The organism is Bacteroides sp. 2_2_4, from assembly GCF_000157055.1.
In the GTDB taxonomy this organism is placed as follows: domain Bacteria; phylum Bacteroidota; class Bacteroidia; order Bacteroidales; family Bacteroidaceae; genus Bacteroides; species Bacteroides ovatus.
Genome location: NZ_EQ973359.1, coordinates 57,672 through 113,903, shown reverse-complemented (window position 1 = coordinate 113,903; position 56,232 = coordinate 57,672). Strand labels below are relative to the sequence as shown.

Here is a 56,232-nt window from a genome sequence, read left to right as displayed (position 1 = left end):
ATATTAACCTTGTCTTTTTTGTAGCTCTCTCATTAATTCATCTACAATATATGCATCGCTCATGAGATATAGATCTCCAAGTCGGTGGACAATGCGCTGGTAGCTTTCGCTATTATAAAATATATCAAGTGCCTGTAGACTGGAAATATGCAGACGGGTAGCAAGAAGTTCTACAATGCTGTAATATTTGCCTTGCATTACAATATCAGCATTGGGGATTTCTTTTGAGAGAGATGGGAAAGGCAAAAGTATAGCATCCACAAAATATAAGTGTTCATCAATTACTTTTTGGTTCGTAATACAAATTTGATTGTTAGGCTCTTGATGAATCAAACGTGACAACGCTTCTTCACGAGTGTAATCACCACGCATATAAAGGTCAATAGTACGTATCACACGGTCATCTGCTATACCGCCTTCTATTATGTCATAATCCTGCCATATAACATTCCCTTGTCGACATGCTACAACAAAATCCAGCCAATGTGCATCGTAAGTGGTAAAGTGCAAATAATGAAAAGAAGAGTTACGGCAGGCATCTATATCCAATGAATAAATATTGAGCCATACACTTTTTTCATGGCGAATATCAGCTGTGCGAAGAGCCCAACGAATAGCCTGATCCTTTAAATCAGTAAGATAAAAGCCCACTCCGAAATCAAGATTTGGTCGGCATACTCCAGCTAATGGTTGTTCTACACGGTAAGTAGAACCATGATAAACAGTTAACATGACTTATCTCCTTTTTGCTGTGTCGAAACTTGAAAAGGACGATAATCTTTCGGTAACCATTGTGGATCACGATGATAGATATATTCTAATAAAGAATCTACTATGTAGGCTTTGCCTTGGGTATGCAAAGTATCATAAAAAGCATTTATATAGCCGTCTATAGCACCTAATTCTTTTAGTTTATTATATACATCCGCACTATAGCGTCCTAACCGTTCAGCTGTATTCTCTATACAATAGATAATAAACTCTAATTGTTTTTCTTTGAGGGTCATATTATTTTCTCCTTTCTTATCTTAATCCATTAGCGAAAAAGATTAATATTAGCAAAGATAGAAAAGTTCCTTCTTTCTTCCAATTAATTAGTATAGTATATCACGTTTCCTTATGGAATATTAAATCAAAATCAATATACTTTCATTATAGTTTTATAGCTTTTTCTTCTTTCACCAATTTCCTCCATCTTTGAAATGCCCTCATCAGCGTTTCTTCCTGTACCAGTCCTACCATTTCGTAGTGCTCTACGAATTGTTCTATTGACTTTTTAAACATCACTCCTTTATTGAACTTATTTTCCAATAGAAAGGAGTATAATTCCGCTTTCATCTCCGTTTCTATTTCCTTTTCTATAATCAATGCACTATCGTTTCCGATATAGTTATAGACTTCCGGATTCTTCCCATTACGCGGTTTGGGCAGTACAAAGCAAATATTTCCAATTTCTTTCCATGAAGTATTTTGCGGATGAGGGACAGATAGTTGATGAAGGAAGTGATAAACTGGAGTAATGTGGGAGAGATGGATAGGGATAAGTCGTTTGGAAGAAGAAGGAGAGGAGGAATGAGACTGGTTCTCTGGATCGGGTTCTAAACTTTGTCGATATCGGACATACATATATCCAGCCAAATATGGCTTGATATTAATTGTAACTGTAACCATGGGATTTTTTTTTAAGTTTGTAATAAAAAAGTATGTATATACAGCCCTTTGGACTGTGAATTCCGTTTGGTTTATTGAGAATATTCCCATGGTTATCGGGACGGAATTCTTCTTTTTATAACAAATTAATATACAGCGTATTACAAATACTGTTTTTGGTTTAAAACCAAGGAGCCGTTCCTTTTAAAGGAACGACCTGTTTCTCACCGAGGAACGCCTTGTTCCTTTTAAAGAAACGGATGGCTCCTTAAAATCCGGGAACAAAACTAGGTGTAATATTCTGATCTTTCAAAACGCATAGTTGAAGTACTACAAGTAATATGTAAATATAAATAATCATTCTTATACATCGTTTGTTTTGCGCGTGTATAAACGTTCAGTATGTCACAAAAGATAATTGAATAAGTTGGATAACAATTTAACAATGTTTATCCGATAAGTCCTTTTTATAGTTATCTAACCCTCATTTAAGTGATTTATAGAACTATTTTGAACGAAACTTCGGAATCCATGTGCAATTTCAGAACGTTTTACTTTAATATATATTTATTTTGTAATTTCGCATTCGATAATCATTTATTAAACGCAAGCAAAAGCAAAATATTCGATATATGCATCTGATAAAAATACAATATATAGCAATTCTACTTTTGATATGTTGGGGAAGCATTTTAAAATGTTCGGCCCAAAAGGTAGCAGTAAAAACAAACCTGTTCTACGGTGCATATTCAGGTACTCCTAACTTGGGAGTAGAGTGGGGACTTTCTCCACGCACTACAATAGAATTTGGCGCCGGACTTAACTGGTTTACACCCAATAAAGCATCTTCAAATAAAAAACTGGTGCACTGGCTCGGTACAATGGAATATCGTTATTGGACATGTGAAAGATTTAGCGGACATTTTGGGGGGATACACATAATAGGAACACAATATAACATAGCCGGTCATCATTTGCCACTTTTATTCGGAGATAATTCCAGCCATTACCGATATGAAGGATGGGGAGCAGGAGGAGGCATCTCGTATGGTTATCACTTCCTTCTTAGTAATCGTTGGAGCCTTGAAGCAAATATAGGTGCAGGATATATACGGCTACATTATGACAAGTTCCGGTGTGAGACTTGTGGTGAAAAGGTCGGAACAGAAAACCGCAATTATTTTGGACCTACTAAAGCTGCAATCTCACTTATATTTCTTATAAAATAATACAACCATGACAAAATTAAAATCACTCCTATACCTGTTAATCATATTCCTGACCATTTCTTCTTTATCATACGGAGAAGAAAATCCCAAGAAATGGTATACAGGAATTATACAGCCAACAGCTCTTGAACTACAGCAAGCGGGAGATTCATTGCATATTCAAATACTTTACAACTTTGATAATATACAAGTCAGTTCCAATCATTCTATAGAACTGATACCAGTATTGATTGCTGCAAACCATCAGATGGAATTGCCGGAAATATCCATTAAAGGTCGTAAGAACTATCAGAATCTGAAACGTAAACTTGCTTTGATGAATACGCAGGAACATGCTTTTTACCAGTCAGAAGCTCCATACTCCATATTAAAAGGGTATGGAATGACTGGAAAAGAACAGATTCGGTACTCGTTGACAATTCCATTCGAGCCATGGATGAAGGATGCATATCTGAATGTAAAGAAAGAAGTGATGGGCTGTTGCAGGCCAGGCAGGTTACTATCAGCTATTCCTCTTTTTAGTGCTGTTACTTTGGAGAAACTTCCCGTCCCTTATCAAATCACTCCACATATTAGTTACGTACAGCCAAAAGTTGAACCAGTCAAAAGTCGTGAGATGTCATGTGAAGCATTTCTGGACTTTGTCGTATCAAAAACCGACATTAAACCGGACTATATGAATAATCCGATTGAACTAAAAAAGATATCCTCCATGCTTGCCGAAGTGAAAAATGATACAGCCATTACCATTCGTGGAATATCAGTCATTGGTTATGCTTCACCGGAGGGTTCTGTCCTTTTTAACAAACAGCTTTCCGAAGGACGTGCAAAGGCACTTGTTAATTACCTTCTCCCTCGTTTCCCTTTCTCTAAAGAATTATACAAGGTGGAATATGGTGGCGAAAACTGGGAAGGACTACGTAAAATGGTTGCAAGGTCTGACATGGCAGAAAAGGATGGAATTCTTCATATTATAGATCACATACCAGTTGAAATAAACTACCGAACGAATACCAGTCGCAAGAAATCGTTGATGTTATATAAACATGGCAATCCTTATCGGTTTATGTTGCGTGAGTATTACCCACATCTGCGTAAAGCAATCTGTAAAATAGAGTACGATGTTCAGAATTTTAATATAGAACAAGCAAAAGTGCTGATTCATAGTCGGCCACAAAATTTGAGTCTGAATGAAATTTATTTGGTTGCTCTAACTTACAAAAATGGTTCACCAGAGTTTATCGAATTATTTGAAACAGCCGTTAGCGTCTTTCCTGATGATAAGATTGCCAATCTGAATGCCGCTTCGGCTGCACTTTCACGTAAAGACACTCTTTTGGCAGAAAAATACTTAAAGAGAGCAGAGACTTCCACACCGGAATACGAAAATGCCGTGGGAGTATTACATCTGCTAAGAGGTGACTATGAACAAGCAAAGTTACATCTAAATAAGGCTGCTGAATCCGGATTGAAACAAGCAAATCTCAATCTGGAGGAATTAGCCAAAAAAGAAGAGAATATCGAATTGATGAGTAAACTAGATTATTGATTTTTTATATATTATAATTATCTTTTTATTTACAACATTTAAACATTTAACAATGATGAAAACAAGAAGTTTTCTATTATCTACATTGGCAGTTTTTATATTTGCCGGCTGTAGTAGTGAAGATGCCCGGGAAGGGAATATTCCGGGTGGTGAACTGGATGGCAAAGCGTATCTGTCGCTTTCGCTGCAAAGTCACACAGCTACTTCAAGAGCAGCGAATGTAGAAGAAAAACCGGGAAGTTCTGGGGAAAGTAAAGCAAAAGCCGTCAAAGTTTTATTATTTGACGAGGATGATGTGTGCCTTGATGTGGCTGATTTTGATGGTTTGACCGTTGGGAATAGCGGAGGAGAATCCGGTGGAACAGGGACCCCGGAAGCTGTAGCTAGCGATGCAAAATTAGTACCAGAGAAAACAAAAAAAGTATTTGTGGTTATCAATCCTTACACCGACGGGAGCAAAGGGTGGAATTTAACTGCGGATGCTGTAAAAGGTAAACCTTGGTCTGCAATTAACACTGCTATTGAAGCAGTTATTGCCAACATCGCTACCAATGATAATTTCATGATGGCGAGTGCAGGCGAAGGAGCTGGCATAGAAGGAGCATTGATGGGAGTAACGGTGCATAAGCCGGATGGATATACCCAAGACAAAATAGATGCGGCAAAAAAAGAAGCAAAAGACCATCCTGCAGAAATCTCTGTGGATCGATTGAGTGCAAAAGTAGAACTTGCGGTTAAAGATCCTTTTTCTACAAAACCTGACGGTGCCAAATTTACTTTTGGCGGTTGGGAATTAAGCGTTACCAATAAAAGTGTGAAACTGTATAGTGAACTTATCACTTACGATAATGCCACGACTGGAGCGGTTTATCGTCGGGATAAGAACTATTTAAAGAGCGAACAACCTGATATTAGTGATAATAGTACTATGGAAACTAATATGGATGCAGCTTTCAATTATCTAAAAAATATAGATAGCGAAAGTGAGGAGATGCCTGCTGTTACACAGAGTAAGGGAACAAGTCTGTATTGTCTTGAAAATACAATGGAAGCTAAGGCACAGCAATTAGGATTCACTACCAAGGTGGTAGTAAAGGCACAGTACACTCCTAATAGTTTGACTGAAAATAGTAGCTATTTCTCTTGGAAAGGAAACTATTATACATTAGAACAGCTTAAAGAAGAATACACAAAAACTGGTAGTGGCGGACTAAAAACAGACTTACCTATATTCTTAAAGAAAGCAAAGCTCGTGGCTGGAGATGCCGATCAAAGCACTATAAACAATTTTATTACAAACCTTCAAGCGAACGGACTTACTGCGAAAACCGGTATCATCGGACGTTTTTGTGCCGTGCGTTACTATCATGAATCTGTTTGCTATTACGATGTCCTGATCCGTCACGATCAGAATGTAACCGAAAAGATGGCTTTAGGCCGATACGGAGTAGTGCGCAATAACTGGTATCACCTTGACCTTCAGAGTGTGAGCGGTCCCGGAACACCGTGGATTCCCGATCCGTCTGATCCTGAAAATCCTACACCTCCGGGAACTGATGATGACGAATCAGATGCTTACCTTTCTGTAAAAATCAGTATCAATCCATGGACTTACTGGACACAAGGTGTTGATTTGCATTGATAAATGAGAATTAAAAGACACATAAAGAAATACAAAATAATCCTTGCCGCTTTGATGGTGGCAGGGATTACCGGTTGCGATGTCCTTCATGACGACCTCGATCAATGTGACCTCTTTCTAAAATTCCGATATGACTATAATATGGCAAATGAAGATTGGTTCGCCGAACAGGTGGAAGAAGTAAAGGTTTTCGTGTTCGATACGCAAGGAAAATATATACAGACATTTACCGAAAATGGCCATTCGCTAAAAAGTCCGGACTATTGTATGCTGATACCATATCGTTTGAAAGGCTGTACAGCTGTTGTATGGGCTGGAAAAACGGATAAATTCTATCAGCTTCCGACAATGGATACAGGTGATCCAATAAATAAATTAACGCTGAAATATGAGCCGGAAAACAACATAAGTAACAACCATCTTGATGCATTATGGCATAGCGGTCCTCTATTAATGTTTTCTTCGGAAAATATCAGTAATACGGAAAACGTCAGCTTGGTGCGCAATACTAATGATATAACGATAGGCATTATACGAGGAAATAATCCGGTGGATGCTTCAAAATATGACATACAACTAATAACTGCAAACAATTCTTATGACTATAAAAATAATGTAGGTGAGAGCAGCAAGAATATAATTTACCATCCTTGTTCAGTTGAAGAGAAAGACAGTAAGACCGCCCTACAAACCCGCCTTCATACTCTTAGATTTATTAAGGATGCTGACATGACTTTTTCTATCACCGAAAAAGCGTCAGGAAAAACGATAGACATCGGAGGAAAAACAACTATAAACCTTATTGACTACCTGTTGATGAGCAAACCGGAAATGATGGGCGATCAAGAATACCTCGACCGCAGATACGAATGGGATATCAACATTCGAATCGGAGATAAGGAAGAGAATGGCTACATTGCATTGAGTATAACCATCAATAATTGGACCTACTGGTTCCAACCAACAGATATGTAAATCGTTTTTTGAAGTGGAATTATGGCACGATTAAGGATGAATATAACTATCAACATAAAATTTTCGGCAAATGTCCTTCTTTTAACAATGTTTGCCCTGTTTACTTACTCTTGTACAAAAGAGAACGAAGTAACAGGCGCACGTATTTACGAAGGAGAAAAGATACCGATGAGTATTAAAATGGGGACGCGCAATGATACCACCGACAAAGATGAAGTCATAAATTCCGTACGTGCAATTGTGTTTAATGACAAGAACGAGCTGGTATACAACGACGTTTCTGATGCTTCCATAAATGTCGATGGCACATACACCGCTTCTATAAGAGCGGCACGGGGATATAACAACATTTATATCATCTGCAATGAAACATCGGAGCTTACCGAAAAGCTCTCTGCTATTACACTGGAAAATAAAATAGAAAAAGTGACATTCTCTGCCGTAGGTATCATTGCTCCTCCGCCCATGTATGGAAATGTGATACGTGCCTATGTGGAATCCCGTAGCGACGGAAAAAATGCCACAGTAACAATTAATAATATTAAAATGACGGAATTGCCTGTTAGCGTAACCCGCATGGTATCCCGCATCAGCTTTACAGCTATTAAAAATATAACTAATCCGGATGAAGATTTCAAAGTAACCAAGCTCACTGTTAAAGTATGTCGTATGCCGGTCGCCACTCCTATAGGAGAAGGGCAGGCATATACGGAAGATATTTGGTCGGATGACCTTACTATCCCGGGAACAGGCGAACTCAATAATAATGGTACATATACAATAAATGGAGATAACTACACCATACAAGACGGGATAGATTTTATAACAACTCCCGCTACCTATATTCCCGAACATATATTGTCCGACCCTCAAAATGCATCACACGCAACCTATCTTAAAATCGACGCGCAATGCGTGCTTAAAAACGGAAGTGCGCAAGTATTGAACTGTATCTATCTGCTGAATATCGGTCAGAATCCCCCTAAGAACCATAATCTGACACGAAACAACCATTATCAGATATACGCCACCATTACCGGTATGGGTGCAATGGGATTATATGCGGAAATAGTGGCAATGGAGGAACATGATATTACCATCAACTGGAAACCTATCGACGGGCTGGTCATTGTGAGTGACAAGGCGGCAGATTATGACGCGGTTGCCGATACATCCAGAAATGTGAATATATGGAATGATTTTAGTGTTTATTCGGGTATACTGAAAGCATATCATTCAGAGACGGGATATAAGGATGTCTTGTTCAAATACGGCAGCCTGATAGCCGTGCACAGTGACCCTGATACTGAAGATGGCACAAATTTCGTTCCACCTACCACTGCCGAAGCATTGAACGATGTACTTTGGTATCCCAGTTCATACGATCCCTTAACTATTACAGGATGGAGTAATGTCCCTTACCTGGCTGGCGGTGAAATCTCCGCAGGCAACACCCCTGAACAAGTCAAACAGGGCTTGGGAGATCCATGCAAACTCGCCGGTCTTTCCGAAACCCAAATCAGGGATATGGGAATCGTAGACAATGGGCAGTGGCATATGGCTACACCTGAAGAATATAATCATATTATAGCGGCATCAAATAATGAAGTAAGTTCGTACGGATACCTTTCGTACCATTGGCTGTTATTCCCTCACAACCGATACAGGGATGAATCCGGTGCGTCACGTGGAGACGGTACTACCGGATGTTACTGGAGCAACAACGCCTCTTTCTTTGATTTTTCAGGTACTCCGACGGTGACTGCAAACCTTCGAGCCGATAAGGACAGACGAAACGGATATATGGTTCGTTGCGTCCGCAACGAAATACCGGAAAGCTATATGCGAGTAGGCATTATCATCAGCCCTGATTATCAGGGAACGGAAAGCGGTAAAACAGCTTATTTTGGTATTGATTCGAATATTCCTTACTGGACGGCTACACTTGTCACTTCAGGAACGGATGTGGGAACGGCAACTACCGATGATTTCTCGTTTGAATCCGGAAATGATGCCGTACATACGACACACGGCAGCAATACCCAAAATATCCCTATATATGTCAAACGCAAAGAAAGTACTTCATCCCGTTCGTTTAGGGTAAGGGTGGAAGGTATCGGATTGGACGGACAGACAAAGAGTACACTACTCACAATTTCACAAGCCGGGTATCAGTTACGTGCCAGTTCCGAATTAAGCACTTTGGACGTTTTACCTCAAGAGGGAGGCACTTATAATCTAAATATCAAGCTTACTCCTACAGATGTCCCCATACCTGCGGGAAATTTGTATGTACAAGTTGTTTACAGTGGCGAACAAATAAGTGTCAGTGATAAAGTAGAGACTGCATCGAATACATATAGCTATCCTGTCTCAATAACAATCCCGGCAAACAAAAATCCGAGTCTTATCGGCATTACGGTTTATATCGTTTTAGAGAGAGAGACCGGAGTAGGTATTGCCATTAGCAGTCTGTCTATTGATCAGAAAGGTACCAAATAAGAAAAAGGATGAAAAATATGATGATAAGCAGATATAATATGAGAATAAAAAACAATGATAAGACGTATTTTCGGGCAGTTTGCATTGTTTTGTTTTCACTGGCATTTACAGGGTGTACAAAAGACGGCCTGAATGAGTTCGGTCCGGGAAATGCTACAGGAAAAGTGGTTATGGTTAGTTTGAATGTCAGTCTTCCGCCTATCGAAGAACCAACATCGACAAGTGAATATACTACTGTTAAGCCATTCTTGAGAAATGAAAACAGCTCTGATTCATCCTTCACAGTCGTATTGGAGCGAGAACAACGTGCGGCAACTACCAGAGTTTCCGATGGCACGACAAAATTACACAATCTCTGGCTTTTCCAGTTTAATGAGGATGGTTCCATGAATGGTAATCCCCATAAGTTGAGTGATACGGCGACTGCTATAAATGATATGTTGACAATAGATGTCCCCCTTGTAGTAGCAGAGAATCAAACCTTATACCTGTTAGTCTTAGGCCCCAAACTTGACTATGACATGAGTGGAGTGAGAACTCTTGATGAACTCAAAAAATGGAGCTTTGATTATCTAATAAATGTAGAAGGGCATACCCAATCACTTATCACCGCAGATGATGAAGTGCCGCTTGCCGGAGAAGTGTCGGGTATCACTGTTATGGATATCGACGGAGGTGACCATGGTTTGGTAGAATATAACAAACCGGCCGGCTTTGTGGGAGGTATTGCAATAAAGAAGTTGATGGCACGCATTACGTTCCGTTATAAACTCGAAGTGGAAAATTACAAATTGCAGGGTCTTAAATTACTGAATGTCAACAGCAAAGTGCGGCTCACCAATCCCGAGAAGAATACCGGTACGGATATTTATGTCACGTTTGAGATAGATAAATTTGATACCCCCGATCCCAATGGTTTCTATTCGGCAACGTGGTATGTTGCGCAGAATTGCCAGGGGACGGTAGAAAGCATAGCAAGTGAAAACCAACGCTATTACAAAGTGGTCAATGGGGTATCATCGGGTAGTGCCCCCATATTGGGTATGCAGATAGAGGCATGGGCATATTCTACCTTGACATCGGCAACTGGCGAGTATGCAATTTACCAAATGTATATCGGAAATAATAATACAAATAACTTCGATGTGGAACCCAATCATTTTTATAATTTGCGTACCACCATTAATGCGGACATAAACTCGGCGAAAAACGACGAGCGAATCAGGGCATACTCTGTCAGCCAGTATGTGGAGTTTCACGCCAGTTATAACGCGGAAGTCATTGGAGGTAAATTCGATGCTACATACAACGCTTCTAGTGAGAAATACGATCTGGATGCAGCTTATGAGGTCCGACCGATAGTTGTCCAGACTCAAGGACGGATGGTGGAAGTGGGTGTATATACAGATAAAAGCTGTACCCAACATCCCACACAGAGTTGGCTTCGCCTGTCTTCTTCTTCCAATTACACAGATGCGTATAATAATGCTAAAGAACCTTTGGATACATATATCAAGGCTAGCACCATACTCCCTACTCAATTGAAGTTTTATCTATATAATGATGAATATATTAATGACGGAGAGGGGAACTTTCCTGATCCCGGTGCAGATGCTACGAAAGGAAAACGATCCTTATATATTAAAGTAACTACCACGACAAATGGAGATGCGGGAGAGGCATTGCAAACTTCACATATATTTCGTTTAGACCAGCGGGCGGCAATTTACCTTGGACGTTTAGGAGGAGAGAGAAACGGGGATGGAAGTTACAATATGGGGTTAGTATACACTAGAATGTCTTCACGAACTACATCCCGGTTATTGGCAGATGTGAATCCGGGAACTATAAGAACTGGCTATGCGAGAATCAAAACGGCAGAATTACTCTATGGAACAGACAATATGGATAATGGTAAAACGGCGACCCGGCATTTGGCGGAAAATACTTACAATCAAAATTGGGTTGACGCTTATGTCCCGATTCCACAGAAAGATGCGTCCGGACATGTGTTATTGTATCAATATCAATACCCTGCCAGTACTTTTAGCGCAAGAGCGTGTTATGACAGAAACAGAGATGAGAACGGGAATGGGATAATTGATGAGGAAGAGTTCAAATGGTATCTTCCCGCGTCAAACCAGTTGTTAGGGCTTTGCGCGGCTGCTCTACCGGGGCTTGGGGGTGGAACCTCGACAACAGAGTTTATAACACCATCCTATAATTATTGTTATTTCTTAACTGCTTCCGGTGGTAAGCTTACGACTCCAGAAAGAACCTCCGGTTCAGATAGATGTGTCAGGGATGTGCCTCCCCCTTCTGATACTCCATATTGACCATAAGAATTTAACAATATAAATTGAAAAAGAAGTATGAATATATTTAGATTAACAGTCATAAAATTTTGTATTGTGTTTTTTATTCCACTAAAAGTATATTCTCAATCGACAGAAATATATACAGATTTAAGAGGGAATAAATATGCGGCAATCAATGATAAAGGAATGGTGAAATACAAGGTGGAGGACCGGAGCAAAAATACCAACTTCCGCAGCTATATTCAGTTATATAAATACGATTCGAATGATAATCCCCAAGAGGAAAAAGATGAAAACGGTAATGATGTCTTTGTATACCGAACGACACGGCATACAGAGAGGCAAAAAGAAGGAGGATGTGACTGGAAGGTGTCCGGTTACTTTCTCGTTTCACCTGATATTGTAAATAGCGAAGGAATAGCAAAAGCACAAACGATGGATTGGGCTACGGCAAACGGATATCTTACTAGTGCCAACAGCAACGTTTATTCGACTCCCAGTTTTGCAGTTACCAGGGGATGTGCCGCATATCGCGGGAAAGATGGTCTGGATGAAACTGGAACTTGGCGGGTACCTACGCGTGGGGAATGTGCATTGATTTTGCTTTTTTATAAAAAAATGGAGGAGACTCAAGAAACAACCGGTTTTCAACCATTCGCTCTTTCCCCCAAAGATCTTACTTATTACTGGTCTGCAACGGAGAAAGGAGGAGATTCTAAAGATGCATGGTCAATGCGATTATATGCTGATGATAAAATGACAGGATACGGGCTAAATACAGGTTACTCCGATAAAGAAAAGAAGGAGTATTATCTCCGTTGCATCCGGGATATTCCATAGAATAGAAATATAAGTTTGCTCATTCATTTACAAAAGATACAAAATAACTGATCAATCAAATGAAAACGATAAAAGCCGAAATATTAATGATTGAAGGAGCGCCGTTTCCTGTCATCAAAGAAATATATGATCCTTCAAATGAAAGGCGTAATGGGAACATTACACCGGAAGCTCCCATTGTTATCACCGGTCACAATCTGGATATGTTGACATGGGAAAGTACCAATCTATATCTTGTCTCTTCCGTCAATGACAGAATGTTGATAGAATGTGGCGATATCCATAAATATTCGGACGATAAGATTTATATGACAGTTCCTGATATTAATGAAGGTGAATATTTCCTGGCACTGATGATTTTGATGAAAGATAAAGAAAGTTTTTTATACATCTTTCCCATATCTTTGGTGGTACAGTTTGCTCAATCGAAATGGCACGACTGACATCCGTATGATAAAAATAACGGCAAACAACATAATTGATAAATAGCAGTCCATGGAAAAGAACCAGCCATATAAGCAGGATAAAGTATTCGATAATATATTGGAAACAGAAGAGTTTAACGTCTATACTAAAATAGACGATTTACCTCTTGATGAAAATCCTATGTATCTTGAAGAAGGGATAAATGGGGTATGCACGGGAGGAAGTGCGTTATTCAATGTTTTTGGTAATAAACGACGGATTGTTTCCAATGATCTGGTAGTCATTTTCCCTTTTCAGCTGGCTTCTGTCACGGAGATTAGCAGTGACTTTTCAATGACGTTTCTAAAAGTACCCAAAAGCCTGTTTATGGATACAATAAGCGGGATATGTATACCTACGCTTGATTTCTTTTTCTATATGCGGAAAAATTTCAGTACTCCGCTATACGATGAAGAATGCCAACGTTTCATTCACTTTTGCAATATTTTGATTTTTCGTATCAACTTGCCCCGCAACTTATTCAGACGAGAGTCTATCATGCAGTTATTACGTGTTTTCTACTGGGATATATATGTGGCTTATAAAAGAAATCCGAAAGCTGCCGAATTAGTAAAATACACCCGTAAGGAAAAACTTTTATTCGACTTTTTTTGTTTGGTGATCGAATTTCATACCGTAAGTCGGGATGTTGCGTTTTATGCGAAAAAGATGTGTGTGTCCGCCAAGCATCTTACAATGGTAATTACAGATATGAGCGGTCGTTCGGCAAAAGACTGGATTATAGATTACTCCCTTCTTGAAATAAAGGCTCTTTTACGGGATTCTGACCTTGAAATAAAAGAAGTGGCCTCACGCACGAACTTCCAGTCGAACTCTGTTATGACAAGATTCTTTCGTGAACATACCGGTATGACTCCGTCTGAATACAGGGAGAGAATTTACGTTAAAAATGAAATAGATTTATAATTAGTTGAGTTATATATGAAATACCGCCTGTGAAGGTCGTCTATTGTTTGTTTTGTTTGTGTGGTGCACCTTCTTCCAAGAGTAGGAAAGGAGGTGCACCTTTTTTTATAGCTAAAAAAAGAATAGATTAAAATGTGGAATAAATAGCTTAAAATGCTATATTTGCAAAATAGTCGCATTTTTAATATATTAGAGTATGATTTTAGAGTTTAAATTTAGAAATTTCAGATCAGCTAAGGATTGGCAGATATTAAGTTTTGAAGCCTCTGCAGATAAGGTTTCAGAAGAATATTACTGTACCACTATCAACGATACGAAAGTATTAAAACTCGGTATCCTCTATGGAGCTAATGCTTCAGGAAAGACTAACGTGTTGCTAGCACTTGACTTCATACGAAAAATAGCCATTTCTCCTAAGATAAACAAGATGCAACCTATCGGGTTTACTCCGTTTCTCTTGGATGATACGACAAAGAAAGAATGTGGAGTATTTGAATTGACTTTTTTTGTAAACAATATGAAGCATCTCTATTATCTTGAAGTAGATAATAGTGCTGTCCTAAAAGAAACACTTAAATATTATCCTGGTAAGCAACCAGCCGAAATTTTCTCCCGAGAGACCATTAATGGAATCACTCATATCCGATTAGGAAGCAAAGTCAAACTCAATGTGGCCGAGCAGGAAAAGTTGCAGGTAAATACGCTTAGTAATATGAGTGTTGTTTCAGCTTATGCTACAGCTAACTTTATGTTTCCTGAATTAGAACGTGTCTATAACTATTTCTTGAAGCAGTGGTTGCCTATACTCTTGCCCCAAACGGATTTGAAAACATGGACAACAGGAGAAATGGAAGCAGAGAAGGAGAATAAATCCTTTTTATTAGATTTACTGCACCGTGCAGATTTTAATATATCCGGTTTTGATGTTCAACAAAATGAGAAAAATAAAAAAGATACGGATTTGATATTTGAACATACGATTGTAGCCAATGGAACATCTTCTGTTCATTACCTGCCTGATATACTTGAATCAGCAGGAACAATGCGCTATTATGGTTTGGGAACTATTCTGAATATATTGCTTGAAAGAAATGCTATCATACCTGTTGATGAACTTGAGAATTCGCTGCATCCGGATCTATTTGCCCATTTCATCAACTTATTTTTGGTTAATTCGACTTATTCGCAGCTGATTTTCAGTACGCATAATCTCCAATCATTAGACACCGAGGATTTACGTAAAGATGTAGTCTGGTTTACAGAAAAAAAGGATGATGGTTCAACAGACCTGTTTTCACTTGATGACTTCAATATCCGCAATGGCGTTTCGTTTCTCAATGCATATAATGCAGGGAAATTTGGCGCCAAACCAACGCTGGGCGGTATTTTTATTTCTAAAAAACGATAAGTATGGCACGCGAAAAAAGAATAAAAGAAATTCGGAAATCTTATGCGATTATCGGTGAAGGAATCACAGAGTTTTTCTATTTTGATGGATTTCGTAATGTTGAAAAGGACTTATTGAAGAAGTTCAATGTTACCCTAAAACCTGATAAACCCAAACATCCTGACTACAGTGATATCATAACGAAAGCTCAATCGCTATTAGCGAAAGAATTTGATGTCGTTTTTTGCTTGATTGATATGGATTATATCAATGCTGATAATGTACGTAAACAAGCCTATGATAAAGAGAAGTCATCATGCATCAAGGCATACAAAAATGAGATTTATTTCATAGAAAGTAATCCTGCCTTTGAATTTTGGCTATTATTACACTTTGTCTTTACCGACCGGCAGTTTCGTAACTGTGACGAAGTAATTACAGAGTTGAAAAAGAATGGTCGTCTTGAAAAGTACGAAAAAAACATTGAGTCTTTTTCAAAGAACAACTTATATCTCCAACTCAAAGAAAAGCTAGAATCTGCCATAAATCATGCACGTAGCATCTCCATTGATATAAACAATCCGCACACTTCATATTCAAGGGTATTTGAAGTGTTTGAAGAACTATTACAGAAGAGATAGATAAACTATCGTTTTAATTCTATCTGACAAATTAAATAGCTTAATTTAATTTGAGTCAGGAAAATACAGTGAGTACAAAACAGAATGTTTTTCGTCTTATCTATAAGTAAAAATATAGACTGGAATGAAAAGCCGACTGAAACAACGAATATTTGCACTTTCTCTATTAGCATGGACAGCCGTATGCCCTGCCGATGCACAGCAAACACGCTCGCTTCGCGATCAATTCTTAAGTCCTTCCGATGAAGCAAAACCCTGGACTTTTTGGTATTGGATGTATGGTGCCGTGTCTAAAGAAGGGATTACAGCCGATTTGGAGGCAATGAAACGTGCCGGATTAGGAGGTACTTATCTGATGCCGATTAAAGGTATTCATGAAGGCGCCCAATACGATGGCAAGGCGCAGCAGCTAACTCCCGAATGGTGGGAGATGGTGCGTTTCAGCATGGAAGAAGCAGATCGTTTGGGACTGAAATTGGGAATGCACATCTGTGATGGTTTCGCATTGGCGGGAGGCCCTTGGATTACTCCTGAAGAATCTATGCAAAAAGTGGTTTGGAGCGATACGATTGTAAACGGAGGAAAGCTGATGGCTATTCGCTTGCCACAACCGAAAGCCTATGAAAACTATTATGAAGATATTGCATTATTCGCTTTGCCGGTAGAAGACGCAGCGGATGAGATGCAGGCAAAAATCACCTGTGTCAACCTAGCTACGACAGGAAACGTAAAAGCTGCTCAAACAGTGAATATGGATGCGGCGGGAGTGATCCGTTCTTCATATCCTTGTTATATCCAGTATGAATACGAACAACCCTTCACTTGCCGGAACATCGAAATCGTTTTAAATGGTAATAATTATCAGGCACACCGCTTGAAAGTAATGGCCAGTGATGATGGAGTGAATTATCGTTTGGTTAAGCAGTTGGTCCCTGCCCGTCAGGGATGGCAGAATACGGATGAGAACTCAACTCATAGTATTCCTCCGACTACTGCCCGTTTCTTCCGTTTCTACTGGGCTCCTGAAGGGAGCGAACCGGGAAGTGAAGATATGGATGCTGCCAAATGGAAGCCCAATCTGAAAATAAAAGAATTACGCCTGCACCGGGAAGCCCGTCTGAACCAATGGGAAGGAAAAGCCGGACTGGTATGGCGTGTTGCTCAAGCGACTAAAGAAGAGGAAGTCGGGAAACAGGATTGCTATTCACTTTCACAAGTCATCAATCTGACAAAGCAATATACCGGTCATTCGAATGGAAAAACATTGACCGCCACTCTCCCCAAAGGAAAATGGAAATTACTTCGCATGGGACATACAGCTACCGGGCATACCAATGCGACAGCGGGAGGTGGAAAAGGATTGGAATGTGATAAGTTTAACCCGAAAACGGTACGGAAGCAATTCGATAACTGGTATGCGCAGGCATTTGTAAAGACCAATCCCGAAATAGCTCGTCGTGTACTGAAATATATGCATGTCGACAGTTGGGAATGTGGCAGCCAAAACTGGAATAAACGTTTCGCTATTGAATTTCAGAAACGTCGTGGCTACGATTTGATGCCTTATCTACCTCTATTGGCAGGTATTCCGATGGAAAGTGTCGAACAAAGTGAAAAGATTCTGCGAGACGTACGTACTACCATATCAGAACTCGTCGTAGATGTGTTCTATCAGGTATTGGCGGACTGTGCGAAAGAATATGATTGCCAATTCTCGGCAGAATGTGTAGCTCCGACGATGGTAAGCGATGGTCTACTACATTATCAAAAAGTAGATCTTCCGATGGGTGAATTTTGGTTGAACAGTCCCACACATGACAAACCGAATGATATGCTCGATGCTATTAGCGGAGCACATATCTACGGAAAGAATATTATTCAGGCTGAAGGATTCACCGAAGTGCGTGGCACGTGGGATGAATACCCCGGAATGTTGAAAGCCTTGTTGGATCGTAATTATGCATTAGGAATCAACCGCCTTTTCTACCATGTATATGTACATAATCCCTGGCTGGACCGCAAGCCCGGCATGACATTGGATGGCATCGGACTTTTCTTCCAACGGGATCAGACCTGGTGGGATAAAGGGGCAAAAGCCTTTTCCGAATATGCTACCCGTTGCCAGTCGTTGTTGCAATATGGGCATCCGGTAACAGACATCGCAGTCTTTACAGGTGAAGAAGTGCCGAGGCGTTCGATATTACCGGAACGATTGGTTCCCTCTCTGCCGGGAATCTTCGGTGCGGAACGAGTGGAAAGTGAACGCATCCGTCTGGCCAATGAGGGACAGCCTTTACGTGTACGTCCGGTAGGTGTTACCCATTCAGCTAACATGGCTGATCCGGAGAAATGGGTGAATCCGCTTCGTGGATATGCATACGATAGTTTTAATAAAAATGCAATCCTTCGTTTGGCGAAAGCAGAAAACGGACGAATAACGTTGCCGGGTGGAGCAAGTTATAAAGTGTTGGTACTACCTCTTTCGCGTCCTATGAATCCCGAACCTGTATTGTCATCGGAAGTGCAGAAGAAAATCAATGAACTAAAAGAAGCTGGCATTTTGGTGCCTTCTTTACCTTATACAGAAGAAGATTTTTCCGTGTATGGCTTGGAACGTGACATGATCGTGCCGGAAGATATTGCCTGGACACATCGTCGTGGCGAACTTGGTGAACTCTATTTCGTCGCCAACCAAAAGGACGAAACACGCACGTTTACTGCAAGTATGCGTATTAACGGTAAGAAACCGGAATGTTGGAACCCGGTGACGGGTGAAATGAATGTTCATCCTTCCTATCATATCAACGGAAACCGGACGGAAGTTACTCTCACATTGGCTCCTAACGAGTCCGTATTCATCGTATATCCTGCGGAGGGAGTAGATGAAGGCTATGGAGAGTCCTCTCTCCAACTGCAAAAGGAGAAAAAAGACACCGCCAAAGCCTCTTTAAACATAGCTTTGGAGGCAAAGGAATATACTATAACTTTTGCAGCTAACAAAAAAACGCTCACACGAAAAGAACTTTTCGACTGGAGCCAAGAATCGGACGAACAGATACGTTATTATTCGGGGACAGCGACCTATAAAACCACTTTTCGCTGGAAAAATAAACCGAATAAAGACCAACAGATTTATCTGAATCTGGGAACAGTTTATAATTTGGCAACTGTTCGTGTGAATGGCGTAGATTGTGGTACAATCTGGACAGCTCCTTATCGTGCAGATATTACAGGTGCCTTGAAAAAAGGAATTAATGAGCTTGAAATAGAGGTTACAAATACTTGGGCGAATGCACTGACAGGAGCTGATGAAGGAAAAGCGCCGTTTGATGGCATTTGGACTAATGCAAAATATCGCAGAGCAGAAAAAACGCTGCTTCCCGCAGGGTTGCTCGGACCTTTGAGTTTTTCTACCACAGAATAAAATAGATTTTAAGGCACGGATTACGCGGATTACACGGTTTATGAGAATCGTATTACATAAAGTAACAGCGCAATCCATGTAATCCGTGCCCAATTCATTATAATATAGCTAAAGTATGAAAAGTTCAATTATTAAAACAGGTACAATGTTGGCAGGTTTTCTGCTTGCTGCCTGCCTGTCAACACACGCAGAAGTAAAGCTACCGGCTATTTTTTCTGATGGCATGGTGATGCAGCAACAGACCAATGCAAACCTTTGGGGGACGGCGACTCCTCATAAAAAAGTAACAGTGACCACTAGTTGGAATGGAAAACAATATGCAGCAACAGCAGATAAAAATGGGGCATGGAAACTGACAGTAGCTACTCCCAAAGCTGGAGGCCCTTATACTGTGACCTTTGATGATGGAACCCAAAAGACACTGAATAATATTCTGATAGGCGAACTTTGGCTTTGTTCCGGACAAAGTAATATGGAAATGCCAATGAAAGGCTTCAAAAACCAACCGGTAGAAAATGCCAATATGGACATTCTTCACAGCAAGAATCCACAAATCCGTCTGTTTACGGTGAAACGTACTTCTACATTCACTCCGCAGAATGACGTTATCGGTTCGTGGAAAGAAGCCAATCCGGTTAGTGTCCGTGAATTCAGTGCAACAGCCTATTATTTCGGGAGACTGGTAAATGAAATATTAGATGTTCCGGTCGGATTAGTTGTAGCAGCCTGGGGTGGTTCCGCCTGTGAAGCATGGATGACGGCAGACTGGCTGAAAGCCTTTCCGGAAGCGAAGATACCTCAAACGGAAACCGACATAAAATCCAAGAACCGTACTCCGACCGTGCTTTATAATGGTATGTTGCATCCATTAATCGGTATGACCATGAAAGGAGTGATTTGGTATCAGGGTGAAGATAACTGGAATCGTGCCCATACGTATGCTGATATGTTTACCCGATTGATTAACGGTTGGCGTGCCGAATGGAAACAGGGAGATTTTCCTTTCTATTATTGCCAGATAGCTCCGTATGATTACGGGATTATTACCGAAAAAGGAAAGGAAGTGATAAATTCGGCATATCTCCGGGAGGCACAGGCAAAAGTAGAACATCGTGTAGCTAACAGCGGTATGGCTGTATTATTGGATGCAGGAATGGAAAAAGGTATCCATCCCGCAAAGAAACAGGTTGCAGGCGAACGCCTGGCACTTTTGGCTTTAACTAAAACGTATGGAGTGGAAGGCGTGAATGGCGAAAGTCCTTATTATAAAAGCATTGAAATAAAGAACGACACCGTAGTTGTCAGCTTCGAACGTGCCAATATGTGGATTAGCGGCAAGAACTGTTTCGAATCGAAAAACTTTCAGGTAGCCGGCGAAGATAAAGTTTTTTACCCGGCCAAAGCATGGATAGAACGTAGTAAGATGCTAGTGAAAAGCGATAAAGTGCCGCACCCGGTAGCTGTTCGATATTGTTTTGAAAACTATGTGGAAGGAGATGTATATTGCGACGGATTGCCTTTAGGGTCTTTTCGTTCAGATGATTGGTAATCGCAAATAAACAAGGTAAAATATGAAAAATATATGAAGAGATTTTATCTGATTATAACCATACTGTTTGTTGGCGTGTCGGCTCTTTGGAGTCAGCATGCCAATGTCATTTGGAATACTCCCAGTCATAATTCTTCTGAATCTATGCCCTGTGGCGGTGGAGATATCGGGATGAATATATGGGTAGAAGACGGTGATGTTATGTTCTATGTGAGCCGTAGCGGCACATTCGACGAAAAAAACTGCCAGTTAAAACAAGGGCGTGTACGTCTCCGCCTGTCGCCCAATCCTTTCAAAGACGCTAAAGATTTTCGTCAGGAGTTGAAGCTGAAAGACGGATATGTAGAAATCGCGGCAGGAAACACACAGATACAATTTTGGGTAGATGTTTTTCATCCGATTATACATGTAGAGGTAACAAATGCACAACCGTTGCAGACTGAAGTCTTTTATGAAAATTGGCGCTATCAGGAACGACCTGTCAGAAAAGGAGAGGGGCAACAGTGTTCCTACAAATGGGCTCCCCCGAAAGGTACTGTGACGGAGTCCGACTTTATTTCTTTAGACAAAATTACTGATTCAACAGGAAAGGCTGAAACAAATAGGACTTCAATAAAAAGGAACCAACTTCTGTTTTATCATCGCAATCCCGAACAGACCGTTTTTGATGTAGTTGTAGCTCAACAAGGAATGAACGAAGTCAAATCTCAAATGATGAATCCTTTGAAAAACTTGACTTTCGGAGGAACTCTTTTTGGCGAAAACTTAGAATTTGCAGGCACTGCGGATGATGTATATGCCGGCACAGACTATCGTGCCTGGAAGTTTCGTTCTTCCAAAGCAGCCCGGAAAGAACATATCTGTATTGTGTTACATACAGACCAGACAGAAACAATAGAAGAATGGGAGCAGGGACTACAAACTGCTTTGCAAAGAATAGCCCCCAAAGGTAAAGTTTCATCGAAGATTATCATACAGGATAAAAAACAGACCCGTTCGTGGTGGAATTCCTTTTGGCAACGCAGTTTTATCGAAGCAGAAGGGGAAGCAAAAGAAATAACTAGAAACTACACCCTTTTCCGCTATATGCTAGGATGTAATGCTTATGGCAGCGTACCGACTAAATTCAATGGCGGACTATTTACCTTTGATCCTTGCCATGTCGATGAAAAACAATCTTTCACTCCCGACTACCGGAAATGGGGAGGTGGCACAATGACTGCACAGAATCAACGTTTAGTATACTGGCCGATGCTGAAAAGCGGAGACTTTGATATGATGCCTTCCCAGTTTGATTTTTATAACCGCATGTTGAAAAATGCAGAACTGCGAAGCCGTATATATTGGCAACATGATGGAGCTTGCTTTAGCGAGCAGATCGAAAATTTCGGTTTGCCGAACCCCGCAGAATATGGTTTCAAACGACCGGACTGGTTCGACAAAGGATTGGAATATAATGCCTGGCTGGAATATGAATGGGATACGGTTCTTGAATTCTGCCAAATGATATTGGAAACAAAGAACTATGCAAATGCTGATATTACCCCTTATTTACCTCTGATCGAAAGTTCGCTGACATTCTTCGACGAACATTACCAGCAACTAGCTTCCCGCCGAGGACGGAAAGCGTTGGATGGCAACGGACATCTGATTCTTTTCCCGGGTTCTGCTTGTGAAACATATAAAATGACCAATAACGCAAGCAGCACCATCGCCGCCCTGAAAGTGGTATTAGAAACATACGGAGAGAAAGAGGAGATGCTAAAAGCAATACCTCCGATTCCATTGCGATACATAGAAATAAAAGATACGTTGAATCCGACTATTGCTCCGGTCTTGAAGCAAACAATTTCGCCCGCCGTAAGTTGGGAACGAATTAATAATGTTGAAACGCCACAACTTTATCCAGTGTTTCCATGGCGTATTTATGGAGTAGGAAAGGAGGATCTGGATATAGCCCGTAATACCTACTTTTATGACCCGGATGCCATCAAGTTCCGTTCGCATACCGGATGGAAACAAGATAATATATGGGCTGCCTGTTTAGGCCTGACCGAAGAAGCAAAGAAACTATCTTTAGCCAAATTATCGAATGGACCGCATCGTTTCCCCGCATTTTGGGGACCGGGATATGATTGGACACCCGATCACAACTGGGGAGGTAGCGGCATGATAGGACTTCAGGAAATGCTATTGCAAACCAATGGAGAACAAATACTCCTTTTCCCGGCATGGCCGAAAGAATGGAACGTACATTTCAAACTTCATGCTCCGGGCGAAACAACAGTAGAAGCCACTCTCAAAAACGGAAAAGTGACGGACTTGAAAGTTTTACCGGAAAGTAGAAAAAAGGATATTGTTATAATGATTGAAAAGGAAAAATGATAATTTTGCGGAGTGCCCTGAAAGGGCTTAATTACATAGCGTAGGGCAACGCCCTACGAAAAAACGGTAATCTGAATTTGCGCCCAGAAAGGGCATCCCAATAAATATATAATTGTAAGGCTTTCAGCCTAACTGCAAAATTCCCATTTAACCGATAAATTCCCATTTAACGAATGAAATATATAAATAAAGAATTATGAATAAAAGACCATTTATCATCTTATCAGCTTTTCTGTTGCTATTTTCCTTGATAGAAAAAGGGCAGGCTACAGAAACTTACCGTCCCGAGACATCGGTTGCCGGATTCATCCAGCTTCCCGGTAGCGGGCGACAAGTCTATAATTTCAATCCGGGATGGCGCTTTTTCAGAGGCGATGTCCGGGGAGCAGAAGCGGTAAACTTCGATGACCGTTCCTGGAATGTCGTTTCCACCCCTCATACCGTAGAGTTGATGCCGGCCGAAGGAAGTGGATGCCGCAATTATCAAGGACCGGCTTGGTACCGTAAGCACTTTGTCCTCCCCGCTGAAACAAAAGGGCAACGGGTAGTACTTCATTTTGAAGCAGCTATGGGCAAACAGATTCTTTATCTGAATGGTAAACGCATTCAGGAACATCTGGGAGGTTATCTGCCTTTTACTTTAGACTTGACCGCCAATGGCGTACAAGCCGGAGACTCCTGTCTGCTCGCTGTTTTCACGGACAACAGTGATGACAAATCCTATCCTCCCGGAAAACGTCAATATACATTAGACTTTGCTTATCATGGTGGCATTTACCGTGATGTATGGATGATTGCCAAATCTCCGGTAGCTATTACTGACGCTATTGATTCACAAATCGTTGGCGGTGGAGGTGTCTTCGTTCATTTTGATAAGATCAGTGAAAAGAGTGCGCAGGTATATGTAAACACCGAAGTTCAGAATGACGACGCCCGTTCCGAGTCAGTCACTGTAGAAACGACTTTGACAGATGCGGATGGAAAAGTAATCAAACGCAGTTCAGGAAAACTTTCTTTAAAGCCGGGAGAGAAGAAATCCATCCGTCAACAGATGGAAGTAAAGAATCCTACTCTTTGGTCACCGGATACACCTTATTTATATAGGGTACAATCACGTATTAAAAAAGGAAATAAATCCATTGACGGAGGCATTACCCGTGTCGGTATTCGTCTGGCAGAATTCCGTGGTAAAGACGGATTCTGGCTGAATGGCAAACCTTTCGGACAACTGGTAGGAGCCAATCGCCATCAGGATTTTGCATACGTAGGCAATGCTTTACCGAACTCACAGCAATGGCGTGACGCCAAACGTCTGCGTGATGCCGGATGTACCATTATTAGGGTAGCCCACTATCCCCAAGACCCTGCCTTTATGGATGCCTGTGACGAGCTCGGTCTGTTCGTGATTGTCGCTACTCCGGGATGGCAGTACTGGAACAAAGACCCGAAATTCGGAGAGTTGGTTCATCAGAATACCCGCGAAATGATTCGTCGTGACCGTAATCACCCTTCCGTATTGATGTGGGAACCCATCTTGAATGAAACCCGCTATCCGCTCGATTTTGCCTTGAAAGCTCTTGAGATTACCAAAGAAGAATATCCCTATCCGGGACGTCCGGTAGCTGCTGCCGATGTCCATTCGGCCGGAGTGAAAGAGCATTATGACGTTGTTTATGGCTGGCCGGGTGATGATGAAAAGGAAGACAAGCCAAAGCAATGTATCTTTACCCGTGAATTCGGGGAGAATGTAGACGACTGGTATGCTCACAACAATAATAACCGTGCCAGCCGCAGTTGGGGAGAACGCCCGTTACTGGTACAGGCTATGTCCTTGGCAAAGAGCTATGACGAGATGTACCGCACGACCGGTTTATTTATCGGTGGCGCCCAATGGCATCCGTTCGACCATCAGCGTGGTTACCATCCGGATCCTTATTGGGGCGGTATTTATGATGCTTTCCGTCAGAAGAAATATGCGTATGAAGTATTTCGCAGCCAGTCGCCGGCCAGCCTCCAACACCCATTGGCAGAATGTGGCCCGATGATATTCATTGCTCATGAAATGTCGCAGTTCTCCGATAAGGACGTAGTTGTATTCACAAACTGTGATTCAGTCCGTCTTTCTATTTATGATGGAACGAAAACCTGGACGAAACCGGTGGTTCATGCTAAAGGGCACATGCCGAATGCTCCCGTTATATTCGAGAATGTCTGGGACTTTTGGGAAGCACGCGGATATAGCTATACTCAAAAAAACTGGCAAAAAGTGAACATGGTTGCCGAAGGAATCATCAACGGAAAAGTGGTATGCACTCAAAAGAAAATGCCTTCCCGACGTTCCACCAAACTACGTCTTTATGTAGATACTCAAAAAGTGAACCTGATAGCTGATGGCTCCGACTTTATCGTCGTAGTTGCTGAAGTAACCGATGATAGTGGAAATGTGCGCCGTCTGGCGAAAGAGAATATCGTTTTCACGGTAGAAGGTGAAGGAGAAATCATCGGAGATGCTACTATTGGCGCCAATCCCCGTACGGTGGAGTTCGGCTCTGCTCCGGTGTTGATTCGTTCTACCCGGAAAGCCGGAAAAATAAAGGTGAAAGCCCGCGTACAGTTTGAGGGCACTCAAGCTCCGACAGCTACTGAAATTGAACTGGAAAGCGTTCCTGCAGAACTTCCTTTCTGCTATGAGGAACAGGCTTATGAAATACAAGGGACAACACCATCCACTCTCAATGTAAACCCGGGCAAAGAAGCATCTGAAGGAAAAGTGCAACTGACAGAGGAAGAACGCCAACGGGTGTTGGATGAAGTAGAACGTCAACAGACTGAATTTGGAACTGAAAAATAGTACGATAAAGTGATTAGCAGGTTAGTGATTAGCGGGGTGACCTGCCAACTTGTTTTTTATATGTTACTAAAGCACTATTCAAAAAAAAAGACTATCTTTGAGTACGTTTAATTCCAATTATAGCCATCAATGAGAAAACGGAATATTCTAATACTATTATTATCCATGATAGGCATGTATGCTTTTGCCTATCCAAATATGATTGTAGAACACTACACGGCTGAACGTGGTTTGCCTAATAATATCGTAAACTGTACATTAAAAGGACAAGACGGATTTATCTGGTTTGGTACCTGGTATGGACTATGTAGCTTTGACGGAAGTAAATTCCGTTCCTACGATAACCATGACGGCTTTTATTCCACAGATATTCCGCCGCGTAAGATTCAGCGTATCGTAGAAGATAAGAATGGTTTTCTGTGGATTAAGACTATCGACCGTAAACTCTATCTGTTCGATAAACGGCATGAGAGCTTTCATGCCGTCTACGACGATGTGAAAGAATATTCCGAGAACATTCAGATTATCAAGATTCAGACGACCGAGGATGGCGACGTACTGTTACTGACAAAAGATAAAAGCCTTTTGCGTGCGTACACCGACAAGGAAGGTAAAATAACGATGAAACAATTGCATGATTCGCGTCCCAACGTGAACGTGTACGACATGCGTCTGAAACACAACATATTCTGCGAAACAGCCGAATTTATCAATTGGATCGGTATGGATTATCAGATTCTGTCCCTACGGAAAGGGGAAGCGCTGAAAGACAAACCTGCCGACTTTATACAGAAAAAAGTATCTGCTAACCCCGATCAGTTTACTTGTGCCTCTTATAATTCTAAATTCTTATGGTTGGGAGACAAGAAAGGCCACATTTATAGCATTGATCCGCAAAACGGAGTGGTCAACCGTTACGAGATACCGGAAATCAAACAGCCGGTTTCTAATTTGCTGGTAACGGAATCCGGTCTGATGTACATTACCACCAACGAAGGAGCATACGAGTACAATATCGGCTACAAACAGTTGACCAAGCTCCCCTTTACCATCCCCGAAAAGGACAATGGAATTATATTCTATGATAAATATGATAAGGTATGGTTTCAGGAGGGTAACCAGGCATTGACCTATTATGATCCCCTGAACAGGAGCCATCACCGCTTTACATTCCCCAATCAGAACGCAATCGGCAATTTTGAAATGCAGGATGCCGGCGAACAAGGCATGTTCTTTATGACTCCGGGAGGGGAAATTCTTCTATTCGACAGGGAGAAACTGGAAATGACCCGTATCAACCAATTGAAGCCTTTCTCCGACGATCTTCCCAATCAGCTTTTCTTCCATCTTCTGCTGGATAAAGATGGCATCCTTTGGCTGGCATCTACGAGCAGCGGAGTATACAGGCTTAATTTCCCCAAGAAGCAATTCCAACTGCTGACAGAAGTTTCTCCATCTCCGGTGGTGCCCGAGAGATCGACTTCTTGGAATCAGGGAATACGTGCTCTCTTCCAGGCGCAAAATGGGGATATTTGGGTAGGAACCCGCTGGCAAGCCTTGTATCGCCTGGATCGTAACGGACAAGTGAAACAAATCTTCTCGGATAAGAACTATCTGTTAGGAGCCGTATATCATATTATGGAAGACAAAGACGGTAATCTTTGGTTTTCCACCAAGGGAAACGGGCTTGTTAAAGCCGAACCGGACATGAATTCACCGCACGGGTTGCGTTTTACCCGTTATATCAATGACCCCAAGAATCCGAATTCTATCAGTAACAACGATGTGTACTTTACCTATCAGGACAGCCAGAGACGCATTTGGGTAGGATTACTGGGAGGAGGTCTGAATCTAATTTCCGAAGAGAACGGAGCAATTACCTTTATACATAAATACAATGGCTTGAAACAATATCCTGCATACGGTCTTTATATGGAGGTACGTACCATGACGGAAGATGAAGACGGACGTATTTGGGTAGGAACAATGGATGGTCTGATGTCTTTCGACGGACATTTCACTACCCCCGAACAGATCCAGTTTGAAACGTACCGCCAGGTCAGCGAAAATTCAAACGTAGCGGATAACGATATTTATGTACTCTACAAAGATACTGATTCGCAAATCTGGGTAAGTGTATTCGGAGGCGGTTTGAATAAATTAGTCCGCTATGATAAAGAAAAGCGTGAACCGATCTTCAAATCATACGGCATACGCGAAGGAATGAATAACGATGTAGTCAAATCCATCGTAGAAGATAAAAACGGCAACTTGTGGTTTACAACGGAAATTGGCTTGTCCTGCTTCAATAAGGCTACCGAACAGTTCCGTAACTACGACAAATACGACGGTTTCCTGAACGTAGAGCTGGAAGAGGGTAGTGCCCTCCGTACCTTGAATGGAGACTTGTGGATTGGTACCCGGCAGGGAATCCTGACATTCTCTCCCGACAAACTGGAAACATTGCATACGAACTACGATACACGTATTGTTGACTTTAAAGTTTCCAACCGCGATCTGCGTAGTTTTCGCGAATGTCCGATTCTGAAAGAATCCATCACATACGCCAAAGCAATCGAACTGAACTACAATCAATCCATGTTCACGATTGAATTTGCCGCATTGAATTTCTATAATCAGAACCGGGTATCTTACCGATATATACTCGAAGGATATGAAAAAGAATGGCATTATAACGGAAAGAACCGTATCGCTTCTTATACCAACGTACCTCCCGGAGACTATACATTCCGTGTAGAAACCGTAGATGAAGCCAATCCGGAGCTGGTTTCCAACTGTACACTGGCCATCACTATCCTTCCACCGTGGTGGTTGAGCTGGTGGGCAACCCTTATATATGTAATTCTAGGTTTGGCAGCTCTCTATTTCAGCCTGCGCCTGGCTTTCTTCATGCTTAAAATGAAGAATGATATTTATATCGAGCAGAAGGTATCGGAGATGAAAATCAAGTTCTTTACCAATATCTCCCATGAATTGCGCACTCCTTTGACATTGATAAAAGGTCCGATACAGGAACTAAGAGAACGCGAAAAACTCTCTCCGAAAGGATTGCAATATGTGGATCTGATGGAGAAGAACACCAATCAAATGCTGCAATTAGTGAACCAGATCCTTGATTTCCGGAAGATTCAGAACGGCAAGATGCGTTTGCATGTGTCATTAATTGATTTTAATGAGATGATAGCGTCTTTCCAAAAAGAATTCCGGGTACTTTCCGAAGAAAACGAGATCAGTTTTACTTTCCAGTTGCCGGATGAACCGATTATGGTATGGGCGGACAAGGAAAAAATGAGCATTGTTATCCGCAACATCATATCCAACGCATTCAAATTCACTCATTCCGGAGGAAGTATTTATATAACTACCGGATTGACAGACGACGGTAAACGTTGTTACGTACGGGTGGAAGATAACGGAGTAGGTATTCCACAAAATAAACTGACCGAGATTTTCGAACGCTTCTCGCAAGGAGAGAACGCGAAAAACTCCTATTATCAGGGCACTGGTATCGGATTGGCACTTTCAAAAGAGATCGTCAATCTGCATCACGGACAGATTCGTGCCGAAAGTCCCGAGGGACAAGGAGCGGTGTTTATTGTGGAACTCCTGATGGATAAGGAACATTACCGTCCGTCGGAAGTAGATTTCTATGTGGGAGATACGGAGACAGCCCCTATTGCGGTAGAACAAGATCCTGTTGCAAATGCCATATCCGAAGACGGTACGGAGGAAGAAGAACCGGAAATCGACGCTTCATTACCGACCCTTCTGTTGGTGGAAGATAACAAAGACCTTTGCCAGTTGATAAAGCTTCAGTTGGAAGACATGTTTAATATCCATATTGCCAATAACGGAGTGGAAGGTTTGAAGAAAGTACATCTGTATCATCCGGATATTGTAGTGACCGATCAGATGATGCCCGAAATGGATGGGCTTGAAATGTTGCAATCCATCCGCAAAGATTTCCAAATCAGTCATATCCCTGTCATTATCCTGACTGCGAAGAATGATGAAGGCGCCAAGACCAAAGCGATCACTTTAGGGGCGAACGCCTACATCACCAAACCTTTCAGTAAGGAATATCTATTGGCACGTATCGACCAGTTGCTTGCCGAACGGAAACTGTTCCGTGAACGAATCCGTCAGCAGATGGAAAACCAGACAACGACCGAAGAAGACAGCTACGAACTATTTTTGGTAAAGAAAGACGTACAGTTCCTCGAAAAGATACATCAGGTCATTGAAGAAAATATGGACGACAGTGACTTTAACATTGACACCATAGCATCCGGTATCGGATTGAGCCGTTCGGCATTCTTCAAGAAACTGAAGAGTCTTACCGGCCTGGCACCCGTCGACCTGGTAAAAGAGATTCGTTTGAATAAATCTATCGAGCTGATTAAAAATACGGATTTAAGTGTTTCCGAAATTGCTTTTGCTGTCGGATTCAAGGACTCGGGATATTATAGTAAGTGTTTCCGGAAAAAATATAATCAGTCCCCTCGCGAATATATGAATGAATGGCGGAAAGGAGAGAGATAACCGATTACAAAATGCTTTCTTAATCGTCCTTTTAGAAACCTAATTAAGATTCGAAAGAATGAACAACATTAAGAAAGTATTATCAGCGTGGATGCTGGTTGCCTGTGTACTACCTGTGGCAGCCCAGTATCCTGTAATTCCGGACTCGGTAAAAGCAAGAGGAGCAAAACAAGAAGCGGAGTTTGAACGGAAATCGGATGCGGCATGGGAAAAAGCTTTGCCGACAGTATTAGAAGAAGCAAAGAAAGGTCGTCCCTATAAGCCTTGGGCCTCCAAACCCGAAGATTTGATAAAAAGTAATATCCCGGCTTTCCCCGGCGCGGAAGGCGGAGGTATGTATACTCCCGGTGGTCGTGGAGGTAAAGTGATCGTGGTCACTTCGCTGGAAGATTCCGGCCCCGGAACATTACGCGAAGCCTGCGAAACGGGAGGTGCACGTATTATTGTATTCAATGTAGCGGGAGTGATTCGTTTGAAAAGCCCGATTAGTGTACGTGCCCCTTATGTAACGATTGCCGGACAAACGGCTCCCGGAGATGGTATCTGCGTCACCGGACAATCTTTCCTGATCGATACACACGATGTCGTGATTCGTCACATGCGCTTCCGCCGCGGTGCGCAGGACGTAGCTTTCCGTGATGATGCAGTAGGAGGGAATGCGGTTGGAAATATTATGGTAGACCATTGCTCCGCCAGTTGGGGATTGGATGAAAATATGTCTATCTACCGTCATGTATACAACAGAGGGGCAGATGGACACGGGCTGAAACTTCCGACGGTAAACATTACCATCCAGAATTCTATTTTTTCTGAAGCATTGGATACCTACAATCATGCTTTCGGTGCAACCATCGGTGGACATAACAGTATGTTCTGTCGTAATCTTTTTGCTTCCAACATCAGCCGAAATAGTTCGGTAGGTATGGACGGCGACTTTAACTTCGTCAATAATGTTGTTTTCAACTGGTGGAACCGTTCCGTAGACGGAGGCGATCACAACAGTTTCTACAATATGATAAACAACTATTTCAAACCCGGTCCGATCACTCCGATAGGTAAACCGATTTCTTATCGTATTCTCAAACCGGAAGCAGGACGTGACAAAAACAGACCGCTTTCATTCGGAAAAGCATACGTAAACGGAAATATTATCCATGGCAATGCCAAAGTTACAAAAGATAACTGGGACGGAGGCGTACAACTTAAAGAAGAGGTGGACGCCGCAAAGTTTTTGCCGCTAATTAAATCGGACGAGGCTTTCAAAATGCCACCGGTAACTGTAATGGATACCAAAAAAGCTTATACCTTTGTATTAGATAATGTAGGAGCTAATTTTCCGAAACGTGACGCAGTAGATGCACGTGTCATTAAAACCGTACAAACAGGAAAGGCCATTTATGCGAAAGATGCACCGGAGTTTGTCTCTCCTTACGTGAAGAGACGGTTACCGGCTGATTCTTACAAGCAAGGTATCATCACAGATATTCGTCAGGTAGGCGGACTGCCCGAATATAAAGGTGAAGCAGTAGTAGACTCGGACGGCGACGGTATGCCAGATATTTGGGAAATAGCTAACGGATTGAATCCGAACGACCCGACCGACGCCAACATGGACTGCAACGGTGACGGATATACCAATATTGAAAAATACATCAATGGTATAGACACCAGAAAGAAAGTGGACTGGACAGACTTGAAGAACAATTACGATACATTGTCTAAACGGAAAAGTCTGTTGTAACCGGATGAAAAGATGATAAAGTTTATTGTAATGAATATACAAGTAAGAACGATCCTTTTAGGATTATTGAGCATTGGGTTTGTGCAAAGTTATGCGCAAACCTTTGCTTTACAGGTTAAGAATGACCAGATCACTTACCTGAATGATGATCGGGGAAACCGGATTCTCGATTTCTCTACATGCGGATATAAATCCTCCGAACAGGATATTCCTTCTGTCCGTAATGTGGTATTTGTACCCTGGAAAGCCGGAGATAATACTGCACGTATTCAACGTGCCATTGATTATGTAGCTTCGCTGACTCCTGACGCTTCCGGTTTTCGGGGAGCCGTATTACTCGATCAGGGAGAATTTTCCCTGTCCGGCAGTATTCGTATCTCCGCATCCGGAATTGTATTGCGGGGTACGGATAAAGAAAAAACAATACTGCTGAAAAAGGGCGTGGACAGAGGTGCGCTTATCTACATGGAAGGAATGGATGACCTGAATGTACAAGACACATTGAAGGTGCTTTCCCACTATGTTCCGGTAAACGCGAGAACATTGGAAGTCGCTTCGGGTGTTTCTCTGAAAAAAGGAGACCGTGTCATGGTTACCCGTCCTTCCGGCAAAGAATGGATTGCCTCTTTGGGTTGTGATATTTTTGGAGGAGGTATCAGTGCTTTGGGATGGAAAGAAGGTGACATGGATCTGACTTGGGACAGAACAGTCTGCGAAGTAAACGGCAACCAGGTAACACTGGATGCTCCGCTGACCGTAGCTTTGGATGCCAACTATGGAACTTCTTCCCTGTTGACTTATCAATGGAACGGACGTATTCATGATTGTGGCGTAGAAAATATGACACTGATTTCTGATTACGACAAGCGTTATCCTAAAGACGAGGATCATTGCTGGACAGGTATTTCCATTGAGGATGCGGAAAACTGTTGGGTGAGACTGGTTAATTTCAAGCATTTTGCAGGAAGTGCTGTAATTGTTCAGCGTACAGGTTCCAAAATTACCGTTGAAGACTGTATCTCGAAAGAACCCGTTTCAGAAATCGGAGGGATGCGTCGTTGCACTTTCCATACGTTGGGACAACAAACTTTATTTCAACGCTGCTATTCGGAACAGGGTATTCATGACTTTGCTGCCGGATATTGCGCAGCCGGTCCCAATGCTTTTGTACAATGTGATTCGTACGAATCTTTGGGATTCAGCGGTTCTATTGATGCCTGGGCGTGCGGACTGTTGTTTGACGTAGTAAATATCGACGGTCATAACCTGACTTTCAAGAATTTGGGACAAGATAAAAACGGAGCCGGTTGGAATACGGCAAACAGCTTGTTTTGGCAATGTACCGCAGCGGAAATCGAATGTTATGCCCCGGCAAAAGATGCGATGAACCGTGCATACGGTTGTTGGGCACAATTCTCCGGTGACGGTGAATGGGCACAGTCCAACAATCATGTACAACCTCGCAGTATTTTTTATGCTCAATTGGAAGAACGGTTGAACAAAGAATGTGCAGAACGTGCACGTATTCTGCCCAGAAATACAAGTGCAACCAGTAGTCCTACAGTGGAAGTAGCTATGGAACTCGCTAAAGAAGCATATAAACCACGGTTGACGTTGGAACATTGGATCGGCGATAACAAGTTTGCTCCTTCGGTGGCATCAGCCGGAGTAAAATCAATCGATGATATTAAAGAGAAAAAGAGCGCTGCACTTGCAAAATCTTCTTCTTCTTCTTCTGCTGCTAAATTATTAACCCAACCGGAAGTAACTGTAACCAATGGACGTATTCAGATGGACGGTGCTCTATTGGTAGGAGGCAGTCATACCACCCCTTGGTGGAACGGAAAGCTCAAAACCAATTATCTGAAAAAGGCAAGTCCGGCCATCACCCGCTTTGTGCCGGGACGTGAGGGATTGGGATTAACCGACCGCATTGATTCTGTAGTCGACTTCATGAAACAGAAAAACATTCTTGTTTTCGATCAAAATTACGGTCTTTGGTATGACCGTCGCCGGGATGACCACGAACGGGTTCGCCGTCGGGATGGTGATGTATGGGGACCTTTCTATGAACAGCCATTTGGTCGTAGCAGTCAGGGAACAGCATGGGAAGGATTGAGCAAGTATGATTTGAAACGCCCCAATGCATGGTACTGGAGCCGCTTAAAAGAATTTGCAGAAAAAGGAAATAAGGACGGACTGCTGTTGTTCCATGAAAACTATTTCCAGCACAATATATTGGAAGCCGGTGCGCATTGGGTAGATTCTCCATGGAGAAGCAGCAATAACATCAATCAGACCGGATTTCCTGAACCTGCTCCATTTGCCGGAGACAAACGAATCTTTGTAGCGGATATGTTCTATGATATCAGTCATCCTGTTCGTCGTGAACTGCACAGACAATATATCCGCCAATGCCTGAATAACTTCGCGGACAATTCGAATGTTATTCAGTTGACAAGCGCCGAATTTACAGGCCCGTTGCACTTCGTACAATTTTGGTTGGACGTGATAGCTGAATGGGAAACTGAAACCGGGAAGAAAGCGAAAGTGGCATTGAGTACAACGAAAGACGTACAGGATGCAATCCTTGCAGATCCTAAACGCGCTGCCGTAGTAGATATTATTGATATTCGATACTGGCATTATAAGACGGACGGAATCTTTGCGCCGGAAGGTGGAAAGAATATGGCGCCACGTCAGCACATGCGTAAGATGAAAGTGGGAAAGGTGACTTTCACAGAAGCATATAAAGCTGTCAATGAGTATCGTCAGAAATTTCCTCAAAAGGCAGTGACATTCTACGCACAGAATTATCCGGCTATGGGATGGGCTGTATTCATGGCAGGAGGTTCATGTCCTGTAATTCCGTGCACAGATAAAGCGTTACTGAAGGATGCAGCAGCTATGGAAGTGGAAGAAACAAATACGGACGAGTACAAGAAAATGGTAAAATCTGATATTGGAAGTATCATTTATTCCAAGTCCGGAACAGAAATTCCTGTTCAATTATCGTCCGGAAAGTATGTATTAAAGTACATTCATCCTGCTTCCGGAAAGATTGAAACGATAAATAAATCGCTGAAAATAAATGGCTTATACAATCTAAAGGTACCTGATAAGAAAGAAGGCATTTATTGGTTCCATAAGTTATAAAGCAGAGAATCCCGTTGAAGACCATTCAGCGGGATTTTTGCTTTTTATTGGTAATTTCTAGTAAAAGAGTGTTATAAAACATGATACTTGTTTTTTCAATCCACAAACCAGATTTTACCCAAAGTTGCGGTCGATACTGCTTAGTTTTGCAACATCAAATCAATCGAATTAATGCTATGATGGAACAGACTAATCATTCAACCGACACTTTACTCGCTTCTTTTCAAGCGGGAAACATGGCAGCTTTTTCACAGCTGTATAACTTGCACATCAATGTCCTTTTTAATTACGGATTGAAGTTGACCATTGATAAAGAGTTACTGAAAGATTGTATTCATGACATCTTCGTGAAACTCTATACAAAGAAAGATGAATTAGGAACAATCGATAATTTGAGATCTTATTTATTCATCTCCTTAAAGAATAAGTTGTGTGATGAACTTCGCAGACGTATGTATATGTCTGATACGGCAGTAGAAGAAGTTAGCATATCCACTCCTACAGATGTAGAAGATGATTATATGGAAGAAGAGCAACGCAAGAATGAATTTTCATTGGTTAGACGTCTGCTCGACCAATTATCTCCCCGCCAACGCGAAGCGCTTACATTATATTATATAGAAGAAAAGAAATACGAGGATATCTGCGAGATTATGAATATGAATTATCAGTCTGTACGCAACCTGATGCATCGCGGATTGACAAAGTTGCGTAGTCTGGCAAGTTAATTTTAGTAAAAAGGTAAATGGGTTGAGTACATAGACAGGATAACGCCGTCCTACTTATGTAAACGCTTAAAAAGGATGCGATATGTGCTCAAAGGTAATGGATTTTTTGACGGATGATGATTTTATCAACTATGTGCTGGGTGTAACTCCGCAATCAGCTTCCCAATGGGAAACTTATTTCAGAGAGCACCCGGAAGAGATGGCAGATGCAGAAGAAGCTAAAGCTGTATTATTGGCTCCGGCAAATGTAGACTGTGGCTTCTCAATAGTTGAAAATAACGAATTGAAAGATAGGATTATTAGTAGTATAAAAGATTTTTCGGGTATTTTGTAGATAGGTTAGTATAGTTAAGATAAAGTAGTTAGGTTAGTTAAGGCATTAAAAGATTGACGCGGCCTTTCACAGGAAGTTTAATTTTAAACACTGTGAAAGGCTGCGTTTTTTATTTGTTCTATTCAGGTTTATCGCCAGATTCCTGAATATTGAAAGCACTACTGAAACTGACTATTAATACGATACATCCGCCCAATATGCCGATAAGCATATAAGCGATACGGATATCGAACGCCTGCGAGATGGCACCGATAAGCAGGGGAGCAATCAACGAACCTATAAAACTGATGCTTGACAGAATGGTAAGTGCAATACTGACCGGTGTTTTTGATTTGGCTCCCACGAAGCTGTACAAAGTAGGCACAATGCAGGATATTCCCAAGCCGACCAGCATGAAACCCAAAGAATTGATAATTACTTTCATGGCCATAGATCCAAAAACTCCTCCTAACAGGGCAGAAACAAAAAAACCGATACAGATAAAGCTGCCCGCCAGTTGCAGGACTTTCTTCTTTCCCCAAAGCTGATAAGCGTAGTTAGTCAGAAAACGGCCCGTTGCCATCATAATCATAAATACAAGAAAACCGATTTGCAATGATTTAGGTACATGAACCACTGATTCGAAATAAACGGCACTCCAGTCGAACATCGCACTTTCTACAATCAGTGCGAACAGTCCGACAAGTCCTAACTGCAAAAGCAACATTTCCGGTTTTTGAAATAACAGGCGAAAACCATTGGGAGCTTTGGCTGTATTTCTTTCCTGCGTCTTTGTATCAGAAACTTCCGTTTCCTGCGATGTGCTCTCCTGCAAATATTTCCGCCCGGAAAGTGCAATTATAAGGATGATGATAAATATCAGTGTATAATGCCAGATGGGGGAGACTCCTGCCAAAATCATCACGAAGCCGATAAGTGCTCCTGCACATGCCCCCAGACTCCATCCTCCATGAAAAGTGGCCATAATGGTTTTACCATAGATACGTTCCACCTCAATGCCTTGTGTATTGAATGATATATCGCACAAATTCCAGCACACACCGAAGCAAAAGAGCAGAAAGCCTAAAAGATAGACCTCATGGGCCAGCCCAATGCAAAGCAGAGATGAAGCGTATCCCAAGATACTGACCTGTACCATGCTCCGGCTTCCTAACTTCGAAACAAGATAACCAGCCAAGGGGATCGCGACAAATTTTCCGACAGGGATCATAAATAAAATCAGTCCCCAGTAGAAAGCATAATTTGCGGCAAAAACGTCTTTGAAATCAGGGATTCGGCTGGCCCAACTTGCCATACAAAGTCCTTGAGCGAAGAAAAAAGTCAATATGGCAAAGCGTATTCTCTCTTTTGGATGCGTAAATTGGTTATTCATGCATTTTTTATTTTTAATCGCGGCAAAGGTATCTATTTTTTTTGTACTTTTGCGCCCGATTTAAAAATATCATATTCATGAAGACAGGCGAATCTTTATTATCCATAGGTAAATTTATTGCAGAATATTCAGCCCATTTAATGGGAGCCGGAGTACACACCTCGCGGGTGGTACGCAACACAAAGCGTATTGGAGAGGCTTTCGGACTAGATGTCAAATTAAGCGTATTTCATAGAAACATCATTCTGACCATTATAGACAAAGAAACAAACGAGGCTTGTAACGAGGTTATAGACATTCCTGCACACCCGATCAGTTTTGAACATAATTCAGAGTTAAGCGCATTAAGCTGGGAAGCAGTAGACAATCATTTGTCATTGGAAGAATTGAAAGATAAATACAAGAAGATCATTTCTGCTCCGCGGATACACTCTCTTTTCGTATTATTATTAGTAGGATTTGCCAATGCCTCTTTCTGTAAATTATTCGGCGGTGATTTAATTTCGATGGGAATCGTGTTCTCGGCTACCATTACAGGATTCTACCTGAAACAACAAATGCAGGCGAAAAAGATCAATCATTATGTTGTATTTATTGTTTCGGCTTTTGTTGCTTCCCTGTGTGCTTCCACCGCGCTGATTTTCGACACAACTTCGGAGATTGCCATGGCAACCAGCGTGCTTTATCTTGTGCCTGGGGTTCCCTTGATTAATGGCGTGATTGATATAGTGGAGGGATATGTATTAACAGGATTTGCCCGTCTGACAGAGGCTTCTTTGTTGATTGTCAGCATTGCTATCGGACTTTCCTTCACATTATTAATGGTAAAAAACAGTTTAATTTGATATGATAGCACTTGACATTCTTACGGATGGATTTTTTGCAGCAGTAGCAGGTATAGGATTTGGGGCGATTTCCGATCCTCCTTTGCGTGCATTCAAGATGATTGCCATACTGGCAGCATTGGGACACGCTTGTCGTTTTTGTTTAATGACTTATTTAGGCGTGGATATTGCCACAGGTTCGTTGTTTGCCGGATTAGTCATCGGCTTCGGTAGTTTGTGGTTAGGGAAAAAAGTATATTGCCCGATGACGGTATTGTACATTCCGGCGTTGCTTCCCATGATTCCGGGAAAGTTTGCATACAACATGGTATTTTCACTTATCATGTGTCTGCAAAATGTGAATGATCCGGATAAGCTGGACAAGTTTATGTCGATGTTCTTCTCTAATACTCTGATAGCAAGCACAGTGATTTTCATGTTGGCGGTAGGAGCTACGTTCCCGATGTTCCTGTTTCCACATAGAGCCTTTTCATTAACAAGACACTAAAACGAACTTTTATGGAGATTTTTTGGAGAACAATTGCATATTATAATTCAGCTACCTGGCTTTTACAGATAGTTATCATTCTGATTGGTATTGCATTGACCGGAATGCTTATCGGCCGACCACGTCCGTGGGTGAAAATGGCGATGAAGTTCTATATGATAGGTCTGTATACGTGGATTTCTCTGGTCTACTATTATATCTACTGTGAAGAGCGTAGTTATAATGGAGTAATGGCTATGTTTTGGGGGGTGATGGCTATCATTTGGATTTGGGATGCGATTACGGGATATACTACCTTCGAACGTACCCACAAATATGATCTACTGTCTTATGTGCTGTTAGCAATGCCTTTTATATATCCTTTGGTTTCATTGGCACGCGGACTTTCATTCCCAGAAATGACTTCTCCGGTCATGCCTTGTTCGGTAGTGGTGTTTACTATCGGATTGTTATTGCTGTTTGCGCAAAAGGTCAATATGTTTTTGGTATTGTTCCTTTGCCACTGGTCGCTGATCGGATTATCCAAAACTTATTTCTTTCAGATTCCGGAAGATTTCTTATTGGCAAGTGCCACAATCCCCGGCCTGTATCTTTTCTTTAGGGAGTATTTCCTGAATAATCTGCATGCCGACACCAAGCCGAAAGCAAAATATATCAATTGGCTGTTGATAAGCGTTTGCGTCGGACTGGCCGTGTTGCTGACTACTACCATGTTTTTGGAATTGGTTCCGAAGGGTTAATCTGGAAACATAGAAGATATTCAAATCAAAAAAGAGGCCGTTCAAAAAAGCCTTGATTTTATAAAATCGTCCTTACTACGATAGACTGTAGTAAGGACGATTTTTCTTTTAGGAACTTTGGGAACAGTTTCTTTTATATATAGTATCGTTTACTTAATTGCGTAGAATATCCGTAAGGCACACTGCATCACTGCATCAGGCAACCATTTTTTGCTCTTCGCAAACAATACCTGTATCCAGGGACCTACTTTCGTCCGAAAAGGAGGATTGGTACGTTCCACTATCTTACAGATGGCAGCACCCAACTTCCGCGGATGGCATCCATTACGTTCTTCTTTTTCTATAATCTCCAATGATTTCAGAAAACTTTCTCCGTAATCGGCATCCAGTCTTGTCTGTTCGGAGATATTCCGGTTATCAGTAAATCCGGTGTTGAAATCTCCCGGTTCTACTACACAAACCTTTATATGGAACGGATGAACCTCTAAAGCTAATGCTTCGCTATATCCCTCCACTGCAAATTTCGAAGCAGAATAAAATCCCTGATAGGGGATTCCCATTACACCACCGATAGAGCTGATATTGATAATCTTGCCCTTTCGCGCCTTTCTCATAGATGGCAAAACAGCTTTACACATATTCACTACGCCGAAGAAGTTTGTATTCATTTGTATATTCACTTCTTCTTCAGTGGCAAGTTCTAATGCGCCGCCGATACCTATTCCGGCATTATTAATCAATACGTCAATCCGTTCCTGCTCCGATAGAATCCGCTCTACGGCCTGACAAACGGAAAAGGAATTGGTGACATCGACAACAAGCATTTTTACATGATTCATGTCTTCGGAAGGTTTCCGGCTTGTTCCATAAACGATGTGTCCTCGTTCCGATAACATTTGAGCGGTAATCTTGCCGAATCCGGAAGATGCTCCGGTGATAAGTATGACTTGTGGTTGCATATTTTTTATTTGCGATATGGTACTAACTGCTCAATTATCATTTCTGCAAGATAGCAGTCATTTCTTCCCGCCAATCCGCACCATTCTTCGGTTGGAACGTTTCAAATCCGAGTTCTTTACCGATTTGGATATTCGAAGCACCGTCATCTACAAATAAAGTTTCGGAAGGAATGATATTACAATCATTCACCATATAATCGAATATTTCCGGTGCAGGTTTCGTGTGACCGACTTGATAAGACAAATATAGTTTGTCACAATAATCATTCAACGGCTTTTTCTTCGATGAGAAATCGGGGCCGCATGCCCACGACATAACAAAAGGATTGGTATTACTTAAAATATACACATGATAGGACTTTCTCAATTCCAATATATAATCGAGCTTATTTAGATTTACTTCGTTGAAAAAGCCCAGCCATGCCTGTTTGGTTTCCTCCATCGTCAATGGACGGCCACATAAATCCCCCAGTTGTTTCCGAAACTCATCCGCACTTAGCTTTCCTTCTTCCAGTTCTTGAAAGATGCCGGTCTGGTGATATTTATCCAGCCGGGTATCAACATCTGCCAGTCCCAGTTTGATAAATGCCTGAACCGCTTTGTCACGATCAATATCTACAATCACCCCTCCAAAATCAAATACAATGTTTTTAATCATGATATATAATTTTTTTGTTTGCTACAAAGATACGGCTTATCTTCTTAATTAACAGTGCACAACGGCTTGATATTTGTCAAAAAAACATAGTGACGCTATCCTTGCCAAATAGTGTCACTATCACACCCGGATAGCGTAGCTATAAGGAGAGGATAGCGTCACTATACTTTTTGTATGACTTAGGGAAGGATAAATACCGATTATTTTTTATATTTGCAAATCCAATCAATCCTTTGTAAAGACAAAAATAGAGTTATGAATAACCTTCGAATTTTATTGTATATGATGCTCCTTTCATTGGCTGCATGTCATCCGGAAGGAACGAGTGTGAAGCAAGGGTTAGACAAAGCCGCACAACTCATGGCACAGGACCCGGATACGGCATCTATTATTCTTGAGACTATTCAGACAAGTCAAATGAATGAAGCTCAACTGGCAGAATATAATTTATTGTGTACCCAGCTCAACGAGGATAAAAACATTCCTCATTCCTCTGATAAGCAGATCAGGCAGGCGGCATCTTATTATGAGAAGAATGGCAATGAATATCAAAAATCCAAAGCATATTATTATCTTGCCTGTGTAGAAAGTGATCTGGAACAGAAAGAGGAGGCAGAAATCCACTTTAAGGAGGCAATCAAACTTGCCAAAGAAACAGAGGAATACGATCATCTGGCAAAAATCTGCAAACGATGTAGTCTTTATTATCAGAAATACGGTAACTTTGATGAAGCACTGGAAATGGAGAGAAAGGCATACGCCAGTCAGTTGATGTTGAATGACGGTAAAAGCGATTCTTCAGTAATTCTTTCTTCTGCTTTAGGAATGTTTGGTGTGATGTCTTTGTTACTTGGGCTACTCTGGAAGAAAAATCGGCACGCACTTTCCCAATTGGATCTTTTCAAAGAAGAAATACTGAAAAAAGATGTTGAATCGGATAAGCTGATTTTGCAATGTAACCATCTCGAAGAGAAGTATCAGTCTCTTCAACTACATATCTATGAAAGTTCCCCCGTTGTCTCAAAAGTACGACAGTTTAAAGAACGGAATGTTTTGTCTTCTAAAATCCCTTCTTTCTCCGAGAAAGACTGGACAGAGTTGCTGCGACTTCAAGAGAATGTCTATGGACTTGTTTCTAAATTGAAAGAGATAAGTCCAAAACTCACAGAAGAAGATTTAAGGGTATGTGCTTTTCTACGGGAAGGAGTTCAACCGGCTTGCTTTGCTGATTTAATGAAACTGACTACAGAGACGCTGACCCGGAGAATCTCCAGAATAAAAACGGAGAAACTGATGTTGGCAAATTCTAAAGAGTCACTGGAAGATATTGTGAAATCATTGGGGGATCTTTCATTTTGTGCAAGAAATTAATTATTATCTGGTAATGATTCATTATCTCCTTACTACATTTAAGGCTTTTCGTTGCAGAGATTAATGTTTTTTGGTACAGAAATTAGTAATCTTTTATGCAGTCGGGTAGTTGTCCCGTTATAACGGGACGATGGGCATCCTATAGGGTGACAAATGTCACTTTATAAGGTGATATTTGTCATTCTGTAATATGATTATCTGTCTTTAGAAGAATGAAAGTCATTAAAGATACGAAATTAAATAGCAAAAAACAAGAGTGGCACTTGTTTTTCCTAATATCCCAATAGTTTTTTCATATTTGATACATTGTCATTTTTATGCCATTTACTTTACTATGCCATTATTAATTTGTACCTAATTTATCCTCTGTCTGTTTTTGTCTATCTCTTCACTTTTATTATTATTGATTATCAACATATTATCATTGACGACCGTCCGTATCCGTCCGGTAAAAAATGCCTGTTTTAGCAGTATGTCCTGTAACTTTGCAAATAAAAAAGTACAGAACAATGAGCAACTTATTATTTAAAAGATGGAATGATTTCGGTGGGTGGCTGGTCTTTCTGATAGCAGCATTTGTGTATGGGATGACCATCGAACCAACCGCAAGTTTCTGGGATTGTCCCGAATTTATTTCTTGTGCTGAAAAATTACAGGTAGGGCATCCGCCGGGAGCACCTTTCTATATGCTTGTCGGCAACCTGTTTACCCAGTTTGCTTCCGATGCTTCGCAAGTGTCGGGAATGGTCAACTTTTTAAATGCACTATTGAGTGCCGGTTGTATCTTGTTTCTTTTCTGGAGTATTACCCGATTAGTGAGAGCCTTGCTTGTGGGCGATGAACGGAAATTATCTGTTATGGATGTTATTATCATTCTGGGAGCAGGTTTTGTGGGAGCTTTAGCTTATACTTTCAGTGATACATTCTGGTTTAGTGCGGTAGAGGGGGAGGTATATGCCTTCTCTTCTTTCCTCACAGCCTTGGTATTTTGGATGATTCTTCGCTGGCAGGATGAAGCAGATTCTGTGTCCGGTGACCGCTGGATTATCCTGATAGCCTATATTATAGGGCTTTCAATCGGAGTGCATTTGCTTAATCTGCTTTGTATTCCTGCCATTGTATTAGTGTTCTATTACCAAAAATATCAGACTCTATCACTCAAGGGAGTTATCGGGGCCATTGCATTATCCGGTATTCTTATTGTATTGATTCTTTTTGTTTATATACCCGGAATGGCTGATGTAGGAGGATGGTTCGAATTATTCTTTGTCAATGTGATGGGATTACCCTTCCAGTCAGGATTGATCGTCTTTCTGGGTTTGGTCCTGTTTTTACTGATAGGAGCCATTTATCGGTTCAGAAAACGCATCGTGAATACCGGTTTGTGGTGTTTACTCATGCTCACCATAGGATATACCACCTATGCGGTCATACTCATTCGTGCCAATGCTAATACGCCGCTCAACGAGAATGCACCGGATACTATTTTCACACTCAAAAGCTACCTGAATCGCGAACAGTATGAAAGTGCTCCTTTACTTTATGGGAGAACCTATGCGTCCGAACCGGAGTATGTGCCCGAAGGAGACTATTACAAGGTAAAGACAGAAAAAGGTAGTGCCATCTATCGGCCGGATAAGAAAGAAGGCAAGTATAAAATTATTCGCTATAAGGAAGACGTGTGCTACACTCAAAATATGTTATTTCCGCGAATGTGGAATGATCGTTCGGCCGCTTCTTACAAAGGATGGTCCGGTGGAGGTGCGAATGAGGCTCCTACACAAAAAGAGAACCTGACTTATTTTATCACATACCAACTCAATTACATGTACTGGCGCTATTTCTTATGGAATTTTGTCGGACGACAGAATGATATTCAAGGAAGCGGTGAACCGGAACATGGTAACTGGATTACAGGAATTTCCTGGCTTGATAATCTGCGACTGGGGGATCAAAAACTTTTGCCGGAATCTTTGCGTGAGAACAAAGGTCACAATGTGTTCTATGGCTTACCATTATTATTAGGATTACTCGGTATCTATTGGCAATGGACACGTGGAAAAAAAGGCAAGCAGCAATTCAGTGTCTTATTTTTCCTTTTCTTTATGACGGGATTGGCTATTGTGCTCTATCTGAATCAGACTCCCGGACAACCCCGTGAACGGGATTATGCGTATGCAGGTTCGTTTTATGCGTTCGCTATCTGGATTGGAATGGGAGCCGCCGGATGCTGTGACATGCTTCGCAGGAAACAGGCAAAAATCCTCCCAGTCGGCTTACTTATGCTGCTTTGCCTGTTTGTCCCCATACAAATGGCAAGCCAGACTTGGGATGACCACGATCGAAGCAACCGGTATACCTGTCGTGACTTTGGTGCTAATTATCTGATGACACTTCCCGACAAAGGAAATCCGATCATATTCTGTGAGGGGGATAATGATACGTTCCCCTTGTGGTATAATCAGGATACGGAAGAAGTACGCAGAGATGTACGTATCTGCAATTTAAGTTATGCGCAGACCGACTGGTACATTTATCAGCAACAATGTCCTCTGTACGATGCTCCCGGACTGCCGATCAGTTGGGATCAAAATCAATACCAGGAAGGGAAGAACGAATATGTGGCTGTTCGTCCGGAATTGAAGAAACAGATAGAAGCATTGTATCAGAAACATCCCGAAGAAGCCCGTGATAGTTTTGGAAATGATCCGTATGAAATAAAGAATATCCTGAAATATTGGGTGTTCGCAGAGAAACAGGAATTCCATGTGATACCTACCGATACTATAAATATTTATATTGATAAGGATGCAGTACTCCGTTCTGGAATGATGTTGCCTGAAGCCATTCGTCATTTAAAAGGGGAAGAACTAAGAGATGCAATACCGGATAAACTGTCTATTTCTCTAAAAAATATACGTCTGTTGACTAAAGTGGACTTACTCATGCTCGAGATCCTGGCTAACTGTAACTGGGAACGTCCCCTGTACATGGCTATCTCGGTAGGCAACTCCAGTAAACTGAAATTTGATGACTACTTTGTTCAGGAAGGGTTAGCATTCCGGTTTACTCCTTTCAACTATAAAGAATGGGGAGACGTGGAAGAAGGCAATGGATATGCCATAGATACGGAGAAGCTCTACGAGAATGTGATGAACAGATATAAATACGGTGGATTGGATACTCCCGGACTTTATCTGGACGAAACAACCCTGCGCATCTGTTATTCTCATCGAAGGCTCTTTGCGCAACTGGCTAAAGAATTGGTGAAACAAGGAGACGACATCCGTGCCAGAAAAGTATTGGAATATGCTGGGCAAGCTATTCCGGCATATAATGTTCCTGAAGTATACGAGAGTGGTTCGTATGATATAGCCACCGCTTATGCTTCCATAGGAGAAACGCAGAAAGCGACCGATCTATTGAATCATCTGATAGCAGAATCGGAAAATTATATCGACTGGGCTTTCTCATTGGGAGATAACCGGATAGGGATGGTTCAACAGGATTGTTTGTATAGGTTCTGGCAATGGAATCAGTGTAATGAATTACTGAAGAGTATGGATAAAGAGAGATATGAACAGAGTAATCAGCAATTTGAAAAGAAATATATGCGCTTTACTCAACTAATGAATTATCACAACTAAACTCAAAGAATATGAAATCGAAAAGAATAAGAGAAGAAGAAATAAAAACAGTATTGGGCAAAAGAAATTACGTCATCTTAATTATCGGCTCTATATTGATTATCATAGGATATATATTAATGAGCGGCGAGGGGAGTACCCTTGCCGCCTATAATCCCGATATATTTAGTGGAACACGCATACGTATTGCCCCATTATTGTGTTTATTGGGGTATCTACTGAATGTATTCGGTATTCTTTACCGTCCTCGTCAAAGGGGATTTAATCTTTCAATAGAGGTAACTGATTGAGCATATTTCTAAGTTTGATTGCCACTCGTGGCATAGGTTCGGCAACTGTAAGTCCTACCAGATCATATTCGGAGGATATATCATTAATGATACGAACTACTTCTTCAATCTTCATGCCGTTAGGCTCAACGCCTACGGCAGCGATTATCTCTGCCGGGTCCAATACATCCATATCGAAATGTATAACCACCTTCGAAACCCCGGTACTTTTCAGCCATTCCATAATCTTTGTACGATCATTGGCAACTTCCTGTGGAGATAATCCTTTAATTCCCAGCTTTCTTTGTCGTTCCTGCATACCCTCATCCCATGAGCGGAGTCCGACAATCAGGGCTTTGGAAGCATCCGTTTTTCCCGGAAGTAATTCCATTATTTCTTCATCTCCCATTCCCAAACAAGCTGTTAGTGCCATTGCATGATAACCCTTATATTCATCATAAGGCAGATTGATGTCGGGATGTGCGTCTATCCAGACGATAGCTACATCATCCGGGTATCTATTGATTAAATAAGTAAACGGAACAACACTAACGGAACATTCTCCTCCTAAAGTGACAATCCGATCCGGATGATTCTCTTTAAGCAGATCAAGCGCAGCTTTAGTTTGTTTCAGTATGACACTGCGTGCACTGATACCTTTTTCCGTCGCTCTGTCATTTATATCCAGTGAAACCGGAACTTCGACCGTATTCTGACCGGTCTGTGGGGCTAAATAGTTCAATAACTGTGCTCCCAGATAGTAGCCTCTGGATGAATCTTCCGCCGGAATATCAGGCATCCAATGATCTACAATTCCTCCTTGCCATTGAGGATAGATAAAACGAAGAGTTGATTTTTTATTTTCCATATTTACATTGTTTGTTACTTTTTCTTGTGCATTCATTGAAACGACTCCAACGACTAATGCAAGTGATAATAAATACTTTCTCATCTTTTTGAAGCAAAAGTAGGGAATACCTGAAACATCGGCAAGTAGGGACGAATTATTCATATACTGATAAATTTAGCCCTATACTACATTTGGGGATTATTATTTTTGTTTTTGTAGTGATATCCTTATTTTTGCAGAAAAGCAGAAAACTATGTATAAGAAGAAAATTCCTTTTGATATTGATTGTGGGATAAAGATTACGATGGAAGTGATCGGGGGAAAATGGAAAAGTTGCATCATTCAGGAATTATGCACTGGTCCGAAACGTCCCAGCGAGCTGCATCGTTTATTTACCGAGGCAAGTCCCCGGGTCATCAATCAACAACTGAAAGAATTGGAGATGCACGGCATTATCAGCAAAAAGATATTCATGGAGCTTCCTCCCCATTCGGAATATGCTATCACCGAATTGGGAAAGACGCTGATTCCTCTGATTGAGCAACTGGAAATCTGGGGTGATAGCTTTCGTCCGGAGATGAAGAGAATCTTGAAAATAGAATAAATCTTTCTAATATCATTAATATTTCAAAAAAGACCATCTATCTAAAATAAATTATTGCTTCTTTTGTCCTAATGAAATGAAAATTGGGAGATAGTATGAATAACAACATTGATATAAAAACGCTGGAGGCCTTTCAGGATGGGAATCACAAGGCCTTTGAGACTATTTTTATAGCATACTACAACAAAACCAAAACATTCATTGACGGATATATAAAATCAGAACCTGATGCGGAAGAGCTGACAGAGGATTTATTTGTCAATCTTTGGATCAACCGTCATTCGATTGATACGTCCAGATCATTCAATTCTTATTTGCACACCATTGCAAGAAATGCAGCAATCAACTTTCTGAAACATAAATATGTGTGTGATGCCTATCTGAACAATAATCAAGAAACAGGATATAGCTCTACTTCCGAAGAAGACCTTATTGCCAAGGAATTGGAAATGCTGATTGACGAACTTGTCGGAGGAATGCCCGAACAACGGAGAATGATTTATACATTGAGTCGTAACGAAGGATTATCCAATGCCGAAATTGCCGAACGCCTGAATACTACCAAAAGAAATGTTGAAAGCCAGCTAAGTCTTGCTTTGAAAGAAATACGGAAGGTTATTTCATGTTTCCTGGTATCACTATTATAGCATTATATTTTTTTTCATTCTGCTTTATAAAAAAAACTTCCACTTTCTTATTGAGCTTTTTGCCACTAAACTGTATATATAGTAAAGTGCAGCAAAAATGAAGAAAAGTAATATCAGTAAAATCATCAAAATGTTCCTCTCCGCCCGCTTTCCATCTGAAACGGAAGAGAAAGTGCAGAAATGGATCATCAAAGATGAAAATCAGCAGGCGAAAGCTAAAGCCTCATTGGATTATTGGAATGAATTGGACATAGAAGCCGATTCAAGCACTTATGCTTCATTGGAACGGGTGAATTTAAGAACAGGATATAATAAGGAGCATCTGACCAACATAGCTTCTTACCAGAAGTTTGCCCGTGTCGCCGCCGTTATTGTTCCTTTATTTCTATTTGCGGGAGGGATGTTCTACTATCTTTCTCCTCACAACGAAATGATAGAAATATCCGTTGCCTACGGAGAACAGAAGCGCTTAATCTTGCCGGATAGTTCGGAAGTATGGTTGAACGCGGGAAGTAGCATTTTATACCCGGAAACTTTTGCCAAAGATAAACGCTTGGTCATGCTTGACGGTGAAGCTTATTTCTCTGTCAAAAAAGATACTGTAAGTCCTTTTATTGTAGAAACCTCCCAACTCTCTGTGAAAGTTCTTGGAACCAGGTTCAATGTGAAAGCCTATCCTAATGATGAGAAAATAACGACTACATTGACTAGCGGTAAGGTGGAAGTGAGTGTCCGGTCTCAACCTCCCCATATACTAAAGCCCGATGAGCAGCTTACATACGACAAAAAATCATCAGATATTCACATATCAGTGATAGATACGAATGATACAAATTGTTGGATGGCGGGAAAACTAGTATTTACCAATGCCAGCGCCGGAGAAATATTTCGAACCTTGGAAAGGCACTATAACACCACTATTGATAATACAGCAATTATCCCCGCATCCAAACGATATACGGTTAAGTTTCTGAAAGATGAAAGTCTGAATGAAATACTGAATATATTGAAAGATATCATCGGCTTTGATTATCAGCAATATGAAAAGAAAATAGTATTAACCCGACAATAAAAAGAAACAGCCTATGAATAAAAAGAACCGGGAAGCAGCTTGAGACCCTCTTCCCAGTTCTGAAATGTCTACCCTCATTCAACAAGTGACGTAAAATGAAGTATCAACATACAAATATAGAATAATGAATCGAATAAATACAAATAAACGGGCAGGTAAGCTCGCCATTTTTTTATTTTTTACTTTTCTATCTCTTACAACTATTGCACAGAATAAAGATAAAAAGATTACCATACAAAATAAAAATATCTCATTAAAAGAGGCTTTTGCACAAATTGAAACACAAACCGGATATAGCATCGCTTATGAACAATCGAACCTGAATATCGAAAAGAAGCACTCTTTATCATTCAAAAATGTAACCATTGACAAAGCTATGGCTCAACTATTGAAGGAAACCGGATATGTATATAAGATAAAAGGATATCATATTATTATTTCTTCGCAGGATAACAAGCAAAAGCCCGCCAACAATGATACACAAAAACTGACTCAAACCATAAGAGGAATCGTTGTTGATTCCAAAACCAATACACCCATAGAATATGCCTCTGTCTGTATAATAGAAGATCCCTCACGGGGAGGTTCGACTGACGGACGGGGAAATTTCCGGATTAATAATGTCCCGGTGGGTCGTTATAATATTCAGGCATCTTTTATGGGGTATCGCCCAAGTATCATCAGCGAAGTATCTGTCACTTCATCCAAAGAAGTATTTGTAGAGATTCCTATGGATGAGAATGTACAAGATTTGGCTGAAGTACTTGTCAAGCCGGAAATAAAAAAAGACCGGACTGTCAACCCAATGGCTATCACAGGAGGACGTATGATTAGTATTGAAGAAGCGTCCCGATTTGCCAATGGTTTTGACGATCCTGCACGGTTAAGTTCTGCATTTGCAGGTGTAGCAGGAGATGTCGGTACTAATGCGGTTGCCATCCGGGGAAATGCCCCGCAATTTACACAATGGAGACTGGAGGGAATTGAAATACCTAATCCTACTCACTTTGCTGATTTATCAGGCTTGGGAGGAGGATTCCTGTCCGCTTTGAGTACGCAAGTCATCGGCAACTCCGATTTCTACAACGGAGCTTTCCCGGCGGAATACAGTAATGCCCTATCAGGTGTTTTCGATATGCATTTGCGCAATGGTAACAATCAGAAGTACGAACACGCCTTTCAGGTCGGACTCATGGGCATAGATTTAGCTTCGGAAGGTCCTATCAATAAAAAACGGGGAAGTTCCTATCTGGTGAATTATCGCTTTTCTACTACTTCACTGGCATCGGGTAATGACATCAACCTGAAATATCAGGATTTAGCCTTCAAACTAAATTTTCCCACACGTAAAGCTGGAACCTTTTCGATCTGGGGATTAGGATTGATAGACAGAAATAAAGCAGATGTTTTGGAACGTTCCGAATGGGAAACGATGGGAGACCGGTCGTCGGGATATAATAAACTGGAAAAACTGGCAGGTGGCTTAGCGCACAAATATGTACTGGATGAAAATACTTATATCCGTTCTTCTCTATCCGCTACCTATTCCAAAGACCGTTCATTGGCGGACTTACATACCGACGACGCTATTATTAATGTAGCAGATATTCAGAATAGCAGATGGAATTTAGTATTCAATTCATATCTGAATAAGAAATTCAGTCCGAGGCATACCAACAGAACAGGGATTACCATTACGGAACTTAAATATGATCTTGATTACAAAGTCAGCCCTTATTTGGGATTAAACAAACCTATGGAACAAATATCGAAAGGCAGTGGAGAAAGTACAGTCCTCTCGGCATATAGTAGTTCTGTAATAAACTTGAGCAACAATCTGACAACCAGTTTAGGGGTTACCGGACAATATTTTACTTTAAACAAGAACTGGTCGATAGAACCGAGAGTTGCCCTTAAATGGAAAATAAATCCTGCACATTCTTTAGCAGCAGCTTACGGCTTGCATAGCCGCCGGGAAAGGCTCGACTATTACTTTGTTGAACAGATAATCAATGGTAAAAAGGAATCAAACCGGTACCTGGACTTCTCAAAGGCACATCATTTCGGATTCACTTATGACTGGAATATCAATCAGAGCCTACATCTGAAAATAGAACCCTATTATCAATACTTGTTCCACATACCGGTTGAGGAAAACTCCTCCTTTTCGATTATCAATTATGAAGAATTCTATTTAGACCGCATATTGACAAACACCGGAATAGCCAAAAACTATGGAATAGATATAACACTGGAACAATACATGAAAAACGGCTTCTACTATATGATTACAGCTTCATTATTCAAATCGAAATATAGGGGAGGAGACCGTATCTGGCGAAATACGAGACTGGATAAAAGTTTTTTAGTGAACCTGCTCGCCGGAAAAGAATGGATGGTTGGCAGACTCAAACAGAATGTATTAAGTGTAAACGGCCGTCTGTTCTTTCAGGGAGGAGGACGCTATACACCTGTGGATGAAGAAAAAAGTCAGGAAGAAAAAGACATCGTTTTTGACGAGAGCAAAGCATATACTAAACGATTCAATCCATCTATAAACGGTGATGTTTCGATCAGCTTCCGGATCAATAAGAAAAGAGTATCCCACGAGTTTTCTCTGAAAATACTGAATGTGGGTATGCGCACCGGAATGCATTTCTATCAATACAATGAAAGAACGAGTGTAGTAGAAGAAAAAGACGGAGCGGGTCTGATTCCGAACATCAGCTACAAAATTTATTTCTAAATAACTGAACAAGAAAAGGGTTTGTTCACACAATAGACTGACACCCAACAGGCAACTGCTTTCAGTAATTATGGTATAACAATCTGTAATATATATACTAACAAGCTCTCTGAATACCTGTATATTTGCTGCGTGAAATAATTTAGTTATGAATTATATGCGTATCATATTCAAGAAATTCAAAGCACGTATGATTGTAGGATGTATATTAGCTGTAATAGCATTGCTGGCGGTGTCAGTCATTGTTTTTATCAATCAAGCCAGTTTCGGCAGAACTCCCCGTGGGGAACGGCTGGAAAGAGTCATGAAATCTCCTAATTACAGAAACGGAGAATTTAAAAATCAGCATGAAACTCTATTGATGACTTCCGACAGGGGACGTTTTAGCGGAATCTGGGAGTTCATTTTCAGAAAGATAGACGGTTTGCGCCCCGAACAGGCTGTCAAAGCAATAAAAACAGATTTACGCAAGATTGGCCGTAATGAAGAAATATTGGTATGGTTCGGACATTCATCTTACCTGATTCAAACGGGAGGAAAGCGAATATTGGTTGACCCGGTATTTTGTATGGCTTCTCCCGTATCTTTTGTCAACAAGCCATTCAAAGGTACGGAACTTTATACACCGGATGATATGCCGGACATTGATTATCTCGTGATTAGTCACGATCATTGGGATCATTTGGATTACAACACAGTCAAAAAATTAAAAGACCGGATTGGAGCAGTGATTTGTCCGTTGGGTGTTGGCGAACATTTCGAATATTGGGGATTTGATAAAGAGCGTCTGATAGAACTTGACTGGAATGAAGACGCAAACCTCGCTCCGGGCTTTATGATACATTGTTTGCCTGCCCGTCATTTCTCCGGTCGCAGACTTACTGCCAACCAGTCACTTTGGGCTTCTTTCCTGCTAGAAGCTCCTTCACAAAAGATATACATTGGCGGAGACGGAGGATATGATACGCATTATGCAGAAATAGGCAACCGGTTCCCCGGCATCGACCTCGCAATTCTTGAAAACGGGCAATACAACGAAGAGTGGAGCTTAATTCATCTGATGCCCCAATATATGGCACAGACGGCCAGAGATTTAAAAGCGAAAAGAGTTCTGACCGTACATCATTCTAAATATGCGTTGGCCAAACATCGTTGGGATGAACCTCTCAAAAATGCAGAAGAGATGAAGAATAAAGATTCTCTGAATGTATTGATTCCGGAGATTGGAGAGGTCGTGGCATTAGAAAAATAGTGTTTTACCCAATCGGCTAAAGGTTTTCCCGTCTGTTATCAGTGAAATTGGTAAAACATTCTGTAATTTGTATAGTTGAAAAACAAATTTCCCTGATTAACTTTGCAAAGTTGAAATATAGATGGTTCAATCCTGACAGTTTTAGACATTTAGATATAACTACTATAAATTGAAAATTAATTAGTTTATGCTACGTACTATCAGACTTACAACCGCCATTGTGTGCTTTACACTTATTACCCTGCTCTTTCTCGACTTCACGGGTACATTGCACACATGGTTCGGATGGTTGGCGAAAATTCAATTTCTGCCGGCTTTATTAGCCTTGAACATAGGTGTCGTATTGTTTTTAGTTGTACTTACATTCCTGTTCGGACGTATCTACTGCTCTGTTATTTGTCCGTTGGGAGTGTTTCAGGACATTGTTTCGTGGGTATCCGGCAAACAAAAGAAAAACCGGTTCCGTTATTCACCAGCAATGAAATGGTTGCGGTATGGCGTTTTAGGAGTATTCATTATTATGATGGTTGCAGGATTGAACTCTTTGGCTATCTTGCTGGCACCGTATAGTGCTTATGGCCGGATAGCTTCCAGTCTTTTTGCACCGGTCTGGCAATGGGGAAACAACCTGTTGGCGTACTTCGCCGAACGAGTGGATAGTTATGCTTTTTATGAGGTAGATGTATGGATAAAGAGTCTTTCGACGATGCTGATTGCCATTGTTACCCTTGTTGTTCTTTTCATTCTGGCGTGGCGCAACGGACGAACCTATTGTAATACGATCTGCCCCGTAGGTACTGTATTAGGGTTTATATCCAAATATGCGATATTCAAACCGGTAATTGATACTTCCAAATGCAATAGTTGCGGTTTGTGTGCCCGCAATTGCAAAGCATCGTGTATTAATCCGAAAGCTCATGAAATAGATTATAGCCGTTGTGTGACTTGTATGGATTGCATCGGAAAGTGTAAGCATGGAGCCATTACATACACAAGACGGAAACCTAAGAACGAAACAGCTACGAGCGAAGATACGAAAGCAAAGTCTGTCACTACTGAACAGATAGACAATGCCCGTCGTAGCTTCCTTTCAGCATCGGCCATTTTTGCAACAACTTCTGTACTGAAAGCACAAGAGAAAAAAGTAGACGGAGGATTGGCTACTATCGAAGATAAAAAGATTCCCCAAAGAGAAAATCCTATCTATCCTCCCGGTGCTTTAAGCGCACGCAATTTCACTCAACATTGCACAGCCTGCCAATTATGTGTCTCTGTTTGTCCCAACCAGGTATTGCGCCCATCGGACAACCTATTGACATTGATGCAACCGGAAATGTCATACGAACGTGGGTATTGCCGTCCCGAATGTACTAAATGTTCGGAAGTTTGTCCTGCCGGTGCTATTCATCTCACCAGTCTTGCCGAGAAATCAGCTATTCAGATCGGGCATGCCGTATGGATTAAAGAGAACTGTGTACCTTTGACAGATGGAATGGAATGTGGCAACTGTGCCCGCCATTGTCCGACAGGTGCCATACAGATGGTAGCTTCCGATCCTGAAAAAACAGATTCTCCAAAGATTCCGGTAGTAAATGTAGAAAAATGTATCGGTTGTGGGGCGTGTGAGAACCTTTGTCCGTCCCGTCCTTTCAGCGCTATTTATGTGACAGGACATCAGATGCATAGAATTATTTGATCTAAATCAGTATAAGATTATGGAAGATAAAAATAAGAAAGATATAAATAGAAGAGATTTCATTAAGATTGTAGGTATTAGTGCAGCCACGTCGACAGGGCTATTATACGGATGCTCTTCAAAAGGTACTTCCTCTTCAAGCAGCGCAACAGGAGAAGGAG

Annotated in this window: 40 protein-coding genes (1 of these 40 cut by a window edge); 33 read left to right on the top strand and 7 right to left on the bottom strand. The window is 41.3% G+C overall.

Translation table 11 applies throughout. The features are described from left to right. Positions 1 to 3 precede the first annotated feature (3 nt). The 3 genes from BSCG_RS16610 to BSCG_RS16620 all read right to left on the bottom strand — a co-directional run bounded on the left by BSCG_RS16610 (position 4) and on the right by BSCG_RS16620 (position 1,671). Positions 4 to 732: a DUF3990 domain-containing protein gene (locus BSCG_RS16610; RefSeq protein WP_008775717.1), complete on the bottom strand. Its 729-nt coding sequence runs from the start codon at positions 730 to 732 to the stop codon at positions 4 to 6. After that, positions 726 to 1,007 carry a DUF3791 domain-containing protein gene (locus BSCG_RS16615; protein WP_008775716.1) on the bottom strand — a complete coding sequence of 94 codons (282 nt, stop codon included), beginning with the start codon at positions 1,005 to 1,007 and terminating at the stop codon, positions 726 to 728. Before BSCG_RS16615 ends, BSCG_RS16610 begins: the two co-directional genes overlap by 7 nt. A 145-nt stretch (positions 1,008 to 1,152) precedes the next feature. Further along, positions 1,153 to 1,671 (bottom strand): hypothetical protein, encoded by a 519-nt coding sequence (locus BSCG_RS16620; protein WP_008775715.1) that lies wholly within the window; start codon positions 1,669 to 1,671, stop codon positions 1,153 to 1,155. Positions 1,672 to 2,291: 620 nt separating this feature from the next. On the opposite strand from BSCG_RS16620, the gene BSCG_RS16625 reads away from it, so the two are divergent. From BSCG_RS16625 to BSCG_RS16720, 20 genes are all read left to right on the top strand, one after another. Further along, a complete protein-coding gene (locus BSCG_RS16625) occupies positions 2,292 to 2,879 on the top strand; it encodes a DUF3575 domain-containing protein (RefSeq protein WP_032841730.1) in 588 nt (195 codons plus the stop codon). 7 nt (positions 2,880 to 2,886) lie between these two features. After that, positions 2,887 to 4,428 carry a DUF3868 domain-containing protein gene (locus BSCG_RS16630; RefSeq protein WP_004310757.1) on the top strand — a complete coding sequence of 514 codons (1,542 nt, stop codon included), beginning with the start codon at positions 2,887 to 2,889 and terminating at the stop codon, positions 4,426 to 4,428. A 55-nt stretch (positions 4,429 to 4,483) separates the two neighbouring features. Continuing rightward, positions 4,484 to 6,070: an Mfa1 family fimbria major subunit gene (locus tag BSCG_RS16635; RefSeq protein WP_032849502.1), complete on the top strand. Its 1,587-nt coding sequence runs from the start codon at positions 4,484 to 4,486 to the stop codon at positions 6,068 to 6,070. Positions 6,071 to 6,073: 3 nt separating this feature from the next. Further along, the gene (locus tag BSCG_RS16640) at positions 6,074 to 7,045 is read left to right on the top strand and encodes a FimB/Mfa2 family fimbrial subunit (protein WP_008775710.1); all 972 of its coding nucleotides are present in this window, start codon (positions 6,074 to 6,076) and stop codon (positions 7,043 to 7,045) included. A 21-nt stretch (positions 7,046 to 7,066) separates the two neighbouring features. Further along, positions 7,067 to 9,547: a fimbrial protein gene (locus tag BSCG_RS16645; protein ID WP_008775709.1), complete on the top strand. Its 2,481-nt coding sequence runs from the start codon at positions 7,067 to 7,069 to the stop codon at positions 9,545 to 9,547. A gap of 38 nt (positions 9,548 to 9,585) precedes the next feature. Continuing rightward, positions 9,586 to 11,883 carry a DUF4906 domain-containing protein gene (locus BSCG_RS16650; RefSeq protein ID WP_032849501.1) on the top strand — a complete coding sequence of 766 codons (2,298 nt, stop codon included), beginning with the start codon at positions 9,586 to 9,588 and terminating at the stop codon, positions 11,881 to 11,883. Between the two features lie 75 nt (positions 11,884 to 11,958). After that, positions 11,959 to 12,705 (top strand): hypothetical protein, encoded by a 747-nt coding sequence (locus BSCG_RS16655; RefSeq protein WP_225489945.1) that lies wholly within the window; start codon positions 11,959 to 11,961, stop codon positions 12,703 to 12,705. A gap of 59 nt (positions 12,706 to 12,764) precedes the next feature. Continuing rightward, positions 12,765 to 13,148 carry a DUF4469 domain-containing protein gene (locus tag BSCG_RS16660; protein WP_004310750.1) on the top strand — a complete coding sequence of 128 codons (384 nt, stop codon included), beginning with the start codon at positions 12,765 to 12,767 and terminating at the stop codon, positions 13,146 to 13,148. A gap of 52 nt (positions 13,149 to 13,200) precedes the next feature. After that, on the top strand, positions 13,201 to 14,097 hold the full coding sequence (locus BSCG_RS16665) for an AraC family transcriptional regulator (protein WP_008775707.1): 897 nt from the start codon (positions 13,201 to 13,203) through the stop codon (positions 14,095 to 14,097). 196 nt (positions 14,098 to 14,293) lie between these two features. After that, positions 14,294 to 15,505 (top strand): AAA family ATPase, encoded by a 1,212-nt coding sequence (locus tag BSCG_RS16670; protein ID WP_004325956.1) that lies wholly within the window; start codon positions 14,294 to 14,296, stop codon positions 15,503 to 15,505. A 2-nt stretch (positions 15,506 to 15,507) separates the two neighbouring features. Next, complete coding sequence (locus tag BSCG_RS16675; protein ID WP_008775706.1) at positions 15,508 to 16,125, top strand: RloB family protein; 618 nt, start codon at positions 15,508 to 15,510, stop codon at positions 16,123 to 16,125. Between the two features lie 124 nt (positions 16,126 to 16,249). Continuing rightward, complete coding sequence (locus BSCG_RS16680) at positions 16,250 to 19,549, top strand: glycosyl hydrolase (RefSeq protein ID WP_032849465.1); 3,300 nt, start codon at positions 16,250 to 16,252, stop codon at positions 19,547 to 19,549. A gap of 115 nt (positions 19,550 to 19,664) precedes the next feature. Next, positions 19,665 to 21,098, top strand: coding sequence for a sialate O-acetylesterase (locus BSCG_RS16685; protein WP_008775704.1), 1,434 nt, complete (start codon positions 19,665 to 19,667; stop codon positions 21,096 to 21,098). A 33-nt stretch (positions 21,099 to 21,131) separates the two neighbouring features. Continuing rightward, positions 21,132 to 23,483 carry a DUF5703 domain-containing protein gene (locus BSCG_RS16690; RefSeq protein WP_008775703.1) on the top strand — a complete coding sequence of 784 codons (2,352 nt, stop codon included), beginning with the start codon at positions 21,132 to 21,134 and terminating at the stop codon, positions 23,481 to 23,483. Positions 23,484 to 23,679: 196 nt separating this feature from the next. Beyond that, the gene (locus BSCG_RS16695) at positions 23,680 to 26,334 is read left to right on the top strand and encodes a glycoside hydrolase family 2 protein (RefSeq protein ID WP_008775702.1); all 2,655 of its coding nucleotides are present in this window, start codon (positions 23,680 to 23,682) and stop codon (positions 26,332 to 26,334) included. 129 nt (positions 26,335 to 26,463) lie between these two features. After that, positions 26,464 to 30,897 carry a two-component regulator propeller domain-containing protein gene (locus BSCG_RS16700; RefSeq protein ID WP_083793656.1) on the top strand — a complete coding sequence of 1,478 codons (4,434 nt, stop codon included), beginning with the start codon at positions 26,464 to 26,466 and terminating at the stop codon, positions 30,895 to 30,897. 58 nt (positions 30,898 to 30,955) lie between these two features. Next, complete coding sequence (locus BSCG_RS16705; RefSeq protein ID WP_008775700.1) at positions 30,956 to 32,638, top strand: polysaccharide lyase; 1,683 nt, start codon at positions 30,956 to 30,958, stop codon at positions 32,636 to 32,638. Positions 32,639 to 32,668: 30 nt separating this feature from the next. Next, positions 32,669 to 35,794 (top strand): DUF6298 domain-containing protein, encoded by a 3,126-nt coding sequence (locus tag BSCG_RS16710; protein WP_008775699.1) that lies wholly within the window; start codon positions 32,669 to 32,671, stop codon positions 35,792 to 35,794. A 176-nt stretch (positions 35,795 to 35,970) separates the two neighbouring features. Further along, positions 35,971 to 36,522 carry an RNA polymerase sigma factor gene (locus tag BSCG_RS16715; protein WP_004296026.1) on the top strand — a complete coding sequence of 184 codons (552 nt, stop codon included), beginning with the start codon at positions 35,971 to 35,973 and terminating at the stop codon, positions 36,520 to 36,522. Positions 36,523 to 36,604: 82 nt separating this feature from the next. Beyond that, positions 36,605 to 36,856, top strand: coding sequence for a hypothetical protein (locus tag BSCG_RS16720; RefSeq protein ID WP_004309749.1), 252 nt, complete (start codon positions 36,605 to 36,607; stop codon positions 36,854 to 36,856). Between the two features lie 118 nt (positions 36,857 to 36,974). Here BSCG_RS16720 and BSCG_RS16725 read toward each other — a convergent pair whose 3' ends face one another. Continuing rightward, on the bottom strand, positions 36,975 to 38,228 hold the full coding sequence (locus tag BSCG_RS16725; protein WP_008775698.1) for an MFS transporter: 1,254 nt from the start codon (positions 38,226 to 38,228) through the stop codon (positions 36,975 to 36,977). 77 nt (positions 38,229 to 38,305) lie between these two features. On the opposite strand from BSCG_RS16725, the gene BSCG_RS16730 reads away from it, so the two are divergent. From BSCG_RS16730 to BSCG_RS16740, 3 genes are read left to right on the top strand one after another with little or no spacing between them, the layout of a single operon-like run. After that, a complete protein-coding gene (locus tag BSCG_RS16730) occupies positions 38,306 to 39,073 on the top strand; it encodes a threonine/serine exporter family protein (RefSeq protein WP_008775697.1) in 768 nt (255 codons plus the stop codon). A gap of 1 nt (position 39,074) precedes the next feature. Then, the gene (locus tag BSCG_RS16735) at positions 39,075 to 39,560 is read left to right on the top strand and encodes a threonine/serine exporter family protein (protein ID WP_004318282.1); all 486 of its coding nucleotides are present in this window, start codon (positions 39,075 to 39,077) and stop codon (positions 39,558 to 39,560) included. Between the two features lie 11 nt (positions 39,561 to 39,571). Then, on the top strand, positions 39,572 to 40,300 hold the full coding sequence (locus tag BSCG_RS16740) for a DUF6064 family protein (protein ID WP_008775696.1): 729 nt from the start codon (positions 39,572 to 39,574) through the stop codon (positions 40,298 to 40,300). A gap of 149 nt (positions 40,301 to 40,449) precedes the next feature. Here the strand turns inward: BSCG_RS16740 and BSCG_RS16745 are convergent, their stop codons facing one another. Together BSCG_RS16745 and BSCG_RS16750 are read right to left on the bottom strand one after the other, a co-directional pair. Continuing rightward, a complete protein-coding gene (locus tag BSCG_RS16745) occupies positions 40,450 to 41,259 on the bottom strand; it encodes an SDR family oxidoreductase (protein WP_008775695.1) in 810 nt (269 codons plus the stop codon). A 37-nt stretch (positions 41,260 to 41,296) separates the two neighbouring features. Beyond that, the gene (locus BSCG_RS16750; RefSeq protein ID WP_008775694.1) at positions 41,297 to 41,917 is read right to left on the bottom strand and encodes an HAD family hydrolase; all 621 of its coding nucleotides are present in this window, start codon (positions 41,915 to 41,917) and stop codon (positions 41,297 to 41,299) included. 255 nt (positions 41,918 to 42,172) lie between these two features. Here BSCG_RS16750 and BSCG_RS16755 point away from each other — a divergent pair, with 255 nt between their 5' ends. From BSCG_RS16755 to BSCG_RS16765, 3 genes are all read left to right on the top strand, one after another. Beyond that, the gene (locus tag BSCG_RS16755; RefSeq protein ID WP_032849463.1) at positions 42,173 to 43,288 is read left to right on the top strand and encodes a tetratricopeptide repeat protein; all 1,116 of its coding nucleotides are present in this window, start codon (positions 42,173 to 42,175) and stop codon (positions 43,286 to 43,288) included. A gap of 509 nt (positions 43,289 to 43,797) precedes the next feature. Continuing rightward, on the top strand, positions 43,798 to 46,935 hold the full coding sequence (locus BSCG_RS16760) for a DUF2723 domain-containing protein (protein ID WP_008775691.1): 3,138 nt from the start codon (positions 43,798 to 43,800) through the stop codon (positions 46,933 to 46,935). Positions 46,936 to 46,946: 11 nt separating this feature from the next. Further along, positions 46,947 to 47,225 carry a DUF3098 domain-containing protein gene (locus tag BSCG_RS16765; RefSeq protein WP_004296016.1) on the top strand — a complete coding sequence of 93 codons (279 nt, stop codon included), beginning with the start codon at positions 46,947 to 46,949 and terminating at the stop codon, positions 47,223 to 47,225. Here BSCG_RS16765 and BSCG_RS16770 read toward each other — a convergent pair. Next, positions 47,197 to 48,216 carry an arginase family protein gene (locus tag BSCG_RS16770; RefSeq protein WP_004296015.1) on the bottom strand — a complete coding sequence of 340 codons (1,020 nt, stop codon included), beginning with the start codon at positions 48,214 to 48,216 and terminating at the stop codon, positions 47,197 to 47,199. The genes BSCG_RS16765 and BSCG_RS16770 overlap by 29 nt on opposite strands. A gap of 91 nt (positions 48,217 to 48,307) precedes the next feature. On the opposite strand from BSCG_RS16770, the gene BSCG_RS16775 reads away from it, so the two are divergent. The 7 genes from BSCG_RS16775 to BSCG_RS16805 form a co-directional block, all read left to right on the top strand. Further along, complete coding sequence (locus tag BSCG_RS16775; RefSeq protein ID WP_004296014.1) at positions 48,308 to 48,658, top strand: winged helix-turn-helix transcriptional regulator; 351 nt, start codon at positions 48,308 to 48,310, stop codon at positions 48,656 to 48,658. Positions 48,659 to 48,753: 95 nt separating this feature from the next. Next, the gene (locus tag BSCG_RS16780; RefSeq protein WP_004296013.1) at positions 48,754 to 49,305 is read left to right on the top strand and encodes an RNA polymerase sigma-70 factor; all 552 of its coding nucleotides are present in this window, start codon (positions 48,754 to 48,756) and stop codon (positions 49,303 to 49,305) included. A gap of 97 nt (positions 49,306 to 49,402) precedes the next feature. Next, on the top strand, positions 49,403 to 50,377 hold the full coding sequence (locus tag BSCG_RS16785; RefSeq protein WP_004296012.1) for a FecR family protein: 975 nt from the start codon (positions 49,403 to 49,405) through the stop codon (positions 50,375 to 50,377). A 124-nt stretch (positions 50,378 to 50,501) separates the two neighbouring features. Further along, positions 50,502 to 53,123, top strand: a complete 2,622-nt coding sequence (locus BSCG_RS16790; protein WP_032849462.1) for a carboxypeptidase-like regulatory domain-containing protein — start codon at positions 50,502 to 50,504, stop codon at positions 53,121 to 53,123. 148 nt (positions 53,124 to 53,271) lie between these two features. After that, positions 53,272 to 54,375: an MBL fold metallo-hydrolase gene (locus BSCG_RS16795; RefSeq protein WP_004318262.1), complete on the top strand. Its 1,104-nt coding sequence runs from the start codon at positions 53,272 to 53,274 to the stop codon at positions 54,373 to 54,375. A gap of 187 nt (positions 54,376 to 54,562) precedes the next feature. Beyond that, entirely contained in the window at positions 54,563 to 56,071 is a 1,509-nt protein-coding gene (locus BSCG_RS16800) for a 4Fe-4S binding protein (RefSeq protein WP_008775687.1), read from the top strand. Between the two features lie 19 nt (positions 56,072 to 56,090). Then, on the top strand, positions 56,091 to 56,232 hold the start of the coding sequence (locus BSCG_RS16805; protein ID WP_008775686.1) for an aldo/keto reductase. It continues 1,262 nt past the right edge of the window; the window shows 142 of its 1,404 coding nt (coding positions 1-142); its start codon is at positions 56,091 to 56,093; its stop codon lies beyond the right edge, outside the window.

Bases quoted from the DNA above. Each gene is read 5' to 3' on its own strand.
- BSCG_RS16610 (WP_008775717.1), bottom strand. From the start codon at position 732: ATGTTAACTGTTTATCATGGTTCTACTTACCGTGTAGAACAACCATTA.
- BSCG_RS16615 (WP_008775716.1), bottom strand. From the start codon at position 1,007: ATGACCCTCAAAGAAAAACAATTAGAGTTTATTATCTATTGTATAGAG.
- BSCG_RS16620 (WP_008775715.1), bottom strand. From the start codon at position 1,671: ATGGTTACAGTTACAATTAATATCAAGCCATATTTGGCTGGATATATG.
- BSCG_RS16630 (WP_004310757.1), top strand. From the start codon at position 2,887: ATGACAAAATTAAAATCACTCCTATACCTGTTAATCATATTCCTGACC.
- BSCG_RS16635 (WP_032849502.1), top strand. From the start codon at position 4,484: ATGAAAACAAGAAGTTTTCTATTATCTACATTGGCAGTTTTTATATTT.
- BSCG_RS16640 (WP_008775710.1), top strand. From the start codon at position 6,074: ATGAGAATTAAAAGACACATAAAGAAATACAAAATAATCCTTGCCGCT.
- BSCG_RS16645 (WP_008775709.1), top strand. From the start codon at position 7,067: ATGGCACGATTAAGGATGAATATAACTATCAACATAAAATTTTCGGCA.
- BSCG_RS16650 (WP_032849501.1), top strand. From the start codon at position 9,586: ATGAGAATAAAAAACAATGATAAGACGTATTTTCGGGCAGTTTGCATT.
- BSCG_RS16660 (WP_004310750.1), top strand. From the start codon at position 12,765: ATGAAAACGATAAAAGCCGAAATATTAATGATTGAAGGAGCGCCGTTT.
- BSCG_RS16665 (WP_008775707.1), top strand. From the start codon at position 13,201: ATGGAAAAGAACCAGCCATATAAGCAGGATAAAGTATTCGATAATATA.
- BSCG_RS16670 (WP_004325956.1), top strand. From the start codon at position 14,294: ATGATTTTAGAGTTTAAATTTAGAAATTTCAGATCAGCTAAGGATTGG.
- BSCG_RS16675 (WP_008775706.1), top strand. From the start codon at position 15,508: ATGGCACGCGAAAAAAGAATAAAAGAAATTCGGAAATCTTATGCGATT.
- BSCG_RS16680 (WP_032849465.1), top strand. From the start codon at position 16,250: ATGAAAAGCCGACTGAAACAACGAATATTTGCACTTTCTCTATTAGCA.
- BSCG_RS16685 (WP_008775704.1), top strand. From the start codon at position 19,665: ATGAAAAGTTCAATTATTAAAACAGGTACAATGTTGGCAGGTTTTCTG.
- BSCG_RS16690 (WP_008775703.1), top strand. From the start codon at position 21,132: ATGAAGAGATTTTATCTGATTATAACCATACTGTTTGTTGGCGTGTCG.
- BSCG_RS16695 (WP_008775702.1), top strand. From the start codon at position 23,680: ATGAATAAAAGACCATTTATCATCTTATCAGCTTTTCTGTTGCTATTT.
- BSCG_RS16700 (WP_083793656.1), top strand. From the start codon at position 26,464: ATGAGAAAACGGAATATTCTAATACTATTATTATCCATGATAGGCATG.
- BSCG_RS16705 (WP_008775700.1), top strand. From the start codon at position 30,956: ATGAACAACATTAAGAAAGTATTATCAGCGTGGATGCTGGTTGCCTGT.
- BSCG_RS16710 (WP_008775699.1), top strand. From the start codon at position 32,669: ATGAATATACAAGTAAGAACGATCCTTTTAGGATTATTGAGCATTGGG.
- BSCG_RS16715 (WP_004296026.1), top strand. From the start codon at position 35,971: ATGATGGAACAGACTAATCATTCAACCGACACTTTACTCGCTTCTTTT.
- BSCG_RS16720 (WP_004309749.1), top strand. From the start codon at position 36,605: ATGTGCTCAAAGGTAATGGATTTTTTGACGGATGATGATTTTATCAAC.
- BSCG_RS16725 (WP_008775698.1), bottom strand. From the start codon at position 38,228: ATGAATAACCAATTTACGCATCCAAAAGAGAGAATACGCTTTGCCATA.
- BSCG_RS16730 (WP_008775697.1), top strand. From the start codon at position 38,306: ATGAAGACAGGCGAATCTTTATTATCCATAGGTAAATTTATTGCAGAA.
- BSCG_RS16735 (WP_004318282.1), top strand. From the start codon at position 39,075: ATGATAGCACTTGACATTCTTACGGATGGATTTTTTGCAGCAGTAGCA.
- BSCG_RS16740 (WP_008775696.1), top strand. From the start codon at position 39,572: ATGGAGATTTTTTGGAGAACAATTGCATATTATAATTCAGCTACCTGG.
- BSCG_RS16745 (WP_008775695.1), bottom strand. From the start codon at position 41,259: ATGCAACCACAAGTCATACTTATCACCGGAGCATCTTCCGGATTCGGC.
- BSCG_RS16750 (WP_008775694.1), bottom strand. From the start codon at position 41,917: ATGATTAAAAACATTGTATTTGATTTTGGAGGGGTGATTGTAGATATT.
- BSCG_RS16755 (WP_032849463.1), top strand. From the start codon at position 42,173: ATGAATAACCTTCGAATTTTATTGTATATGATGCTCCTTTCATTGGCT.
- BSCG_RS16760 (WP_008775691.1), top strand. From the start codon at position 43,798: ATGAGCAACTTATTATTTAAAAGATGGAATGATTTCGGTGGGTGGCTG.
- BSCG_RS16765 (WP_004296016.1), top strand. From the start codon at position 46,947: ATGAAATCGAAAAGAATAAGAGAAGAAGAAATAAAAACAGTATTGGGC.
- BSCG_RS16770 (WP_004296015.1), bottom strand. From the start codon at position 48,216: ATGAATAATTCGTCCCTACTTGCCGATGTTTCAGGTATTCCCTACTTT.
- BSCG_RS16775 (WP_004296014.1), top strand. From the start codon at position 48,308: ATGTATAAGAAGAAAATTCCTTTTGATATTGATTGTGGGATAAAGATT.
- BSCG_RS16780 (WP_004296013.1), top strand. From the start codon at position 48,754: ATGAATAACAACATTGATATAAAAACGCTGGAGGCCTTTCAGGATGGG.
- BSCG_RS16785 (WP_004296012.1), top strand. From the start codon at position 49,403: ATGAAGAAAAGTAATATCAGTAAAATCATCAAAATGTTCCTCTCCGCC.
- BSCG_RS16790 (WP_032849462.1), top strand. From the start codon at position 50,502: ATGAATCGAATAAATACAAATAAACGGGCAGGTAAGCTCGCCATTTTT.
- BSCG_RS16795 (WP_004318262.1), top strand. From the start codon at position 53,272: ATGAATTATATGCGTATCATATTCAAGAAATTCAAAGCACGTATGATT.
- BSCG_RS16800 (WP_008775687.1), top strand. From the start codon at position 54,563: ATGCTACGTACTATCAGACTTACAACCGCCATTGTGTGCTTTACACTT.